This window comes from Actinomycetospora chiangmaiensis DSM 45062 (genome assembly GCF_000379625.1).
In the GTDB taxonomy this organism is placed as follows: domain Bacteria; phylum Actinomycetota; class Actinomycetes; order Mycobacteriales; family Pseudonocardiaceae; genus Actinomycetospora; species Actinomycetospora chiangmaiensis.
This window is the reverse complement of sequence record NZ_KB903240.1, coordinates 400,555-454,909: the sequence shown is the minus strand read 5'-3', so window position 1 is coordinate 454,909 and position 54,355 is coordinate 400,555. Positions and strand designations below refer to the sequence as shown.

The 54,355-nt window shown below is 73.8% G+C and carries 62 protein-coding genes (2 of these 62 running past the window's edge); 38 read left to right on the top strand and 24 right to left on the bottom strand.

The features are described from left to right. Positions 1-537, bottom strand: the 5' portion of a protein-coding gene (locus tag A3CO_RS0119250) for a catechol 2,3-dioxygenase (protein ID WP_018333879.1). It extends 378 nt beyond the left edge of the window; 537 of the gene's 915 nt are visible here — the first part of the coding sequence; it begins with the start codon at positions 535-537; the stop codon falls past the left edge of the window. 114 nt (positions 538-651) lie between these two features. Between A3CO_RS0119250 and A3CO_RS0119245 the strand changes: the two genes are divergently transcribed. From A3CO_RS0119245 to A3CO_RS0119200, 10 genes are all read left to right on the top strand, one after another. Continuing rightward, the gene (locus A3CO_RS0119245) at positions 652-1,359 is read left to right on the top strand and encodes a hypothetical protein (protein ID WP_018333878.1); all 708 of its coding nucleotides are present in this window, start codon (positions 652-654) and stop codon (positions 1,357-1,359) included. After that, complete coding sequence (locus A3CO_RS0119240; RefSeq protein WP_018333877.1) at positions 1,360-2,220, top strand: IclR family transcriptional regulator; 861 nt, start codon at positions 1,360-1,362, stop codon at positions 2,218-2,220. Next, on the top strand, positions 2,207-3,031 hold the full coding sequence (locus A3CO_RS0119235; protein ID WP_018333876.1) for a 2-keto-4-pentenoate hydratase: 825 nt from the start codon (positions 2,207-2,209) through the stop codon (positions 3,029-3,031). The genes A3CO_RS0119240 and A3CO_RS0119235 overlap by 14 nt, the downstream gene beginning before the upstream one ends. Beyond that, entirely contained in the window at positions 3,028-3,795 is a 768-nt protein-coding gene (locus tag A3CO_RS0119230) for a 2-keto-4-pentenoate hydratase (protein WP_018333875.1), read from the top strand. Before A3CO_RS0119235 ends, A3CO_RS0119230 begins: the two co-directional genes overlap by 4 nt. 9 nt (positions 3,796-3,804) lie before the next feature. Continuing rightward, positions 3,805-4,008 (top strand): 2-hydroxymuconate tautomerase, encoded by a 204-nt coding sequence (locus A3CO_RS0119225; RefSeq protein WP_018333874.1) that lies wholly within the window; start codon positions 3,805-3,807, stop codon positions 4,006-4,008. A 10-nt stretch (positions 4,009-4,018) separates the two neighbouring features. After that, positions 4,019-4,375 (top strand): Rieske (2Fe-2S) protein, encoded by a 357-nt coding sequence (locus A3CO_RS33185; protein ID WP_018333873.1) that lies wholly within the window; start codon positions 4,019-4,021, stop codon positions 4,373-4,375. 98 nt (positions 4,376-4,473) lie between these two features. Continuing rightward, positions 4,474-5,346, top strand: coding sequence for an STAS domain-containing protein (locus A3CO_RS0119215; protein WP_018333872.1), 873 nt, complete (start codon positions 4,474-4,476; stop codon positions 5,344-5,346). After that, complete coding sequence (locus A3CO_RS0119210) at positions 5,343-6,236, top strand: P-loop NTPase family protein (protein WP_018333871.1); 894 nt, start codon at positions 5,343-5,345, stop codon at positions 6,234-6,236. Before A3CO_RS0119215 ends, A3CO_RS0119210 begins: the two co-directional genes overlap by 4 nt. 65 nt (positions 6,237-6,301) lie before the next feature. Then, positions 6,302-7,489, top strand: coding sequence for a cytochrome P450 (locus A3CO_RS0119205; protein ID WP_018333870.1), 1,188 nt, complete (start codon positions 6,302-6,304; stop codon positions 7,487-7,489). Positions 7,490-7,531: 42 nt separating this feature from the next. After that, positions 7,532-8,302 carry an endonuclease/exonuclease/phosphatase family protein gene (locus A3CO_RS0119200; RefSeq protein WP_018333869.1) on the top strand — a complete coding sequence of 257 codons (771 nt, stop codon included), beginning with the start codon at positions 7,532-7,534 and terminating at the stop codon, positions 8,300-8,302. On the opposite strand, the gene A3CO_RS0119195 is transcribed toward A3CO_RS0119200, so the two are convergent. The 4 genes from A3CO_RS0119195 to A3CO_RS33180 all read right to left on the bottom strand — a co-directional run bounded on the left by A3CO_RS0119195 (position 8,286) and on the right by A3CO_RS33180 (position 11,431). Beyond that, positions 8,286-8,729: a universal stress protein gene (locus A3CO_RS0119195; RefSeq protein ID WP_018333868.1), complete on the bottom strand. Its 444-nt coding sequence runs from the start codon at positions 8,727-8,729 to the stop codon at positions 8,286-8,288. The two genes, A3CO_RS0119200 and A3CO_RS0119195, sit on opposite strands and share 17 nt — an antisense overlap. A 27-nt stretch (positions 8,730-8,756) precedes the next feature. Next, on the bottom strand, positions 8,757-8,969 hold the full coding sequence (locus A3CO_RS0119190; protein WP_018333867.1) for a hypothetical protein: 213 nt from the start codon (positions 8,967-8,969) through the stop codon (positions 8,757-8,759). Then, the gene (locus tag A3CO_RS0119185) at positions 8,966-10,303 is read right to left on the bottom strand and encodes a Rieske 2Fe-2S domain-containing protein (protein WP_018333866.1); all 1,338 of its coding nucleotides are present in this window, start codon (positions 10,301-10,303) and stop codon (positions 8,966-8,968) included. Before A3CO_RS0119185 ends, A3CO_RS0119190 begins: the two co-directional genes overlap by 4 nt. 189 nt (positions 10,304-10,492) lie before the next feature. Further along, complete coding sequence (locus A3CO_RS33180; protein WP_245561552.1) at positions 10,493-11,431, bottom strand: cytochrome c oxidase assembly protein; 939 nt, start codon at positions 11,429-11,431, stop codon at positions 10,493-10,495. A 53-nt stretch (positions 11,432-11,484) separates the two neighbouring features. On the opposite strand from A3CO_RS33180, the gene A3CO_RS0119175 reads away from it, so the two are divergent. After that, a complete protein-coding gene (locus tag A3CO_RS0119175) occupies positions 11,485-12,390 on the top strand; it encodes an NADP-dependent oxidoreductase (protein WP_018333864.1) in 906 nt (301 codons plus the stop codon). Between the two features lie 51 nt (positions 12,391-12,441). Here the strand turns inward: A3CO_RS0119175 and A3CO_RS0119170 are convergent, their stop codons facing one another. The 3 genes from A3CO_RS0119170 to A3CO_RS0119160 all read right to left on the bottom strand — a co-directional run bounded on the left by A3CO_RS0119170 (position 12,442) and on the right by A3CO_RS0119160 (position 16,741). After that, positions 12,442-13,644 carry a L,D-transpeptidase gene (locus A3CO_RS0119170; protein ID WP_018333863.1) on the bottom strand — a complete coding sequence of 401 codons (1,203 nt, stop codon included), beginning with the start codon at positions 13,642-13,644 and terminating at the stop codon, positions 12,442-12,444. Between the two features lie 197 nt (positions 13,645-13,841). Continuing rightward, the gene (locus A3CO_RS0119165; RefSeq protein ID WP_018333862.1) at positions 13,842-14,969 is read right to left on the bottom strand and encodes a PEP/pyruvate-binding domain-containing protein; all 1,128 of its coding nucleotides are present in this window, start codon (positions 14,967-14,969) and stop codon (positions 13,842-13,844) included. Next, the gene (locus A3CO_RS0119160) at positions 14,966-16,741 is read right to left on the bottom strand and encodes a PEP-utilizing enzyme (protein WP_018333861.1); all 1,776 of its coding nucleotides are present in this window, start codon (positions 16,739-16,741) and stop codon (positions 14,966-14,968) included. Before A3CO_RS0119160 ends, A3CO_RS0119165 begins: the two co-directional genes overlap by 4 nt. A 143-nt stretch (positions 16,742-16,884) precedes the next feature. Between A3CO_RS0119160 and A3CO_RS36085 the strand changes: the two genes are divergently transcribed. Further along, on the top strand, positions 16,885-17,517 hold the full coding sequence (locus A3CO_RS36085; protein ID WP_157647691.1) for an HAD family hydrolase: 633 nt from the start codon (positions 16,885-16,887) through the stop codon (positions 17,515-17,517). After that, the gene (locus A3CO_RS0119150) at positions 17,514-18,269 is read left to right on the top strand and encodes an SDR family NAD(P)-dependent oxidoreductase (RefSeq protein ID WP_018333859.1); all 756 of its coding nucleotides are present in this window, start codon (positions 17,514-17,516) and stop codon (positions 18,267-18,269) included. The genes A3CO_RS36085 and A3CO_RS0119150 overlap by 4 nt, the downstream gene beginning before the upstream one ends. Here the strand turns inward: A3CO_RS0119150 and A3CO_RS0119145 are convergent. Then, entirely contained in the window at positions 18,266-18,784 is a 519-nt protein-coding gene (locus A3CO_RS0119145; protein ID WP_018333858.1) for an SRPBCC family protein, read from the bottom strand. The two genes, A3CO_RS0119150 and A3CO_RS0119145, sit on opposite strands and share 4 nt — an antisense overlap. A 192-nt stretch (positions 18,785-18,976) precedes the next feature. Between A3CO_RS0119145 and A3CO_RS0119140 the strand changes: the two genes are divergently transcribed. The 3 genes from A3CO_RS0119140 to A3CO_RS0119130 all read left to right on the top strand — a co-directional run bounded on the left by A3CO_RS0119140 (position 18,977) and on the right by A3CO_RS0119130 (position 21,383). Then, positions 18,977-19,822, top strand: coding sequence for a DUF1003 domain-containing protein (locus tag A3CO_RS0119140; RefSeq protein WP_018333857.1), 846 nt, complete (start codon positions 18,977-18,979; stop codon positions 19,820-19,822). Between the two features lie 4 nt (positions 19,823-19,826). Beyond that, positions 19,827-20,588 (top strand): SDR family oxidoreductase, encoded by a 762-nt coding sequence (locus tag A3CO_RS0119135; protein ID WP_018333856.1) that lies wholly within the window; start codon positions 19,827-19,829, stop codon positions 20,586-20,588. 87 nt (positions 20,589-20,675) lie between these two features. Further along, on the top strand, positions 20,676-21,383 hold the full coding sequence (locus A3CO_RS0119130) for a M24 family metallopeptidase (protein ID WP_018333855.1): 708 nt from the start codon (positions 20,676-20,678) through the stop codon (positions 21,381-21,383). A gap of 60 nt (positions 21,384-21,443) precedes the next feature. On the opposite strand, the gene A3CO_RS0119125 is transcribed toward A3CO_RS0119130, so the two are convergent. From A3CO_RS0119125 to A3CO_RS0119115, 3 genes are read right to left on the bottom strand one after another with little or no spacing between them, the layout of a single operon-like run. Continuing rightward, on the bottom strand, positions 21,444-21,860 hold the full coding sequence (locus A3CO_RS0119125; protein WP_018333854.1) for a tautomerase family protein: 417 nt from the start codon (positions 21,858-21,860) through the stop codon (positions 21,444-21,446). Continuing rightward, on the bottom strand, positions 21,860-22,891 hold the full coding sequence (gene dmpG / locus A3CO_RS0119120) for a 4-hydroxy-2-oxovalerate aldolase (RefSeq protein ID WP_018333853.1): 1,032 nt from the start codon (positions 22,889-22,891) through the stop codon (positions 21,860-21,862). The genes A3CO_RS0119125 and dmpG overlap by 1 nt, the downstream gene beginning before the upstream one ends. Beyond that, positions 22,888-23,799 (bottom strand): acetaldehyde dehydrogenase (acetylating), encoded by a 912-nt coding sequence (locus tag A3CO_RS0119115; RefSeq protein ID WP_018333852.1) that lies wholly within the window; start codon positions 23,797-23,799, stop codon positions 22,888-22,890. The genes dmpG and A3CO_RS0119115 overlap by 4 nt, the downstream gene beginning before the upstream one ends. A 134-nt stretch (positions 23,800-23,933) precedes the next feature. On the opposite strand from A3CO_RS0119115, the gene A3CO_RS0119110 reads away from it, so the two are divergent. From A3CO_RS0119110 to A3CO_RS0119095, 4 genes are all read left to right on the top strand, one after another. Beyond that, positions 23,934-24,629: a DUF4383 domain-containing protein gene (locus A3CO_RS0119110; RefSeq protein WP_018333851.1), complete on the top strand. Its 696-nt coding sequence runs from the start codon at positions 23,934-23,936 to the stop codon at positions 24,627-24,629. A gap of 122 nt (positions 24,630-24,751) precedes the next feature. Then, on the top strand, positions 24,752-25,546 hold the full coding sequence (locus A3CO_RS0119105) for an enoyl-CoA hydratase (RefSeq protein ID WP_018333850.1): 795 nt from the start codon (positions 24,752-24,754) through the stop codon (positions 25,544-25,546). A 32-nt stretch (positions 25,547-25,578) separates the two neighbouring features. Beyond that, entirely contained in the window at positions 25,579-25,980 is a 402-nt protein-coding gene (locus tag A3CO_RS0119100; RefSeq protein WP_018333849.1) for a VOC family protein, read from the top strand. Positions 25,981-26,109: 129 nt separating this feature from the next. Continuing rightward, positions 26,110-26,775, top strand: coding sequence for a winged helix-turn-helix transcriptional regulator (locus A3CO_RS0119095; protein WP_018333848.1), 666 nt, complete (start codon positions 26,110-26,112; stop codon positions 26,773-26,775). Here A3CO_RS0119095 and A3CO_RS36080 read toward each other — a convergent pair. After that, positions 26,696-27,301 carry a hypothetical protein gene (locus tag A3CO_RS36080; protein ID WP_026204773.1) on the bottom strand — a complete coding sequence of 202 codons (606 nt, stop codon included), beginning with the start codon at positions 27,299-27,301 and terminating at the stop codon, positions 26,696-26,698. The genes A3CO_RS0119095 and A3CO_RS36080 overlap by 80 nt on opposite strands. After that, positions 27,298-27,831 (bottom strand): carboxypeptidase-like regulatory domain-containing protein, encoded by a 534-nt coding sequence (locus A3CO_RS36075; RefSeq protein WP_018333846.1) that lies wholly within the window; start codon positions 27,829-27,831, stop codon positions 27,298-27,300. Before A3CO_RS36075 ends, A3CO_RS36080 begins: the two co-directional genes overlap by 4 nt. A 33-nt stretch (positions 27,832-27,864) precedes the next feature. On the opposite strand from A3CO_RS36075, the gene A3CO_RS0119080 reads away from it, so the two are divergent. After that, complete coding sequence (locus A3CO_RS0119080) at positions 27,865-28,689, top strand: enoyl-CoA hydratase/isomerase family protein (RefSeq protein ID WP_018333845.1); 825 nt, start codon at positions 27,865-27,867, stop codon at positions 28,687-28,689. 5 nt (positions 28,690-28,694) lie between these two features. Here the strand turns inward: A3CO_RS0119080 and A3CO_RS33165 are convergent, their stop codons facing one another. Continuing rightward, positions 28,695-30,353, bottom strand: coding sequence for a class I adenylate-forming enzyme family protein (locus A3CO_RS33165; RefSeq protein WP_018333844.1), 1,659 nt, complete (start codon positions 30,351-30,353; stop codon positions 28,695-28,697). 165 nt (positions 30,354-30,518) lie between these two features. Between A3CO_RS33165 and A3CO_RS0119070 the strand changes: the two genes are divergently transcribed. The 5 genes from A3CO_RS0119070 (at position 30,519) to A3CO_RS33160 (ending at position 33,815) form a co-directional block, all read left to right on the top strand. Next, entirely contained in the window at positions 30,519-30,782 is a 264-nt protein-coding gene (locus tag A3CO_RS0119070) for a hypothetical protein (RefSeq protein WP_018333843.1), read from the top strand. 360 nt (positions 30,783-31,142) lie between these two features. Next, complete coding sequence (locus A3CO_RS0119065) at positions 31,143-31,604, top strand: L,D-transpeptidase (protein ID WP_018333842.1); 462 nt, start codon at positions 31,143-31,145, stop codon at positions 31,602-31,604. Between the two features lie 24 nt (positions 31,605-31,628). Further along, the gene (locus A3CO_RS0119060) at positions 31,629-32,672 is read left to right on the top strand and encodes a PIN domain-containing protein (RefSeq protein WP_018333841.1); all 1,044 of its coding nucleotides are present in this window, start codon (positions 31,629-31,631) and stop codon (positions 32,670-32,672) included. Positions 32,673-32,760: 88 nt separating this feature from the next. Continuing rightward, positions 32,761-32,970 (top strand): CbtB domain-containing protein, encoded by a 210-nt coding sequence (locus A3CO_RS0119055; RefSeq protein WP_018333840.1) that lies wholly within the window; start codon positions 32,761-32,763, stop codon positions 32,968-32,970. Beyond that, on the top strand, positions 32,970-33,815 hold the full coding sequence (locus A3CO_RS33160; RefSeq protein ID WP_018333839.1) for a CbtA family protein: 846 nt from the start codon (positions 32,970-32,972) through the stop codon (positions 33,813-33,815). The genes A3CO_RS0119055 and A3CO_RS33160 overlap by 1 nt, the downstream gene beginning before the upstream one ends. A gap of 106 nt (positions 33,816-33,921) precedes the next feature. On the opposite strand, the gene A3CO_RS33155 is transcribed toward A3CO_RS33160, so the two are convergent. Continuing rightward, positions 33,922-34,620: a class I SAM-dependent methyltransferase gene (locus A3CO_RS33155; RefSeq protein WP_018333838.1), complete on the bottom strand. Its 699-nt coding sequence runs from the start codon at positions 34,618-34,620 to the stop codon at positions 33,922-33,924. Positions 34,621-34,665: 45 nt separating this feature from the next. On the opposite strand from A3CO_RS33155, the gene A3CO_RS0119040 reads away from it, so the two are divergent. The 3 genes from A3CO_RS0119040 to A3CO_RS0119030 are packed head-to-tail and all read left to right on the top strand — an operon-like array spanning position 34,666 to position 37,089. Continuing rightward, entirely contained in the window at positions 34,666-34,998 is a 333-nt protein-coding gene (locus A3CO_RS0119040; protein ID WP_018333837.1) for a GNAT family N-acetyltransferase, read from the top strand. Between the two features lie 49 nt (positions 34,999-35,047). After that, positions 35,048-36,424 (top strand): MFS transporter, encoded by a 1,377-nt coding sequence (locus A3CO_RS0119035; protein ID WP_018333836.1) that lies wholly within the window; start codon positions 35,048-35,050, stop codon positions 36,422-36,424. A 5-nt stretch (positions 36,425-36,429) separates the two neighbouring features. After that, positions 36,430-37,089, top strand: a complete 660-nt coding sequence (locus A3CO_RS0119030; RefSeq protein ID WP_018333835.1) for a DUF1345 domain-containing protein — start codon at positions 36,430-36,432, stop codon at positions 37,087-37,089. Here A3CO_RS0119030 and A3CO_RS33150 read toward each other — a convergent pair whose 3' ends face one another. Both A3CO_RS33150 and A3CO_RS38270 read right to left on the bottom strand, forming a co-directional pair. Beyond that, positions 37,090-38,301, bottom strand: a complete 1,212-nt coding sequence (locus tag A3CO_RS33150; RefSeq protein WP_018333834.1) for an LCP family protein — start codon at positions 38,299-38,301, stop codon at positions 37,090-37,092. 494 nt (positions 38,302-38,795) lie between these two features. Continuing rightward, positions 38,796-39,383 carry a DUF6542 domain-containing protein gene (locus A3CO_RS38270; RefSeq protein ID WP_018333833.1) on the bottom strand — a complete coding sequence of 196 codons (588 nt, stop codon included), beginning with the start codon at positions 39,381-39,383 and terminating at the stop codon, positions 38,796-38,798. A 284-nt stretch (positions 39,384-39,667) separates the two neighbouring features. Between A3CO_RS38270 and A3CO_RS33145 the strand changes: the two genes are divergently transcribed. Continuing rightward, positions 39,668-40,660: a S1 family peptidase gene (locus A3CO_RS33145; RefSeq protein ID WP_018333832.1), complete on the top strand. Its 993-nt coding sequence runs from the start codon at positions 39,668-39,670 to the stop codon at positions 40,658-40,660. On the opposite strand, the gene A3CO_RS33140 is transcribed toward A3CO_RS33145, so the two are convergent. The 3 genes from A3CO_RS33140 to A3CO_RS0119000 are packed head-to-tail and all read right to left on the bottom strand — an operon-like array spanning position 40,647 to position 43,811. Beyond that, the gene (locus tag A3CO_RS33140) at positions 40,647-41,396 is read right to left on the bottom strand and encodes a nucleoside phosphorylase (RefSeq protein WP_018333831.1); all 750 of its coding nucleotides are present in this window, start codon (positions 41,394-41,396) and stop codon (positions 40,647-40,649) included. The two genes, A3CO_RS33145 and A3CO_RS33140, sit on opposite strands and share 14 nt — an antisense overlap. Beyond that, positions 41,393-42,799: a xylulokinase gene (gene xylB / locus A3CO_RS0119005; RefSeq protein WP_018333830.1), complete on the bottom strand. Its 1,407-nt coding sequence runs from the start codon at positions 42,797-42,799 to the stop codon at positions 41,393-41,395. The genes A3CO_RS33140 and xylB overlap by 4 nt, the downstream gene beginning before the upstream one ends. A 10-nt stretch (positions 42,800-42,809) precedes the next feature. Continuing rightward, complete coding sequence (locus tag A3CO_RS0119000; RefSeq protein WP_211214507.1) at positions 42,810-43,811, bottom strand: LacI family DNA-binding transcriptional regulator; 1,002 nt, start codon at positions 43,809-43,811, stop codon at positions 42,810-42,812. Positions 43,812-44,014: 203 nt separating this feature from the next. Here A3CO_RS0119000 and A3CO_RS0118995 point away from each other — a divergent pair, with 203 nt between their 5' ends. Genes A3CO_RS0118995 through A3CO_RS0118980 form a run of 4 tightly spaced genes read left to right on the top strand, consistent with a single transcriptional unit; the run spans position 44,015 to position 48,404 of the window. After that, positions 44,015-45,409: an ABC transporter substrate-binding protein gene (locus tag A3CO_RS0118995; RefSeq protein ID WP_018333828.1), complete on the top strand. Its 1,395-nt coding sequence runs from the start codon at positions 44,015-44,017 to the stop codon at positions 45,407-45,409. Positions 45,410-45,440: 31 nt separating this feature from the next. After that, a complete protein-coding gene (locus tag A3CO_RS0118990; RefSeq protein WP_026204769.1) occupies positions 45,441-46,397 on the top strand; it encodes a carbohydrate ABC transporter permease in 957 nt (318 codons plus the stop codon). Further along, complete coding sequence (locus A3CO_RS0118985) at positions 46,397-47,278, top strand: carbohydrate ABC transporter permease (RefSeq protein WP_018333826.1); 882 nt, start codon at positions 46,397-46,399, stop codon at positions 47,276-47,278. The genes A3CO_RS0118990 and A3CO_RS0118985 overlap by 1 nt, the downstream gene beginning before the upstream one ends. Positions 47,279-47,324: 46 nt before the next feature. After that, on the top strand, positions 47,325-48,404 hold the full coding sequence (locus A3CO_RS0118980; RefSeq protein ID WP_026204767.1) for an ABC transporter ATP-binding protein: 1,080 nt from the start codon (positions 47,325-47,327) through the stop codon (positions 48,402-48,404). Between the two features lie 49 nt (positions 48,405-48,453). Here A3CO_RS0118980 and A3CO_RS0118975 read toward each other — a convergent pair whose 3' ends face one another. Next, positions 48,454-48,684, bottom strand: a complete 231-nt coding sequence (locus A3CO_RS0118975) for a hypothetical protein (protein ID WP_018333824.1) — start codon at positions 48,682-48,684, stop codon at positions 48,454-48,456. Between the two features lie 264 nt (positions 48,685-48,948). On the opposite strand from A3CO_RS0118975, the gene qcrB reads away from it, so the two are divergent. After that, complete coding sequence (gene qcrB, locus A3CO_RS0118970) at positions 48,949-50,604, top strand: cytochrome bc1 complex cytochrome b subunit (RefSeq protein WP_051086009.1); 1,656 nt, start codon at positions 48,949-48,951, stop codon at positions 50,602-50,604. 16 nt (positions 50,605-50,620) lie between these two features. Here qcrB and A3CO_RS0118965 read toward each other — a convergent pair whose 3' ends face one another. Beyond that, positions 50,621-52,126 carry a mannitol dehydrogenase family protein gene (locus tag A3CO_RS0118965; protein ID WP_026204766.1) on the bottom strand — a complete coding sequence of 502 codons (1,506 nt, stop codon included), beginning with the start codon at positions 52,124-52,126 and terminating at the stop codon, positions 50,621-50,623. Positions 52,127-52,231: 105 nt separating this feature from the next. On the opposite strand from A3CO_RS0118965, the gene A3CO_RS38265 reads away from it, so the two are divergent. Beyond that, positions 52,232-52,369, top strand: coding sequence for a hypothetical protein (locus tag A3CO_RS38265; protein ID WP_018333821.1), 138 nt, complete (start codon positions 52,232-52,234; stop codon positions 52,367-52,369). Position 52,370: 1 nt separating this feature from the next. Here A3CO_RS38265 and A3CO_RS0118955 read toward each other — a convergent pair whose 3' ends face one another. After that, positions 52,371-53,111, bottom strand: a complete 741-nt coding sequence (locus A3CO_RS0118955; RefSeq protein ID WP_033414696.1) for an SDR family oxidoreductase — start codon at positions 53,109-53,111, stop codon at positions 52,371-52,373. A gap of 35 nt (positions 53,112-53,146) precedes the next feature. Between A3CO_RS0118955 and A3CO_RS0118950 the strand changes: the two genes are divergently transcribed. Both A3CO_RS0118950 and A3CO_RS37075 read left to right on the top strand, forming a co-directional pair. Continuing rightward, positions 53,147-53,626 (top strand): bile acid:sodium symporter, encoded by a 480-nt coding sequence (locus A3CO_RS0118950; RefSeq protein WP_084682055.1) that lies wholly within the window; start codon positions 53,147-53,149, stop codon positions 53,624-53,626. Further along, on the top strand, positions 53,623-54,355 hold the beginning of the coding sequence (locus A3CO_RS37075; protein ID WP_018333818.1) for an acyl-CoA dehydrogenase family protein. It continues 1,343 nt past the right edge of the window; the window shows 733 of its 2,076 coding nt (coding positions 1-733); its start codon is at positions 53,623-53,625; the stop codon falls past the right edge of the window. Before A3CO_RS0118950 ends, A3CO_RS37075 begins: the two co-directional genes overlap by 4 nt.

Genomic DNA, 54,355 nt, shown 5'->3' with positions numbered 1-54,355 from the left:
GTCGAGGACCTGCTCGGTCATCCGCAGCCCGAGCACGTCGATGAAGAAGCGCGCCGACTCGGCGACCTCCTCGGCGTTGACCAGCATGTGGTCCATGCGCGGCGGAGCGATGCCCGGCAGGTCGGGCGGCGGGGTGGGCGACGGGTTGTGCTTGCCGAGCAGGTTGCCGGTCTTCTCGATGTCCCAGACCAGCTCCATGATCTGGCCGGACGGCACCTCGAAGCGCAGCGACTCGCCCTGTCCGACGGCCTCGCCGCGGCTCACCCGCGACGTCGGGCAGCCATAGGCCTCGACCTTGTTCTCGAAGTCGGCGAGGTCGTCCTCGGCCTCCACCCGGAACGTGAACGAGTCCAGCCCGGTGCGCGGGTGGTAGCGCATCCGCAGCGAGTGGTGGTCCTCCTCGTCCCAGCACTTGAGGTACACGGCGTCCTCGGTGCGCTGCACCTGCTGCAGCCCCATGACCTCGGTGTAGTAGGCGGTCGACAGGTCCAGGTCGGGGGTCCGTACGTCGACGTGCGCGAGGCGAAGGATGCCCACCTGCGGGTCCTCTCGTCGAAACTCCGGTGTGCTTGACGTCACGACGCTAACCGCCCTAGCGTTCCGGGGAGAAGAGGCAGCGTTCCGGACGCCGGAACGCAGGAGGGAGCCGACGTGGCCGACCCGATGGCGATGCGCCGTGCCGTCGCGGGCTACGTCGAGGGCATCCACGCCGCCTACGCCCAGCAGGCGGAGACGTTCCCGCCGGCGGTGCGCGGGCGGATGCCGCTGCTCGCGGCCGGGCGCTTCACGGTGGTCGCCGCCGGGGCCCGCCACCTGCACGTCCTCGCCACCACCGAGCCGCTCGGACCGCTGCGCGGCGAGGAGGTCGAGCTCCCCGGGTCGCTCGACGGCCTGGACTGGACGGTCCGGTTCTACGACCCCGTGGTGCTGCCCGCGCTCGGCCTGATCGACGAGGGCGGGGGACCCCGTCCCGACGAGGTGCGGGGCACGCTGGGCATCTCCACCGTCCTCTACCACCTCGTGACGCAGCCCGGCTCCGGGCTCTCGCCCCACCACGCCGGGCACGTCGGCTCGGGGCTGGCCGCCGGCCACTCCGCGGCCGCCCGGGACTTCGACGCCCTGCGCTCCCGGGCCCGCGGCCGCGAGGCCCTCGTCGACGAGATGCAGGGTGCGGCGACGGCGGGTCTCGCCCGGGCGCAGGTCCTGCTCGCCCGGGCGATCGCGCCGCACAACGCCCCGGTGTCCGACGCCGTCGACGCCGCGCTGCGACCCGGTGCCGCGCCCGACCCCGACGCGGTCCGCCGGGTCCTCGTCACCGCGCTCGGGGGCACCCCGGCCGGTACCGCCGGGGCGGTCTGAGTGGACGCCACGCTCCAGTCGGTCACCAACGCCGCCCGCCTGCTCAAGGCCTTCCTGTCCCGCGAGGAGACGCTCGGGGTCTCCGAGCTCGCCCGCCGACTGGGCCTCGGCAAGTCGGCGGTGCACCGCCTGCTCACCACGTTGGCCGCCGAGGGGCTGGTGACCCGGGCCGAGAACGGCGGCTACCGGCTCGGCATGGTGGTGTTCGAGCTCGGCGAGGCCGTGCGCGCGCACATGGACCTGCACGGCGCCGCCGGTCCGGTGCTCGTCGAGCTGCGGGAGCAGACGGGCGAGTCCTCGCAGGTCGGCGTCCTCGACGGCGACGAGGTGGTCTACGTCGACCGGCTGGAGAGCTCGCACTCGCTGCGGCTGTTCCACGAGACCGGGCGCCGCGTCCCGCTGCACTGCACGAGCTCGGGGAAGGTGCTGCTCGCCGCGATGCCCGCCGAGCGCCGGGAGGCCGTGATCGCGCGTGGCTTCCCCGCCCTGACACCGCACACCATCGTCGCCCCGGACGCCGTCCGCGCCGAGCTCGCCGCGGTCCGCCGCCGCGGCTGGGCCGACGCGGTCGACGAGCGCGAGATCGGCGTCGCGTCCCTCGCCGCGCCGGTGTTCGGCCCCGGCGGCGACGTCGTGGCGGCCATCAGCGTGGGGGCGCCGGTCATGCGCTTCCTGGCCCTCCCGCGCGAGCACCTGGTGCGCTGCGTGGTCGAGGCGGGCGAGGCCGTATCGCGGCGGCTCGGATGGAATCCGGAGATGACAGACCATCCGGGGGAGCACGCCGACGGGGGAACCCGACCACCGAAGCCGCACGACCCGTCGTCAGGAAGGCTGGAGGAGTCCCGGCATGCCCGTGTCTGACCCGGAGGCCAAGGCCCGCGCGCTGTACGAGGCGCGGCGCACGCGAACTCCGATCCCGCCCTTCACCGACGACGACCCGTCGCTGGGGATGGCGGACGGCTACGCGATCCAACGTGAGCTCGTCCCGCTGCTCCTCGCCGACGGCGACCGGATCGTCGGCTACAAGGTGGGCCTGACCTCGAAGGCCATGCAGCGGATGGTCGGCGTCGACGCGCCCGACCACGGCCCGGTGCTCGCGTCCACCGTCTACCGCGACGGCGACACCCTCTCGCTCGCCGACTTCATCGCGCCCAAGGTCGAGGCCGAGATCGTGTTCGTCATGGGGGAGCGGCTGGCGGGGCCGGGCGTCGGCCCCACCGACGCGGCCCGGGCCGTGGCCGGCGCGGCGGCCGCGATGGAGATCGTCGACTCGCGCATCGCCGACTGGCGCATCAAGCTCGCCGACACCGTCGCCGACCTCGCCTCGAACGGCGCCGTGGCCGTGTCCTCGCGGCTCGTGCCCCTGGCGGGGCTGGACACGCGGCTGGTCGGCATGACCCTGACCCGCAACGGGGAGCTGCTCGACACCGGGGCGGGGGCCGCGGCGCTGGGCGACCCGCTGGCCGTCGTCGCGTGGCTCGCGAACGTGCTCGGCGAGCACGGGGTGGCGCTGGAGCCCGGGCACCTGGTGATGACCGGCGCGCTGCACGCGGCGGTCCCCATGGCTGCGGGTGAGGTGTACCGGGCGGAGTTCGACCGGCTCGGTCCGATCAGCATCAGGGTGACGGGAGACGCAGCGGAGCGGAGCTCGACCCAGGGAGGACCGGCGTGACCATCAACCACGAGGAACTGGCGGCTCGGCTCTCGAAGGCGGTCGTCGAGCGGACGGCGATCGAGCCGCTCACCGACGAGCACCCCGACCTCGACCTGGAAGCCGGTTACGCCGTCCAGCGCGTGCTGCGCGAGCAGGCAGGTCCGCTCGCCGGCTGGAAGCTCGGTGTCACGTCGCGGGCCAAGCAGGCCCAGGTCGGGGTGTCCGCGCCGGTGTGCGGGTTCCTCCCGGCCGCGGCGGCCCTCGACCTCGGCGAGCCGCTCCATGCCGGCGAGCTGATCCAGCCCCGCGCCGAACCGGAGATCGTCTTCGTGCTCGGGCGGGACCTGCACGGCGCCCACTGCACCGCCGTCGACGTCCTCTCGGCCACCTCGGGGCTCGCGGTCGGCATCGAGGTGCTCGACTCCCGGTTCCGGGACTACCGCTTCACGATGGCCGACGTCGTCGCCGACAACACCTCCGCGGCCCGCTACGTCGTCGGCACCCCGGTGCCGCCCGCGGGGATCGACGTCCGTCTCGTGGGCGTGCTGCTCGAGAAGAACGGCGAGCTCGTCGCGACGGCCAGCGGGGCCGCCTCGCTGGGCCACCCGGCCGCCGCGGTCGCCTGGCTGGTGCGCCGGCTCGCGCTGTCCGGGGAGGGCCTGCGCGCCGGGGAGGTCGTGCTCTCCGGGGGACTGACGGCGGCGACGCCGGTCGCGCCCGGCGACGTGGTGACGGTGTCGGTCGACCGGCTCGGCACCGTCGAGATGGCCGTCACCGACTAAGGAGTCACCGTGCCCCTCGTCCAGATCACCCTCGCCCGCGGGCGGACCCCCGAGCAGCTCGCGGCGCTGGGGGAGAAGGTCACCGCCGCGGTGGCCGAGGCGGTCGGTGCCCCGGCGGGCAACGTCCGCGTCGTCGTCAACGAGTGCGAGCCCGAGCACTGGTTCGTCGGCGGGGAGTCGCTGGCGCAGCTGCGGGCGTCCGGGAAGCGGTAGGGGGGCCGTCGTGCTCGTCGCGCTCGGGGACCCGGCGGGGCGCACCGCGTGGACGGTGACGAGCCCCGACGGCCGGGAGTTCGCCGTCTTCCTTCCCGACGCCGGGTCGGTGCGGGTGACCGACGCCGGCTGCCCGCACCGGGGCGGCCCGCTGGTCGAGGGGCGGGTGCGCGACGGGGAGGTGCGCTGCCCCTGGCACTGGTACCGCTTCGACCTCGGCACGGGGGAGTGCCGCACGACCGACCAGCACCGGCTGGGCGTGTACCCGGTGGTCGAGCGCGACGGCCGGTGGTTCGCCGAGGTGGGCGAGCCCCCCGCGGCCCGATCCTGGTCCGAGCGGCTCCGGGCGCACGCGCGCGGGGAGTGAGCGCCGGTCGTCGGGCCCGGGCCTCTCGGTCGGGGGCAAGGGGGGCTGCGTAAGGTCTCCCCCCGTCGACAAACGTCACTCTCGACGAGGGGACAGCCATGGCGAGCGGGCGGTCGTCGGGGTCGGCCGGACCCGGCGAGGGCGTGCACACCCTCGCGGTCGCGGCCACCGTCCACGAGCAGCGCACCGCCACCGCCGCGTGGCTGGACCGGCAGCTCGCGGCCGGGACGAAAGTCTTCCACACGGTCCGGCCCGACGACTGGCCCGGCGGCGGACGCGGGTGGCTGACCGCTCCCGGCGGGCCGACCCGGGCGGCGGCCGCGCTCGCGGCGGGCCAGTTGGAGGTCATGGACTTCACCGAGGTCCTCCGGGTCGCCGGGGGCACCCTCGAGGGGCTCCGGACGCTGCAGGACGCCGCGATCGAACGGTGGCTCGCGGAGGGCTGGACCCGGATCGCCCTGTCGCAGGAGAGTCCCGGCCGCGCGATGCGGACCGCCGCCGCGATCGCCGCGTACACCGCCCAGGAGGGCGCCTACGACGAGCTCGGGCGGCGTGCGCCGGTGATCACCCGCTGCCAGCTCACGGCGGCCCTCGAGAACCGGACGGCGAGCTGGGAGTCCGCGGCGCTGCACTGCGGCGGGATCGTCGACGGGCACTGGCGCGCCCGGTGGGTCCACGAGCGGTGGGAGCTGGCCGGCGAGATCGACGTCCACGTCGCGGCGGCCTTCGGCGCGGCCCTGCATGGCGCCCTGCGCCGACGGTTCGACGGCCCCGGCGGGCCGGACCTGCACGTCGACGTGTCCCGCGTCGTGTTCTTCGACCTCGCGAGCGCGCAGAGCCTGCTGCTCGCCACCCAGGCGGCGGCCCGGCACCAGACCGTCGTCGTGCACGGCGCGAGCCCCCACCTCCGCGAGCTCGTCGCCGCCGTCGGCGTCCCGCCCACGCTGCGCTTCGAGCCGGACGGGCCATGAGTACCGTCCCCGGGGGCCTCGAGCACCTCGGGCTGCTCCACGACACCCCGGAGGACCTCGTCGCGACGGTGCTGCCCCGGGTCCGCGCCACCCTGGCCGCCGGCGGCCGGGTGTCCGCGATCGTGCCGCGGCGGACCCGGCGGCTCCTCCTGGAGGCCCTCGGCCCCGACCCCGGGATCACCTTCACGACGGCGGGTGCGCTGCGGCCGCCGCCCCCGGCCGGCCTCGTCGCGCACGTCCGCGACCTCGCCGACCCGCCCGGCGGCCTGGTCCTCGCCGAGTACGCCGCGCTCGACCTCACGGACGACGGGCTGCGCGCGGCGGAGGAGTCGATCGACCGGCTCCCGGCCGACCTGCCCGTGACCGTCGTCTGCGCGTGCTCCGGCGACGCCTGCGGTGCCCGGACGGCGACCCTGCGGAACACCCACCGCCGCCTGCTCGACCGCGCCGGGAGCCGGTGCGGTCCCGACGCCCCCGAGGTCCGGGACGCGGACGACGCGGTGACCCTGCCCCGCCCCGGCGACGTCCCCGTGCTCGCGCTCGCCGTCCGGGGTACCGCGGACCTGCGTGGTCTCCGGGCCGAGATCGAGCGGGTGGCGCGCCGGACCGGCCGGGACGACGACGGCGTCCACCGTGCGGTGCTCGCCGTGCACGAGGCGGCCGTGGTGGTCGGGAGCGTGGTGTGGCCGGGCGGCGTGGCGTGCACGATCGACGTCTGGACCGACGGTCGGTCGCTCGCAGTCGCGGTCCGCGGCCCGCGACCGGCCGGGCTCGCCGGACCCGCCGTCGGGACGGGGGAGCGGCCGGTGGACCCGGTGCGGCTGTTCTGCCGGGCGGCGTCGATCGAGGACACCGTGGGTGGTCGGACGGTCCGTCTCGTGACGGAGTAAGCGGGAGCGCGCTCCCGTTTCCGGTGTTACCGTCGATGGTGCACCCGTCGTGAGGAGCCACCACCGTGTCCGTCGAGGCGAGCGACCTGCCGCTGCACGTCCAACGGGACCAGTTCGACCCGCCCGCCGCGATCAGCGCGCTGCGCGACCGGCCGGGTCTGGAGCGGGTGCACGACTCGCTGGGCCGGGAGGCCTGGCTCGTCACCCGCTACGACGACGCCCGGGCGGTGCTGGGCGACGCCACCCGGTTCTCCAACGAGCGGGTCCCCGTCATCCCCATGCCCGGGGTCGACCCGGTGCGGATGCGTGCGGGCCAGCTGCTCGCGCTCGACCCGCCGGACCACACCCGGCTGCGCCGCCTGCTGACCGGTGAGTTCACCGTGAAGCGCATCCGCCGCCTGCAGCCGCGGCTCCAGGAGATCGTCGACGAGCACCTGGACGCCATGGCCGCGGCCGGTCCGCCCGCCGACCTCGTCACCGACTTCGCGCTGCCGATCCCCAGCCTCGTCATCTGCGAGCTGCTCGGCGTCCCCTACGACGACCGCGACGACTTCCAGACGCGGGCGTCCCGGCAGATCGACCTCACGCTGCCGATGGCGGAGCGCGCCCGGGTCGCCCTCGAGTCGCGGGAGTACATGGGCGGCCTGGTCGACCGGGCGGTGGCCGCGCCGGGCGACGACCTGCTCGGCATGCTCGTCCGCGAGCACGGCGACGACGTCAGCCGCGACGAGCTCATCGGCATCGCGTCGCTGCTGCTCATCGCCGGGCACGAGACGACGGCGAACATGCTCGCCCTGGGCACGCTCGCGCTGCTGCGCCACCCCGATCAGGCCGCCACGCTGCGCCAGGACCCCGACGCGGTCGCTCCCGCCGTGGAGGAGCTGATGCGGTTCCTGTCGATCGTCCACGCGGCGGTCCCGCGGGTCGCCGTCACCGACACCGAGGTCGGCGGCGAGCAGGTCGCGGCGGGCGACATGGTGCTGGTGCAGCTCGCCGCCGCCGACCGGGACCGGGCGCTCGCCGACGACCCCGACCGGCTCGACATCGGCCGGGCCGCCGCCCCGCACGTCGCGTTCGGGCACGGCGTCCACCACTGCCTCGGCGCCCCGCTGGCACGCATGGAGATGGCGACGGCGTTCCCGGCGCTGCTGCGACGGTTCCCGACGCTCGCCACGGTGAGCGACGCCGAGCGGGCCGACTTCCGCGAGGGCACGTTCATCTACGGCATGCGGAGCCTGCCGCTGACGTGGTGACCCGCACGGCGTGATCCGCCGCGATCGGGGAGGGTTCGTACCGTGCGCCTGGCGACGTTCAACCTGCTGCACGGCCGCTCCCCGGCCGACGGGGTCGTCGACCCCGACCGGCTGGTCGCGGCGGTGAAGTCGCTCGACGCGGACGTCCTCGCCCTGCAGGAGGTCGACCGCGGCCAGGAGCGCAGCGGCGGGCTCGACCAGACCGCCCTCGTGGCGGACGCGCTCGGGGCCGCCGACGCCCGGTTCGTGCCGGCCCTCGTCGGGACCCCGGGCGAGCAGTGGCGCGAGGCGGGGGTGGCCGACGCCGACGCCTCGCCCACCTACGGGGTCGGCCTCGTGAGCCGGCTACCCGTGGCGCGGTGGCGGCGCATCCCGCTCGGGACCTCGCCCGCGCGGCTGCCGCTGCTGATCGACGCCCGGCGCCCCGCCCTGGTCCGCGACGAGCCGCGGGTCGCGGTGGCGGCGGAACTGGCGGGCGACGGGCTCGTGGGGACCGTCGTCTCCACCCACCTGTCCTTCGCGCCCGGCGTCAACGTCGCCCAACTGCTGCGTCTGGCGCGGGCCCTGCGCGACGCGCGGCGCCCCGTCGTCGTGCTGGGGGATCTCAACCTCCCCGGCCCGGTGCCCTCGTTCGTGCTCCCGGGATGGCGGTCGCTGGTGCGCGGGCCGACGTTCCCCGCCGAGGACCCCCGGGTGCAGCTCGACCACGTGCTGGTGCGCGAGCCCGCGCGCCTCGACGCCGAGGGGTCGACGGTCGAGCTGCCGGTGTCCGACCACCGGGGCCTCGTCGTCGAGCTCAGGGCACGACCGTGACCGGCCACTTCCCGGCCTTGATCAACCGGCCGGCGAGCGACCCGACGAAGCGGTGCCCGGCCTTCATCGAGGCGCCCACCACCACGGCGTCGGCCCGCAGGTCGTCGGCCGCCCGGACGATCTCGAGGTAGGGGTCGCCGTGCACGGTCATGAGCCGCGCCTCCATCTCCAGCAGCCGCAGGTACTCCTTGGCCTGCTCGTGGAGGTCGCTCGCCAGCTGGTGCGCGGACTCCGCGAGCACCGTGACCGCGTCGGCGGACAGGGACGAGAGGGCCGGCGTCGTCGTCACCGTGATGACGACGAGCTCGGAGTGCTGCCGCCGGGCGAGCCCGACCGCGTAGGCCCCCGCGCGCAGCGAGGTCGTGGAGCCGTCCACGGCGGCGAGGATCAACGAGGGTCCGTCGGTGCCGTACTCGAACGCGCTCACGACCCCATCCTGCTCCCTGCGGCGCGATCAGTGCTCGGGTTCGTGACCGAGCGCGGTGGCGCCGGTGGTGGTCACCTCCCCGGTCCACTCACAGCTCGCGCACCAGCAGTAGAACCGGCGTTCGTCGCCCTCCCAGAACTCGCTCGCGAGGTCCAGCGCCGTCGCGCACGCCGGGCAGTACCGCGGCTGGTCGCGGCGGTGCGCGTCGGCGTCCGCGGCGAACCGCCGGTCGCCGATCACTCGGAGTCCACCTGGGCGCTCGTGCCCGGCGTGAGCGTGGCCGTGCCGATCCCGCCCTCGGGGGTGAACGACGGGCGGCCCGCCGCCTTGTCCTTCACGACCCGGTCGGCCGCCGACAGGTGCACCTTGCGGATGGTGTCGAGCATCGGCGAGAACCGCGTCGAGCCCATGTCGCAGAAGTCGAGCGCGAACTGCGCCCCGCCCGCGTGGAACTTGTCCTTCTCGCACGGCAGGTCGATGCGCTCGTGCGGCTCGCGGACCGTCCCCAGCGGGTCCTCACCGTTCTCCACCGCCGCCATCTGCTGCTTGAACATCTTGCGCAGCATCGCGACCCCGATGTCGGAGCGGCCGAGGTGCTCGGTGGTGCGGTCCGTGATCGGACCCTGCGTGCACCAGGCCATGATGTCCTGGCCCTCGACGTAGTTGACGACGTGGCGCCCGCGCTCGTCGAACACCGGGATCTCGTAGTCCGGGACCGCCGGCTGCTCGAGCGGCTCGTAGCCCTCCGGAGCGTGCACCGTGTAGAGCATGAACCGGGTGGTGGTCCGGTTGATCGGGACCCGGATCTGCATCTGGTGGATGCCGCCGCCACCCACCCGCATGTTGTACGGGAAGACCAGCGGGTGGCCGACCTTCCAGTCGTCGTTCTCCTCGGAGGCGCCCGCGAGGATCCGCCGCTTGATGATCCCGTACTCGAAGGCGTCGAACCCGATCCGCTGGTGCTGCTTGCCGAACGACGCCGGGGCCGTGAAGCCCTCGTGCGCGCCGATGAACTCGAAGTACCGGCCGTGCAGGTACTCGACGTGGTGCGGGTCGACCGCGTTCTCCATGATCTGCACGTAGTTGCACGGCAGGTCGGCCCAGCCGATGTCGCGGAACCCGTCCATCACGTAGACGTCGAACCGCGGCAGCAGCGGGGCCGGGTCCGGGCCGACGTACGCCCACACCAGGCCGCCGAGCTCCTCGACCTTCCCGGCCGTGGCGCGAACCCGGTTCTGGAAGTTCGTGTTGTCCTTCTCGGCGGGTTGGTCGGTGCACACGCCGTCGGTGTCGAAGCGCCAGCCGTGGTACGGGCAGCGCAGCCCGTCCTCCTCGACGACCCCGTAGGCCATCGACGCCTTCCGGTGCGGGCACGGCTCGGGGATGATCCCGTAGCGCCCGGACGGGGAACGCCACAGGGCGAAGAACTCGCCCAGGAGCTCCACCCGCTTGACGGGGAACTCGGCGAGCTCCCGCGCGAAGGCGACGGGATACCAGTAGCGCCGGAGCACCTCGCCCATGCGGGTCCCGGCCTCGACGGCGGTGAGTTCGTCGTTCTGCTCGGCGGTCAGCACGGCTGCCCTCCCGGGAAGTGGTGGTCCCGGTCACGGTAGGGACGACGGCCCCGGGCGCGGAAGCGCGCTGTGCCGCGCTGCGGGACACGGCCGTGCTCCGGTCGCGAGGGTGACGCCAGGCAGGCGGGCGAGCCGGGCGTCCTGCCTGCCGTCACCCTCGCGACGGCGCGCGGCGGCGGGGAGCGGCCCTCAGTGCTCGCCGCGGTTCAGGCGCGTGAGCATCCGGTTGTACGCGGCGAGCGCCTCGTCGTCGTCGTCGAGGTCGGCGTCGGAGGACTCGCCACCGGACCCGGTCTGCTCCCGGAACGCGTCCCGGCGGGCCGACTCCAGCCACGGCCCGAAGTCGATCTTGGCCGTCGCGTCCGTGACCCAGAGCCGGCCGAGCAGCACCATGATCACCATCATCAGGCCGTCCCCGACGACCCACATCAGGGCGCCGCCGAGGTGCACGCCCTCGAGGTCGTACGCCGGGAACATCGTCGCGGGGGCCTGCATGAGCACCACGCCCACGAGCGTGTCGACCCCCATCGCGAGCGCCATCAGCACGTAGCGCACGAAGTAGGCCGGCCGGTTCGGCATCAGGTCGACGCCGATCGCGACGTGGAAGAACAGCACGCCCGCCACCAGGTACAGCACCTGCTCGGCGTGGTGCAGGGCCATCGACGCCGCCATCGCCTCCATGAACGACGTCAGGTGCGTCAGCACGATCACCAGCGCGTAGAACACGAGCACGGTGCCGGGGAAGAACAGGGCCCGCGACGCCCGCGAGTCGAGAGCCGCGTCGAACCGCGCGCCCGCCCGGGCCGGGAGGACCGAGCGCAGCAGCTCCAGCGGGTGCGCCGCCACCCAGAACGCCGGCACGACCATGATCAGCCCCAGGTGCATCACCATGTGCACCGCGAAGGCCTGGTGCCCGAACACCGCGATCCCGGAGTTCCAGGTCACCGCGCCGGACACCAGGGCGAGGAGGAACGACGCCGTGCGCCGCCGCGGCCACCCGCCGTGCCGTCGCGCGGCGGCGAGGTAGAGCGCGGCGAGCACCAGCAGCACCACGTTCACACCCCAGGCGGGCGACCACGTGGTGAGGACGTCGGCCCACGCCGGGCCCGGCGTGGGCCCCATCGGCATCTGCACACCGTCCATGGTGCGCCTGCCCGACGACGGGAGCAGGATGCGGCCCCGTGCGTGGGTACGGGTTCGTCGCGGTCGGTGGTCCGGAGCAGCAGGCGTGGGTGGAGGTGGACGAGCCGAAGCCCGGGCCGGGGGAGCTCCTCGTCGCGGTGCGGGCGGCCGGGGTGAACCCGGGCGACTGGAAGGTCCGTGACGGGTCCTACGGCGTCAGCGGGCCCGCCGTCCTCGGCCGGGAGGTGGCGGGCGTCGTGCTCGAGGTCGGCGCGGACGTCTCCGGCTTCGGCGTGGGCGACGAGGTGTTCGGCGGCTGCCCGGACATGCAGGGCGGCTGGGCGCCACGGGCCCGGGTGACGGCGGGGTTCGCCGCCCACCGGCCGACGGCCGTCAGCCCGGAGGACGCGGCCGCCCTGCCGGTGGCCGCCGGGACGGCCTGGGACGCGCTCGAGCAGCTGGACCTGCCCGCCGGGGCGACGCTGCTGGTCAACGGCGGCGGCGGGGGCGTCGGCATCCCGATGATCCAGCTCGCGGCCGCCCGCGGCCTACGGGTGGTGACGACGGCGAGCCCGGGCAAGCACGACCTGCTCCGCGGGTTCGGCGCCACGCCCGTCGCGTACGGCGACGGCGTGGTCGACCGGCTGCGCGAGGTCGCGCCCGACGGCGTCGACGGCGTGTTCGACCTGGTCGGCGGGGACGCGCTCCGCACGGTCGCGCCCCTGCTGACCGACCCGACGAAGCTGATCTCGGTCGCCGACTACGGCCTCTCGACCGAGCTCGGCGGCCAGCAGATCGTCCGCGACCGCAGCACCGCCGTGCTGGAGCGCCTCGTCGGGCTCGTCGCCGACGGCACGCTCGACCCGCACGTCACCGACGTCCGCCCGATCGAGGAGGTCGAGGCCGCCCTCGCGCTCGTCGAGGGCGGCCACGCGACCGGCAAGGTGATCGTCACCGTCGGCTGACGGTGCCGGACCACCGGCAGCGGGTGCGCGGCCCGCACCCGCTGCGGGCGGCTAGGTCGGCAACGCCGACAGCGACTGCCACTCCTGCCAGGACAGCGACCAGTCGTAGATGTCGGTCCGCGGCATGGGCACCGGGCTGCCGGTGACCTCCACCGGGTCGCCGAAGAGCGCGGTGTTGAAGTAGTTCTCCGCGTCCTGATTCGAGAGGTTCACGCACCCGTGGGTGACGTTCTCGTTGCCCTGCGCCCCTTCGGAGAGCGGGTTCGCGTGGATGAACTCGCCGTTGTTCGAGATCCGGACCGCCCAGTGCTCCGGCACGTTGTTGTAGCCGTACGCCGGGTTCGACATGAGCACCGTCTGCTGCTTGCTCATGACCACGTGGATCCCGTTGGTGGTGTTGCGGTTCGGGTCCGAGCCCAGTCCGTAGCTCGCGGGCACGGTCATCACCGTCTGCCCGTCGCGCACCACGACCATCTGGAACGAGTTCACGTCCGCCTTGACGATCTGCGAGCGGCCGATCGTGAAGTGCGAGCTGACGTTCGCGCTGCCCCACGTCCCGTCGCCCACGTCGACCCCGACGAGGTTCGCGGCGATCTGGACCTGGGTGCCCGGCGTCCAGTACGCCTTCGGCCGCCAGTGCGCCCGCGAGCCCTGCTCCGTGTCGGGCAGCCAGGCCCAGGAGCCCTCGGTGGGCACCGAGGTGCGCACCGTCAGCGCCCGCTGCGCCGCCGCCTTATCGGTGACCTCACCGTCGAACTGCACGATGATCGGCGCCCCGACGCCCACCGTGTCGTTGTCCGCGATGTTGATGTTCGCCGCGATCTTCCGCTGCGGCGTGACCGTGGTGAACGACCCGGTGACCGGGGTGGGGGTGCCCGCGGCGTCGACCGCGACCCCCTTCCACGTGTACGTGGTGCCGTAGGCCAGCGTCCCCGTCGAGGTCCACCCGTCGGCCGTCGGCTGCCCGGCCACGCCCTTGCCGTCGGGCCCCATGAGTGCGACGTCGGTCAGCCGCCCCTGCGCCACCTTCACGACGGCGGGGGCGGCCGGTGCCACGCCCGTCGCCCCGTCCGCCGGTTTCACCGTCACCTGGGCCTGCGGTGCGGGCGGCGCCTCCGACGCCTCCGGCCCCGCCGGGGCGGAGGCGGTGGGCGTCGAGCCGGACGCCCGTTCCACCGTGCCCCACACCGTGATCGCGGCCAGTGCGACCGCGAACGCCACCATCAGCCCGAGCACCGCGCGCCCGAGTGCCATGCGCCAACCCCCAGCTGTTCCCTGCGCGCCCCCGCCGGCACGCCGTAGACACGGACGCCCACGGGGGCGACCGGTTCCACCATCGTGCACCGGGGGTCCGACAGTCACCGGGTGCCACCCCGCCCGCGACCCGAACCCGGGCGGCGGGGAACGCGTGGACGGGCCGTCCGTCACGGTCGCGACGGACGGCCCGCCGACTACCGGCCGGGGATCGGCCTGCCGGAGAACAGGTACTTCTGGGCGAGCGCGACCGGGTCGTACGCGGGCGCGGCCGTGGGTTCCGGCTCGACGGTGGTGACCGGCCGGGTCTGCACGATGCACACCGGGTCCCCGGCCCGCCGGTGCCGGCTGATGACCCACTCCACGTCGACCGGGTGGCCGTAGTGCTCCTCGATGGCGGTGACCGCCGCGGCGATCGCGCCGATCTGCTCGTCGTCGAGGACGCGGCGGTCGGCGAGCTTGGCCGGCATCTCGATCTCGGTGACGGCCCCGCAGGCGAAGTCGAACGCCGACACCACCTTCTTGTGGGCCACGTCGTAGCGCAGCACCCGCCCGTCGGCCTTGCCGACCTCGACGTGGTCCGGGTCGACGAGGCCCTGCACGATCGCCTCGCCCCAGCCCCAGCTGGTCTCGACGACGATGCGGTCCCGCTTGCCGGTGACGGGGTGCACCGAGAACGCCACCCCGGACGCGCGGGCGTGGATGAGCTCGATGACGCCGACCGCGATCGGCATCTCGTGGTGGCTGATGCCGCGGCGCAACCGGTAGGCGAGGGCCCGTGCGGTGAACAGGGAGCCCCAGCACCGCCGCACCGCGTCGACGACCCGCTCGATGCCCGAGACGCCGAGGTAGGTGTCGAAGATGCCGGCGAACGAGGCGTCGGCGGCGTCCTCCCCGGTGGCGGAGGAGCGGACGGCCACCGGCACGTTGACGTCGACGCACCGCAGGCACAGCTCCTCGTAGGCCTCGGTGAGCCGGCCGGTGAGCGCCGCCGACACCGGCGTGTCCACGAACAGCTCGCGGATCGCCGCCGACGCGGCCTCCACCCCCCCGTCGTCGGGATCGGGTCCGAGCCCGGCGAGCACGGCGTCGATCCGGGCGTCGAGCCCGGACTCGGCACAGTGCCGCCGGTAGGCCTCGACGGTCACCGCGAACCCCTGGGGGACCTGGACCCCAGAGGCCAGCAGCTCGGCGAGCCGCCCCATCTTCGCCCCGCCGCACGCGACCGCCTGCGCCGGATCGACCTCGTCGAGCCAGGCGATCGACTCGCAGCTGTGCCGCTCGGTGTCCACGGGGGCCTCCGTCGTGTCCGACACCACCGTCATGCGGTGACCTCCTCCGCGGCGGCCGCCGGGACGGCCGCGGCGCGGGTCAGGACGGTGACGGTGCCGGCGGTGCCGTCCACCTCGATCTCGTCACCGTCGTTGATCGAGAGCGTCGCCACGCCGGTCGCGGTGACCGTGGGGACGCCGTACTCCCGGCCCACGATGGCGGCGTGGGAGAGCATCCCGCCGCCGTCGCAGACCGCCCCGGCGATCTTGCCGAACGCCGGGGTCCAGTTCGGGGACGTCGACTCGCACACGAGGATCGAGCCGGGCTCGAGGCGGTGGAGCTCGTCGGAGGACTGCAGCACGCGGGCCGTGCCGCGCGCGACGCCCTTGGCCGCGGCCACCCCGGAGATCGTCGTCTGCTGCGCGGCGTCGGGGTTCTGCACCGCCCGGATCGACTGCGGGTTGAGCCCGAAGATCTCGATGAGGATCGGGTCCTCGACCGCCTCGGGGATCGTGCCGAGCACCTTCGGCATCTCGCCGCGCCGGTCGTGCCACTGGTCGAAGTACTGGCGGCGGGCCTCGACGAGCGAGCGGAGCCCGGCGTCGTAGGGCTGCTCGCCGGTGGCGACGTCCATGAGCTCGGGCCAGAAGAGGTAGAGCATGTCGTCGTGGCGGTCGGCCTTCACCCGCTGCGCGAGCTCCTGGCAGCCCCACCGCAGCGGCAGCATGACCTTGAGGTCGATGTAGTAGTTGTGGTCGTCCTGCCACCAGGGGAAGTTGGCCTCCTGGTTGGAGGCGAGCCCGGCGTCGAAGACGGCCTGCTCCTCGCGCGTGAGGCCGGCCCGGGCGTTCTCGATCGCCTCCTCGCGCTCGGCCATGGCGTTGCGGGCGGCCGCCTCGAAGTCGTGGGCGTCGCGGCGCTGGAGGAACGTCTTCACGAGGTCCAACGGGATCGTGTTGTCCTCGATCCAGCTCGGCACGCCGACGTCGCAGGTCGCCTCGGCGCGCCAGCCGTAGGTCTGCAGGAACGCGTCGAACTCGGTGAGCCAGACCGACGCCGCGCCGCCGTGGCGCCCGAGCGCCGCGCGCAGCTGCGACCCGGAGTGCGCCTCGAACACCGGCTCGAGGCCCGCCGCCCGGGCCTTCATCGCCAGCCCGTAGAGCAGGCGGTCGGTCTCCATGATCTTGGTGTCCTCGCCCTGGAGGAACTTGCCGATCTCGTTGGGGTCGATGCCCATGTCCGCGCACGCCCCGTAGAACCCCAGGAAGTTCGCGAGCATCGGGTACATGACGCCGAAGTGGATCTCCATCGACCGCTTGTGGTACCGGCGGCCCTTGACCAGCAGCTCGGGGAGTTCGTCCCCGCGCGCCTTCGCGAAGTCCACGCCGCGGAAGTACGACCAGGTGTTCTCGAGCTCGTCGCGCCCGCTCTCCCAGATGTGGCGGTAGTTCTGCAGGAAGTGGGGGAGGTTGGTGGCGATGCGCCCGGCGCGCGCCTCGATCTCGCGGGGGTCGGTCTCGGGGAGGGCGCTGCCGTAGAGGTGGGTGCCGGCGAACCGGGCGCTGACGCCGCGACCGGGTGGCAGGGGGAGGGACTCGGCGGCGTGCTGGGTGCCCCAGCAGTAGCCGTCGCCGCTCCAGAGCGTGGCCCCGAGGGGGGTGAGGCCGCGCGACCAGTGGAAGTCGAGGAACCAGAACTGGTTCTCGTCGCCGGGCTTGAAGGGACCGGCCGGGTCGACGATCCAGGGCATGTCGAAGAACTCGGGCTTGTACCCCGGGTACCACTCGCCCGTGCTGTAGGCGTCCACCGGGACGACGTTGGCCATGGAACCCTCCTCGGCGATGAGATCGAGCCGACCGTGATCCAACCGTAGGAGTGACGCAAGCAACACGTTCGCCGCACCGGAACGTTGCGAGGGGGCGAACACGAGGGGCCACGGTGGGCGGCGGAGCCCCTACCGTGCGTCCGATGAGGGCACTGCTGCTCGACATCGGGGGCGTCCTGCTCACCTCGGGCCACGAGCGGATGACGATGCTGGCGGCGCCGCCGGAGTTCACCGAGGTGCGCGGCGTGCTCGGCCCGCGGCCCGACCCGGCGTGGGACGACGTGCTCACCGGCCGCGGGCGGGAACGCGCCTACTGGGCCGACCGCGCCGCCGGGTACGGGGCGCTGACCGGCGGCGGTGGCACCGTCCCCGAGCTCATGGCGGCGCTCTACGACGACGACGGGCCCTTCCGGCCCGCGGTGATCGCCCTGATGGACGACGCCCACCGGGCCGGGCTCGCGGTCGCGGCGCTGACCAACGACCTCGCCGCCTTCCACGGCGACGCCGACCTCACCCGCCACCCGGTGCTCGGCCGCTTCGACGTCGTCGTCGACGGCTCGGTCACCGGCGTGCTCAAGCCGGACCCGCGCGCCTACGCGCACGCCCTGGAGGTGCTCGGGGCACCGGCCGGCGAGGTCGTGTTCCTCGACGACATCCCCGGCAACTGCGCCGGCGCCCGCGCGGCCGGGATCGTCACGGTCGAGGTCGACCTCCGGGACCCGGACGCGGCCGTCGAGCGGGCCCGGGACCTCCTCGCGCTGCGGGCCGCGGCGTGAGCCGTCCCGACGACGAGGGCGGGACCGCCGTCGTCGTCGGTGCTTCCGGTGCGCTCGGCTCCGCGATCGCCGAGCGGCTCGGGCGGGCCGGGCTCGCCGTGGTGGCCGTCGCGCGGAAGCCGCCGGACCCGACGTCGGGAACGCTTCCGTGCGCGGCGGACATCGGCGACGACGCGGCGGTGGCGGCGATCCGGGACGCGGTCGACGCGCTGGACCGGCCGGTGCGGATGGTGGTGCAGGCCGCCGGGCTGCCGGCGGCCGGACCGTTGCCCACGATCGACCCGGCGGCGCTGGGCACGGCCGTCGCGCTCAAGGTCGGCGGGATGCTCCGGCTGGTGCGGGCCGTGGAGCACCGGCTGCGGCCCGGCTCGCGGCTGGTCGCGCTCGGCGGGCACTACGGCAGCGAGCCCTCCCCGCACACGTGCGCGGCGGGGGTGACGAACGCGGCGCTCGCGAACCTCGTGCGCCAGCTCGCGGACCACCACGGACCCGACGGCGTGACCGCCCACCTGGTGGCACCCGGACCCGCCGACACCGACCGGTTGCGGCGCCTCTCGCAGGCGCGGGCGGACGAGCGCGGGGTCGACGTCGCGGTGATCCTCGACGAGCGCCGCGCGGAGTCCCCGCTCGCGGCGCTGGTCACGCCCGCGCAGGTCGCCTGGGCGGTCGCGACCCTGCTCGACCCCGAGGCCGACGCCCTCACCGGGTCGACCCTCGCGCTCGACGTCGGGGCGCGGCGCGGACTGTTCTAGGCCTCCGGGACGGGCGCTCCGGCGGGGACACCCGCGGCCACGTGGTCGTCGTAGTACCGGCGCCACGCCGGGGTCGGACCGCCGGGACGCGGCGTGGTCCGCCCGGCCAGGGCGTCGTCCAGCGCCTCGAGGCAGACCTCCCAGCCCGCGGCGGTACGGGCGGCGGTGTCGCGGTCGCCGAGGAGCGCCGTGAACGTGAGGCGGCTCCCGGCCTTCAGCGGCGTGATGTCGAGGTGGAGCTCGTCGCCGCCCCACGTGAGGACCAGGCGGGACGGCGGGTCGCAGGCCGGCACGGTGCCGGTCCCGCCGTCGCCGTCCTCGGCGAACGTGTAGGTGACGGGCGCGCCCGGCGTGGGCGACCCGGCGTCGGGGAAGGAGACCCGCGCGGGGAACCACGCGACGAGTTCCGTCGGGTCGCTGACCGCATCCCAGAGCCGCTCGACGGTGTCCGGGTACTCGCGGACGAACCGGAGCGCGGGACGGCCGTCGATCTCGAGGTACGAACCGGTGGTCATCGGTCCTCCACGTGGTCGTCGACGTGTGCAGGTCCGGGGATGGACGGGGGCGACCCCCTCGAACGGCGCAACCTCGGAACCTGCGACCGTGGGACAGCGTCCCACGGGACGTCTCTGGATCGAGACAGCGACCTCCGGGTGGGCCGGGCCCGGGGGTGGCGGACCGGCGGACCGGCACGGCGGGGGCCTCGGATGGTGGTGACGGACCCGGAGCGCAGCACGGCGGGCGACCGGGCGGCGGCGTGGATGACCCGACGGCTGAGCTCGATGGTCACCGTCTACGCGACGGTGGCGCTGTCGGCGGTCTGGATGGTGCTCGGGGCCCGCGGGGTCCTCGGCTTCGACCCGTACCCGTACCCGGTGCTGCTCTTCGCGGGCAACGTCGTGCAGCTGCTGCTGATCTTCGTGATCCTCGTGGGACAGCGGACGCTCTCGGCGGCCGGGGAGCGGCGCTCGCAGCAGACCTACGACGACGCCCAGGCGATCCTGCGCGAGTGCCACCGGCTGCAGGCGCACATCGACGAGCAGGCCCGGCTCCTCAACCGGGCGGCCGCCCCGCGGGACCGGCTCGACCCCTGCGACACCGCGCCGATCCTGATCGCCCCGCCCGCGACGGTCGAGCCCGCCTCGACCGGTCCGAACCGGCGGATCGCCGCGTGGCTCATGCAGTACCTGGGCTCGACCGCGGCGGTGGTGTGGACGACGGTCATCGTGGGCGGCTGGATGGCCCTCGCGCTGGTGGGCGTGATCCCGGACCCTTACCCGTTCCCGTTCCTGCTCTTCTGCTCGTCGCTCGCGCAGCTCGTGTTCATGTTCCTGATCATGGTCGGGCAGGACGTGCTGGGGGAGGCGTCGGACCGGCGGGTGATCCAGACCGCCAACCACACGGCGGTGGTCCTCCGGCAGTGCCGCCACCTGCGGCAGCATCTCGTCGCGCAGGACGAGCTGATCCTGTCGCTGGTGGACTCCCTTCCCGACGACCGGTGCGCGGCGCCGGCGCCGCGGACGGCGGAGGACACCGCGTCATCTCGGAGGTGACCTGGTGGATCTCGGACTGACCGGCCGGACCGCGCTGGTGTGCGCGTCGACGTCGGGACTGGGCGAGGCGACCGCCCGCGCGCTCGGCGCGGAGGGTGCGCGAGTGGTGGTGTGCGGGCGCCGGGCCGACCGTGCGGCGGCGATCGCGGCGGAGCTGCCCGACGCGGTGGGCGTCGGGGTGGACCTCACGGCGAACGGCGCCCCGGAGGAGCTGGTGGCGGCCGCCGGCGAGGTCGACGTGCTCGTGCTCAACAGCGGCGGGCCGCCCCCGAGCACGGCGGCCGACATCGGGACCGCGGAGATCACCGCGGCGCTCGTCCCGCTGCTCCTGGCCCAGCAACGCCTCGTGTCGCTCGTCCTGCCGGGCATGCGCGAGCGCGGGTGGGGCCGGATCCTCGGCGTCGGGTCCACCGGGGTGGTCGCCCCGATCCCCGGGCTCGCACTGTCCAACATCGGGCGGGCCGCCCTCGGCGGCTACCTCAGGACGCTGGCGGGGGAGGTCGCGGCGGACGGGGTGACCGTCAACCTGCTGCTCCCGGGCCGGATCGCGACCGCCCGCACCGAGTCGGTCGACGCCGCGGCCGCCGAGCGCGAGGGCGTCGGGGTCGACGAGGTCGAGGCCCGGAACGCGACGGCGATCCCCGCCGGGCGCTACGGCCGGGCGCCCGAGTTCGGCGCGGTCGCGGCGTTCCTGTGCAGCGACGCCGCCTCCTACGTCACGGGCACCGCGACACGCTGTGACGGCGGGCTGGTGCCGTCGCTGTAGTGGGTGGGCTGCGCCCCCGTGAGCACTTTCCGTGGCGATGGGGACGGAAAGTGCTCACGGGCGCGCAGCGCACCTATCGTTGCGGACGTGACGTCGCTCGACGAGGACACCAGGGCCGAGGAGCTGCTGCGGGCCGAGGACCGGGCCGCGGAGCTGTTCGCCGAGATCGCACGGCGCGGGCTGGTGGCGCCGGGCGCGTGGGAGTCGGAGGTCAGCCGCGCCGTGCGGGACCTCGGCGCGGAGATGTTCGGGACGTCCCGGTACTGGCACAAGCGGGTCGTCCGCTCCGGCGAGAACACGTTGCAGCCGTACGCGGAGAACCCGCCGGACCGGCGCATCGGCGAGGACGACATCGTGTTCGTCGACCTCGGGCCGGTGTTCGCCGAGTGGGAGGCGGACGTCGGGCGCACCTTCGTGCTGGGCGACGACCCGCACAAGCACCGGCTCGCGGCCGACCTCGACGCGGTGTGGGAGGCGGGCCGGGCGTTCTACGAGTCCGCGCCCGACGTGACGGCCGCCCAGCTCTACGAGCACGTGTACGGGCTCGCCGCGGAGCGCGGGTGGACCTTCGGCGGCGCGCACTGCGGGCACCTGGTCGGCGAGTTCCCGCACGACCACATCGACCCCGACCGGCGGCACAGCTACCTCACGACCGGCAACGACGTCGCCCTGCACCGGGCGACCGACGGGGCCGGACGACGCTGCCACTGGATCCTCGAGGTGCACCTCGTCGACCCGGAGCGCCGCATCGGCGGGTTCACCGAACAGCTGCTGTCCCTGCGCCGGCCGACCTGACGCGAGGGCCGTCGGACCTGCCTGGCGTGCACCTCGCGAGAGCGGGGGCGGGCGCGGCGGTCAGAGCCGCGACGAACGCGCCACGATCTCGTCCCGACGACGGGTCGCGGCCGGGACGCCGCCGATGGCCCAGTCGTCCGGTGGCACCTGGACGACGCGCCCGCGGACCCGGGAGCGGGTGACACCGAGGACGTCGCAGAGGACGTCGGTGAGCTCGGCGAGGAGCCGGTGCCGCTGCTCGACCGGCCGCCCCTCGAGGACGGCCGCGGCGAAGTAGGGGGCGGGGTCGCCGTCGACGGCGGCCGTGACGCCGCCGGTCATCCAGTGCTGCGGTGCGTGCATCGTCACGAAGGCCCGGACGCGGTCGATCGGCGACTCCAGCACGGCCGCGTACCGCTCGCTGACGCGGCGGAGCAGGTCCTCGATCCGCCGATCGTCGTGGGCGCCCGCCACGAGGTGGATCTCGACGACGGGCATCAGCCCTCCTCGCGGCGCCGCGCCAGCTCGAGGGCCACGTCGATGATCATGTCCTCCTGGCCGCCGACGAGGCCGAGCTCGCCGCAGCGCCGCAGGATCTCGTGGGTCGGCACCTTGTAGCGCTCGGCCGCGTGCTCGGCGTGGAGCAGGAAGCTCGAGTACACCCCGGCCCAGCCCTGGACGATCGCGTTGCGGTCCATCTTCGGCCAGCGGTGCAGGTAGGGGCGGACGACGTCCTCGGCGGCGTCGAGCAGGGCCATGACGTCGAGCCCCGTCGAGACGCCCAGCCGGTCGAACACCGCGGCGAGCACCTCGGTGGGGGAGTTGCCCGACCCGGCGCCGAGCGCGCACAGCGACCCGTCGATCTCCTTGACGCCCACCTCGGCGGCGATCACGGAGTTCGCGACGCCGAACGAGAGGTTCTGGTGGCCGTGGTACCCGACCCACGCCTCGTCGCCGACCTCCGCCACCAGGGCCTCGAAGCGGGCCCGGGCCTCGTGCATGAGCAGCGCGCCCGCCGAGTCGGTGACGTAGGGGCACTGGCAGCCGGCGTCGACCATGATCCGGGCCTGCTTCGCGAGGTCCTCCGGCGAGGTCCGGTGGGCCATCATGAGGAACCCGACCGTCTCCATGCCCAGGTCCCGCGCCACCCCGAAGTGCTGCGGGCTGACGTCGGCCTCGGTGCAGTGGGTCGCCACGCGGACCACCTCGGCGCCGGCGTCGTGGGCGCGGCGCAGGTCGTCGACGGTGCCGATGCCGGGCACGAGCAACACGGCGATCCGGGCCGACCGCGCCTCCTCCCGGGCCGCGGCGATGAGACGGAGCTCGTCGGTGTGGGAGAAGCCGTAGTTGAAGCTCGACCCGCCGATCCCGTCCCCGTGGGAGACCTCGATGACCTCGACGCCCGCGCGGTCGAGCGCGCGGACCGTGTCGCGGACCTGCTGCTCGGTGAACTGGTGCGCCTGGGCGTGCGACCCGTCGCGCAGCGTGGTGTCGGTGATGCGCACGTCGTGGGCGATGGTCGGTCTCATGCCGCCACCCCCAGCTCGGCCGCGATCAGCTCGCCGACGCGGGTGGCGGCGGCCGTCATGATGTCGAGGTTCCCGGCGTACTCGGGCAGGAAGTCGCCCGCGCCGCGGACCTCGAGGAAGCTCGCGACCCGGCCGTTCCCGCCCCACTCCGGCCGTGGTGGGTCGAACTGCGGGTCGGCGCGCAGCGTGTAGCCCGGCACGTACTCCTGGACCCGCGCCACCATCGCGTGCACCGCGGCGGCGATCGCGCCGGTGGTCTCCTCGTCGTAGACGTCGCCGGGGATCGCGCAGTACACCGTGTCCCGCATGATCATCGGTGGCTCGACCGGGTTGAGGATGATGATCGCCTTGCCGCGGGCGGCGCCGCCGACCTCCTCGACGGCCCGCGCGGTGGTCTGCGTGAACTCGTCGATGTTCGCCCGGGTGCCCGGCCCGGCCGACCGGGAGGCGGCCGACGCGACGATCTCGGCGTAGGGCACGTCGACGACCCCGGAGACCGCCGCGACGACCGGGATGGTCGCCTGGCCGCCGCAGGTGATCAGGTTGACGTTGGGCGCGTCGAGGTGGTCCGGCATGTTGACCGCCGGGCAGACCATCGGGCCGAGGTGCGCCGGCGTCAGGTCGACCGCGCGGATGCCGGCCTCCTCGTAGCGGGGCGCGTGGGCGGCGTGCGCCCGGGCGGAGGTCGCCTCGAAGACGATGCGAGGGAGCGGGTCCTGCGCGAGCAGCCAGTCGACGCCGTCGGCCGAGGCCGGGATGCCTGCCGCGCGCGCCCGGTCGAGGCCCGGGGACTCGACCACGCCCACCATCGCGGTGACCTCGATCGTCGACGTGCGGGCCAGCTTGGCCAGCAGGTCGGTGCCGATGTTGCCCGGGCCGACGATGGCCGCGGGGACCTTGTCGCTCATGTGCCGACGGTGGCACGCACCCCCGACGGCGCGGAACGGCCGCGTTCGCGAGACGGCAAAGCGGCGTGGTTGACATCACGGGGAGCGGACACCCCTCCTGCAACGGCCGCCGAGCGAGGTCCCAGGAGCACCGCATGAACACCCCCACCCTGACCGCCGACCACAAGGTCGTCGTCGTCCACCGGCTCGGCGCCGTCGTCGTCGCCCTCGTCATCGCCACGTTCGGCGTCCTCGGCTTCGTGGGAGGGCTCGGCTTCTTCGACACGCACGGCAGCCCCGTGCTGGGCCTGTCCTCGAACGGCCTGCTGTCGACGATCTCGATCGTCACCGCGGTCGTGCTGATCGCCTCGGCCGCCCGGGGCGGACGGCTGTCGTCGACGGTGATGATCGTCGTGGGGACGCTCTTCCTCGTCTCCGCCTTCGCGAACCTCGCCGTGATGACGACGCCCTACAACCTGCTGGCCTTCCGGCTGCCGAACGTCTTCTTCTCCATCGGCGCCGGGCTGGTGCTGCTGATCCTCGGCAGCTACGGGCGGGTCAGCGCGAAGCTGCCCGACGACAACCCCTACCGCACCCGCACCGACGACGAGTCGTCCGAGGACCCGTCCGCCACGCTGCCCTCGCGCCCGCGCACGCGCGCCGAGATGCGGGCCGACAAGGAGATGGCCGAGGCGGCACGGGCCGCGGTCAGCGGGGCGGCGACGCCGGAGCAGCGTCGACGGCTCGCCGCGATCGACCACCTGCGCACCCACGAGAACCGGCGGGCGGAGTGGATGGCGTCCGCCGAGCAGCGCGAGCAGCCGCACGACCGCGGCTCCGCCATGGCCTGACGGTCCGCGCACGGCCGGGACCCCTGCGGACGGAGGGGTGTCGCCTCTCGGGTCGGCCCGGGTCCGGCCTCGGGTCCGCGCCGACCTGTCGTCGGGAACGCATGGCTGCTAGACCATGGGACATGGCCGCCCCCGTGACGCAGGCGCAGGACACCGTGCGGGTGGAGGTGAACGGCCCCATCGCGCGGGTCGTCCTCACCGCCGCCCGCCGCCGCAACCCCCTGTCGGTCGCGACGATGCGCGCCGTGACCGCGGGGCTGCGCGAGGTCTCGAGCACCGACGGGGTGCGGGTGATCGTCCTCGCCGCCGAGGGGCCGGCGTTCTCCGCGGGCCACGACCTCTCCGAGATGGTCGACCGCACGCTCGAGGAGGAGCGGGAGGTCTTCACGGTGTGCACCGAGATGATGCGCGCGGTGCACGACGTCCCGCAGCCGGTGATCGCCGCCGTGCAGGGGATGGCCGTCGCGGCCGGGTGCCAGCTGGTGGCCACGGTCGACCTCGCCGTCGCCGCTGACCACGCCGTCTTCGGGACGCCGGGGGTGAAGATCGGGCTGTTCTGCTCGACGCCGATGGTGGCGGTGAGCCGGGCGATCGGGCGCAAGCGCGCGATGCAACTGCTCCTCACCGGCCGCACGATCGACGCCGCGACGGCGGTGGACTGGGGCCTGGTCAACGAGGCCGTGCCCGCCGACGCCCTCGAGGCGCGCGTCGCGGAGCTCGCGCAGCAGGTCGCCGACGCGAGCAGCGTGACGCTGCGCATCGGCAAGGAGGCGTTCTACCGGCAGGTCGACCTGTCCGAGGACGAGGCCTACGCCGAGATGAGCGAGGTCATGGCGACCAACGCCATGACCTGTGACGCCCAGGAGGGCATGTCGGCCTTCCTCGAGAAGCGCCGGCCCGTCTGGCAGCACCGGTAGTCACCAGTAGTCGAGGCGAAGGAGCCCGTCGCATGACGTTCCCCGGCCTGCAGCACGTCGCCATCACGGTGTCGGACCTGCAGCGATCCACCGACTGGTACGCGAAGCTGTTCGGCACCGACCCGGTGCTCGACGAGGACGAGGAGGGCGGCGAGTTCCACCACACCGTCTTCGCCCTCGACGGCGGGATGCTCTTCGGGCTGCACACCCACCAGGGCCGCGAGTCGAAGGACGCGTTCGACGAGCGGCGCACCGGGCTCGACCACGTCGGGTTCGCGCTGCCCGACTCGGCCTCGCTCGAGGAGTGGGGCCGCAAGCTCGACGAGCTCGGCGTGCAGCACGGCGGGATCAAGAAGGCCCACTACGGGTCGGGCATCTCGTTCCGCGACCCCGACGGCATCGCGCTCGAGTTCTTCATCGCGCCGGGGACCTAGTCCGCACACGACCGGCACTCCCTCGCACGACGACGCTGCGGGAGTGCCGTTCCCGGGCCCGCCGTCCTGATGTGGCAACTCACGGTCCTACAAAGTGACCCGTAGGTGGAACCGGGGTATCTTCGCCCCATGGCTCCACGGCGCGACTACTTCGACGGCTGCGCGGCCGCCCACGGCCTCGACCTCGTGGGGGAGCGGTGGGCGCTGCTCGTCGTCCGGGAACTCATGCTCGGCCCGAAGCGGTTCACCGACCTGCGCACCGGCCTCCCGCACGCGAGCCCGAACGTGCTGTCGCAGCGCCTGCGGGAGCTCGAGGACGCCGGGGTGCTCCACCGGCGCCGGCTGCCCCCGCCCGCGGCGTCGGCGGTCTACGAGCTCACCGACTGGGGCTACGAGCTCGAGCCCGTGCTCCAGACGCTCGGGCGCTGGGCCGCCCGGTCGCTGCCGGAGGCCGACGCCATCGGCGTGGACTCGCTCGTGATGTCGATGCGCACGATGTTCGCGCCGGAGCGGGCGGCGGGCCTCGAGGCGACCGTGCAGTTCGTGTTCGCCGACCAGCCCTTCGTCGCGACCCTGCACGACGGCGCCTTCACGATCGTCCGGGGCGAGGCGACCAACCCCGACGCCACCGTGTCGGGCGCGCCGGAGGCGTGGGCCGCCGTGCTCTACATGGACCACCCCATCGGCTCGGCGGTCGCCGACGGGATGCTGACCGTCAGCGGCGACGCGACGGCGGTGGAACGGCTGCTGGACCTGTTCCCGATGCCGGAGCGCCTCGCGCCGGCCGCCGGCTGAGGACCGCCACCGCGCCGCCCGCCACCGACAGCACCCCGGAGGCCAGGAGGACCACCGTCCCCCAGCCCTCCAGTGCGCCGTCGGTCAGGACGGCGTGCCCGACGCCGAGCACCGTCGCGAGCAGGGCGAAACCGCCGTGCAGCAGGCGGAACGTCGGCCCGGACCACCCGAGGCGGCGTCGCGCCACCCCCAGCAGCACCACGACGACGAGCAGCACCAGCGAGATCAGCGCCATCCGCGCGCGGGTCGGCCCGTCCGGGGACATGGCGAACAGCGCGTCGTCGGGGGAGAGCACGAACAACGCCACGACGTGCACCGCGACGAGGGTGAGCACCGCGAGGCCCACCGCGGTGTGCGCCCGGTGGCGCGCCAGCCAGGGCTGCGCGGCCAGTCCGGCGACCCCGAGCGTCGCGGTCACCGTCGAGACCACGAGGACGACCGGCGCGCCGGCCAGGTGCGGCGAGGTGAGCGCCACGACGACGCCCGCCAGGCCGAGCACCCCCGCCGTCAGGAGTGCGGTCCTCATGGCGAGAGCACCAGGTCGACCTGCGCGCCGCGGTCGCCGTCCCGCGTGACGTTGCGCAGGAACACCCGGCGCCACCGGCCGGGGTCGTCGTAGCCGACGTGCACGTTCGGCTCGCCGAACTGGGCGACCAGCGGGTCGGAGTCGACCCGGTAGTGCCCCTGCGCGTCGGTGAGCACCGAGGTGCGGTTGCGCTGCTCGCTCGCCGTGGCGGTCTGCGCCCAGACCTGGATGCGGACGCCCGGCACCGGAGCGCAGGACTCGTCCCGCACCGTGCCGGTCACGGTGAAGCCGGCGCCGAGGGGGTTCGCGAACGGCGCCTTCGGCACGTAGTTGTTGGTGCCGCCGGGGTTGGTGATCGTCGGCGCGCACCGCCCCGCGGCCAGCTCGGCCACCGACGGGCCCTCGGGCCCGGTGCCCCGGACGCCGACGTCGCGGGCCCCGGTGCCGTGCAGCGAGCTGGTCGCGAGGAGGACGCCGACGACCCACACGACGGCGACGAACACCGTGATCGCGACGGGATGGGGCCTCACACCCCCACTGAATCACGTGTCACGATCTCGACCATGACCAGCGCCGGTGAGCCGCCCGTCCTCGTGGAGACCGACGACCAGGAGGCGGTGACCACCGTCCGGTTCAACCGGCCGGAGAACCGGAACGCGCTGACGCTCGAGCTCAAGGTCGCGCTGCGCGACGCGCTGGAGGCGGTGGCGGACGACCCGTCGGTGCGGGCGGTCGTGCTCGCGTCCACCGGCACGGCGTTCTGCGTGGGCCAGGACCTGCGCGAGCACGCCCGGGCGCTCCGCTCCGGCGAGGACGGCGCGATCGGCGCGGACGCCCTCTCCACCGTCCCCGAGCACTACAACCGCATCGCCGCGGCCCTCGGCACCATGCGCAAGCCGGTGGTCGCCGCGGTCAACGGTACCGCGGTCGGGGCGGGCCTCGGCTTCCTGCTCGCCTGCGACCTGCGGGTGGCGACGGCGGGGGCGAGGTTCGCGACGGCGTTCGCGGGCATCGGCTTCGGCGGGGACTCCGGGCTCTCCGGGACCCTCGCACACTGCGTCGGCGCCTCGCGGGCGACCGAGCTGCTCATGCTCGGCGAGACGTTCACCGCCGAGCAGGCGCGCGACTGGGGCATCGTCCGCGAAATCGCGGAGACCCCGGAGGCCACCGACGCGGCCGCCCTCGCCCTGGCCCGGCGGCTCGCCGCGGGCCCCACGCTCGCGTACGCCGAGATCAAGGCGGCCGTCGCGATGGGCACGGTGTCCTCGCTGCGCGAGGTCCTCGAGCACGAGGCCGCCGCGCAGGCCCGCCTCGGGGCCACCGAGGACCACCGCAACGCGGTCGACGCCTTCGTCGCGAAGGAGAAGCCGGTCTTCCGGGGCGCCTGACGCGCTCACGCCCCGGTGATCGTCGCCCGCAGGTCGCGCTTGAGGACCTTCCCGACGGCGTTGCGGGGCAGCGGCTCCGTCGTCGTCCGGATGGTCGTCGGGGCGGCGAAGGCCGCGATGCGCGTGGCGACCCGCTCCCGCAGCGCCGCCTCGTCGGGCACCCGGTCCGGCGCGTGCACGACGACGGCGGCGACCTCCTCGCCGTAGTTCCGGTGCGGGATGCCGATCACCGCGGCGTCCAGCACGCCGTCGACCTCGAGCAGCTCGGCCTCCACCGCGGCGCAGTAGACGTTCTCGCCGCCGCGGATGACGACGTCCTTCAGCCGGTCGACCACGCGGATCACCCCGCCGTCGACGCGGCCGAGGTCGCCCGTGCGGAACCACCCGTCGACGAACGCCTCCGCCGTCGCGTCGGGCGCGTTCCAGTAGCCGCGGACGACGTTCGGCCCGCGGAACCACAGCTCGCCCACGCGGCCCTCGCCGAGATCGCTTCCCGACGACGGGTCCACCACCCGGACGTCCGCGCTCGGCACGGGCCGCCCCACGGCATCGGGCGCGGCGAGGTACTCCTCCCCGGAGTTGAACGCGATCCCGGCCGTGGTCTCGGTGAGGCCGTAGCCGTTGCCGGGCGCGGCGACCGGAGCGGCACGGCGCACCAGCTCCGGCGGGATGGGGGCGCCGCCCATGCCGATGGTCGTCAGGGTGGCGAGGTCGGCCCGGCGGCCGGTGCTCTCGGCGACACGCAGCAGGTCGCTCGCGATCGTGGGCACGCCGGCGACCCCCGTGAGGCCCTCGGCGGCGATGATGCGCAGCGCCTCGCGCGCGTCCCAGCGGTACTGCGTGGCGAGGACCGACCCGCTGAGGGTGGCGTTCACCATGGCGCACAACCCGGCGACGTGGAAGATCGGGAAGGCCAGCAGCGCACCGGGCCGCTGAGGCGGGAGGACCCCGGTGACCCGCGCCCCGGCGACGGCGAGCAGGCCACGGTTCGCGACGTCGGTGAGCAGGTTCCGGTGGGTGCCGACCGCGCCCTTCGGGCGACCGGTCGTCCCCGAGGTGTAGAGGATGAAGGCGTCGTCGTCCGGTCCCGGCCGGTGGTCGGGGAGCGGCCCGGCGACGGGCTCGCCGAGGAACGCCTCGAAGGTGGTCGCCCCCGGCCCGCGGACGGTGACCACCTCGACGTCGTCCGGGGTCACCTCCCGCAGCACCGCGGAGCGCTCGCCGTCGGCGACCACCAGACGGGGTCCGGCGTCGGCGACCGCATGCGCCAGTTCGGCGGCCTGCCACCAGGCGTTGAGCGGGACCACCACGAGGCCGGACACCCACGCGGCCCAGCACAGCGCGGGCCACTCCGGGTAGTTCCGCAGGCACACCGCGACCCGGTCGCCCGGACGGAGCCCCGCCGCGGCGAACCGCGCGGCGAGCGTGGCCACCCGCGCCCGGTGCTCCCCGAACGTGACCCGCTCGCCGTCGTAGACGGTGAAGAGCCTGTCGTCGGGGACGGCGAGCGCCTCGTGCGCCTCGCGCAGCGTCTGCGGGCCCGTCACGTGCACCCGCAGCGGCACACCCCGGACGACCGCCGCGGCGAGTTCGAACGGCCCGCCGGGGGCGGTCAGCTCGGCGATCACGTGCGCGCGCGACGGTGCGGCCTCGTCGATGGACACGCCGGGCAGTCTGCTCCGGATCGGCGGACACCGCGGGCCGGTGGGTGGTCTGCCCCGCCCTGCCCGGACGTCGGATCGGCGCGGGCAGGAGGCGTGATGCGGCGCACGAACGGGTATGCCGCTCGTCTACGCCCGGCGGTCCCGTCGGTCGGTGAGGAGGCGGCCATGACCCTCGAGGCGATCACCGCGCTCGACCCCACCCGCGCTCCGCGCCGGCCGGGGCTCCCCGTCGACGGCCGTGGGACGCTGCCCGACGCTGCCACGCTGAGCTGTCGGCTGCACGCCGCCCTCGAGCGCGCGGCCGCCGCGGGGCTCGATCTCGAGCTGCACGTGGACGCCGAACCGCTGCCCGCACCGCAGGCGCGGGTCGTCGCGTGCGCCCGCGAGAGCGCGGCCAGCGTCGGCGTGGAGCTGCGCGTCGTCAGCTGAGCACTGCGTCACACCCACATGGAGGCCGAGGGTCGGGCAGGGCGCCCGGATTCAGCGGCACCTCTCAGGAATGGTCGGCGTGTCGTTCCGTCGATGACCCTCCGTCCCGTTCGACCAGGTGGCACGACTCGTCCCATTCGTTCCTGATCCGGCCAGTCTGACCAGCTCAGCGGGCCGGTCCCCGGCCGCATGGTGTGGATCTCGGCGTGCAGACTCCTCGGCGCTCGACCGCATCGGACTCGCTCCGTGAGCGTTGAGGGTCCGAGCACTCCGCATCACCGACCGCGAAGGAACCACACCATGGGTCGTCACCACCGGGCCGCGTCCTCACCCTCGGGTGTCACCGGAGCGCGACTGCGGGTGGGCGCCGGAACCCTGGGTGCGGTGGGCGTGAGCCTGCTGGCCCTGGGCGCCCCCGCGTTCGCGGCGCCCGCCGCGGCGCCGGCGCCCGCCACGGCGCCCGGCAGCCAGACGCCGTGCGCGCCGACCGCCAAGGCGTGCGTCGACATCTCGGCGAAGAAGGCCTGGCTGACCGACGGCCACGGCAAGATCGTCTACGGCGCCGTGCCGATCACGACGGGTGGCAAGGGCTACGAGACGCCGACCGGGACCTTCTCGGTCATGTGGAAGGACAAGAACCACAAGTCCGACGAGTACAACGGCGCACCGATGAACAACTCGGTGTTCTTCGCGCCGGGCGACGCCTTCCACGAGGGCAGCCTGCAGCGCGACTCGGCGGGATGCGTCCACCTCTCGCACGACGCGTCGGAGAAGTTCTTCGACTACCTCAACGTCTACGACCAGGTGCAGATCGTCCCGTAGGACCCGGGCTGGGAGGCTGCCACCATGGCCGCCACCCCGGACGAGCGCGACGAGCGCATCGCCCTGCTCCTGGACTACGAGAACCTCGCGATCGGGGCCCGGGAGGGACTGGGCGTCTCCCCGTTCGACCTCGGCCCGGTCGCCGACGCCCTCGCGGTACGCGGCCGGGTGGTGGCGCGGCGGGCGTACGCGGACTGGTCCTCCTTCGACGACGACCGGCGGCTCCTCGCCCGGGCCCAGGTCGAACTCATCGACATCCCGCAACGGCTCGGCGGCTCCCGCAAGAACGCGGCCGACATCAAGATGGCCGTCGACGCCGTCGAGATCGCCTACGAGCGGTCCTGGGTGACGACCTTCGCGATCGGCACCGGCGACTCCGACTTCACCCCGCTCGTGCACAAGCTGCGCGAGCTCGACAAGCGGGTGATCGGCATCGGGGTGGCGTCCTCGACCTCCCGGCTCCTCCCGCCCGCGTGCGACGAGTTCCTCTACTACGACCGCCTCGTCGACACCGCGCCGCCCGCCCCCGTCGACCTGGAGCCCGCACCTGCCGTCGGGACGCCGCCGGAGGAGCCGGCCGAGGACGAGGAGGCGGTGGAGCGCCTCGTCACGCGGACCCTCTCCGGGCTCGCGCGCCGCGGCGACGGGCCGGTGCTCGCCTCGCGGCTCAAGCGGGCGATGCTGCGTCAGGACCCCACGTTCGACGAGGCCGAGCACGGCTTCCGCGGGTTCGGCGAGCTGCTGCGGCACCTGCAGGAGCGCCGGATCGTCGCGTTGGGGGAGGGCTCGGCGCACGGCGACCCCGAGGTGAGCTTCCCGGTGGACGAGCCGGCGGAGGACGACGCCTTCCGCGTGCTCGCCCAGGTCGTCGGCGAACTCGCGGGCCGCGACGGCTCGGTGCCGCTCTCGGGCCTGAAGGACCAGGTCCGCAAGCGGCGGCCGGACTTCAGCGAGAAGACCTACGGCTTCGCCTCGTTCCTGTCGTTCGCCAAGGCGGCGCGGGCGCGCGGCGTGGTGCGCATGGACTGGGACGAGCGGGCGGGGGACTGGCGACTCCGCCCGGTGTGAACGCTACATCTCATTAGCTGCTGAGTTATTGACCGTGTGAGACGCGCAGTCCTAGCGTCGGGGCCCCACGAGACCGAGGAGACCCCCCGTGACCACTGCCGGCGTCACCCGCGCACGCGCGACCGCGACCACCGCGGTCGGCAACCTGCCCTACCTGATCGGCTCGCTCGTCGTCGGACTGCTGCTCTTCTACCTGATCGGCTTCGACGAGGGCGCGACCTCGCTGTTCGGCCACACGATGGTCGTGCACGAGTTCGTCCACGACGCCCGCCACTTCCTCGGCTTCCCGTGCCACTGATGCACGCGAGGACGGTGATCCCGCGGGCGGCGCTCGCGGGCGCGCTGGGCGGCGTGGTCGCCTGGCTGTTCGCGCTGTGGTTCGCCGAGCCGCTCATCCAGGCCGCGATCGACTACGAGGCCGGGCGCGGCGAGGCAGAGGCGGCGCTCGCCACGGCGGCCGGGACCGCACCACCCGAGGAGGGCCCGGAGATCTTCAGCCGGAGCGTCCAGGGCGTGTGGGGGATCGGCGCCGGGATGGTCCTCGTCGGCGTGGCACTGGGCCTGCTGTTCGCGGTGGTCTACACGCTGCTGCAGGGGAAGGTGTCGGTGCGCCCGCGGGTGCTCGCACTGCTCGTGGCGGGCGCGGGCTTCCTCACGCTCTACGCCACCCCGTTCGTGAAGTACCCGGCCAACCCGCCGGCCGTGGGCCACGAGGAGACGATCGGTGACCGGTCGGGGCTCTACCTCGTCATGATCGTCGGGTCCGTGGTGCTGCTCGTGGTGGCCGTGCTGCTGGCGCGGGCGCTGCGGGAGCGGCTCGGGACGTGGAACGCGGTGGTCGTCGGCGGGCTGGCCTACGTCGTGCTGGTGGGCGTGCTCATGGCGCTCCTGCCCTCGCTCGGGGAGCTCTCCGCCAACGTCGCCACGTACGGCCCGGCGGTGAGCGAGACGCCGCAACCGCTGCGCGACCCGGTCGGCCGGATCGTGTTCCCCGGCTTCGACGCGGACCTCCTCTACTCGTTCCGCGTGTACGCCGTCACCGCCCAGGTGCTGCTCTGGGGCGTCCTCGGACTGGTCTTCGGTGCTCTGGCGGAGCGGTCGGTCCGGTCGGAGCGCCGCGAGCGGGTGCTCGAGAACGCCTGAGGCGCCGGCCGACGCTGGCCCGCGGCGCCGCGAGGGTGGCACGAGGCAGGGTCCTGGGCGGCCCGGGATGCCTGGTGTCGCTCTCGCGGCTCGCGCCCGGCGCAGCTCACCCCGGCGTCCGACGATGGACCAGGCCGACGCAGACGTACGGATAGGACACCGTCGACCGGCCCGCGAGGGACGCGCGGATCGACTCCAGCACCCGGTCCCGGTCGGCGGGCTCCCGGGTGCTCACGCGGGAGAACGTCGAGAACAGCAGGACCAGGTCGTCCACGGTCAGCGGCTGCTGCCAGGGCACGTGTCGGACCTCGCCGGGGGAGAAGCCGGCCAGCTCGAGCGGCGCGAACTCCGGCACGGCCTCCGGGAGCCCCGCGAGGCGGTTGAGCTCGCGCACCCAGTCCACCGACACGTCGGGCACGTTCCACAGGAGCAGCAGCACGCCGTGGTCGGCGAGGACCCGCCGCGCCTCGGCGGCCGCGGCAGTGGGCTCGACCCAGTGCCAGGACTGGCCGTAGACCACGGCGGACGCCTCGCCGGTCCCGACCGGCAGCCGCTCGCCCGTCCCGTCGACCACCTCGACGTCGCGCCGTCCCCGCCCGTCCAGCACGGCCCGCATGGCGGGATCGGGCTCGACCGCGACGACCCGCCGTCCGGGAGCCAGCAGGGCCGTCAGCTTCCCGGTCCCGGCGCCCACCTCCACCACGAGGTTCCCGACGACGGGTCGCAACGCCTCGGGCGGGTAGCCGGGCCGGACGCGGTCGTAGTCCTCGGCGAGTCGGCCGAAGGACAGCGCTCGGTCGCTCATCGGACATAGGGTCGCACCCCGCCAGCATGACCGAGGAGGCCGACCATGCCCGACCAGTTCGACGTCACCGACGTCCCCGACCGGCACCGCTACGAGATCCGCGTCGGCGACCAGGTCGCGGGGTTCGCCGAGTACGCGCTGCGCACCGACCCCCACGGGGACGGCGAGACGATCGCGTTCATCCACACCGAGGTCGACGACGCGTTCGCCGGACAGGGCCTGGCGGGGCGGCTCGCCCGTGCCGCGCTGGACGACGCGCGGGAGCGGAAGCTCGCGGTCCTGCCGTTCTGCCCGTTCATCCGCGGCTGGATCGCCAAGCACCCGGAGTACGTGGACCTGGTCCCGACCGGACGTCGCGAGCAATTCGACCTCGCCTGATCGAGCGGGTATTTTCTTGCGCTCAGCACCGAGCGCGAGGAGGCGCACGATGGCCATGGCCGGACCGGTCTCGACGGCGGGCGCCAGCGCTGCGCTGGAGAACCTCCCGCTCTCGCGCTGGCACCGCACGATCGTGGTGCTGGTCGGCATCGGATCGTTCTTCGACCTCTACGAGGTGTTCCTCGGCGGGGTGCTCGCGCCCATCCTGGCCCGCGAGTTCCAGCTCGGGTCGGTGGGCAAGGCGGCCGTCGTCGCGAGCGGCTTCCTCGGCATGTTCGTCGGCGCGAACGTGCTCTCGGTGGTGGCCGACCGGATCGGCCGCCAGCGTGTCTTCCTGCTCAACCTGCTGATCTACAGCCTCTTCAGCCTCGCCGCAGCGTTCTCCCCGAACATCGAGGTGTTCCTGCTGCTGCGCTTCCTCGGCGGCATCGGGCTGGGCTGCGAGCTGGTACTCGTCGACACCTACCTCGCCGAGTTCCTCCCGGGGAAGGTCCGGGGCCGCTACATCGCCTGGGCCTACACCGTCGGCTTCCTCGGGGTGCCGGTCGCGGCCCTGCTCGGTGGCAAGCTCGTCGCGGCCCAGCAGATCGCGGGGATCGCGGGCTGGCGGTGGCTGCTCGTGGCGGGCGCGCTGGGCGCCGTGTTCGTCATCGTCATGCGCCGCGTGCTGCCGGAGTCGCCGCGGTGGCTCGAGTCCCGCGGCCGCTTCGACGAGGCGGAGCACGTGGTGCGTGACATCGCGGCGAGGGCCGGCCGCCCGGGGGCCGTGGACGAGCTCCCGGCCCGCGCGCCCACCCCGGAGCGGGGACGGGAGCGGTCCACCCTCGAGGTGCTGCGGATCGCGTTCACCGCCTACCGGAGGCGCACGGTGATGCTGTTCGTCTTCCAGGTCCTGCAGACCGTCGCCTACTACGGGTTCGGCACGCTCGCGCCGCTCGTACTGGTCGCCAAGGGGTTCGAGGTCACCGACTCGTTGGCGTACGCCGCACTGAGCTTCGCCGGCTACCCGATCGGCTCGCTGATCTCCGTGCCGTTGGTGGAACGGTTCGAACGCAAGTACCTGATCATCGCGTCGGCCCTCGCGATCGGGGTGTTCGGCCTCGTCTTCGCCGCCGCCGGTGCGCCCTGGCTCATCGTCGTCGCCGGGTTCCTGCTCACCACCGCGAGCAACGTCTTCTCGAACTCGTTCCACATCTACCAGGCCGAGATCTTCCCGACCGCCATCCGCTCGACGGCGTCCGGCGTCGCCTACTCGCTCTCGCGTGGCACCTCGGTCCTGCTGCCCTTCGTCGCCGTCCCGCTCCTCGCGACGGCCGGGCCGGTGTGGGTGTTCGGCGGCTCGGCGGTCCTGATCGTGGTGCTCTGTCTGGATGTCGGGCTGCTCGGACCCCTGACGACGGGGAGGGCCCTGGAGGAGGTTCACTGACGCAGGTGTCCTCCACCCTCCCCGCCTGGCGGCGGGCCACCACCGGCGAGCAGCGCTGGCCGGTGGCGCTCGCCATCCTCGTCGTCGCCGGGCTGCAGCTGACCCTTCCCGACGAGGTGGTGATCGGCTCCGCGTGGCTGCTGCCGGTCCTCGAGATCGCGGTGCTCGTGGTCCTGATCGTCGCCAACCGCTTCGAGGCCGAGCCGCGCTGGCGCCGTCGGGTGAGCCTCGTGCTGACGGCGATGATCAGTGTGGCGAACGGCTTCTCCGCGGTCCGGCTCGTCTACCACCTCGTCGGGGGGCAGGGCGGGGACGACCCCGGCACCCTGCTCGCCACCGGCGCCGCGATCTGGGCGACCAACGTGATCGGCTTCGCCCTCTGGTACTGGCAGTTCGACCGCGGGGGCCCCACCGCCCGGGCGAGCGGCGACCGTGAGGTCCCCGACTTCCTGTTCCCGCAGATGCAGTCGCCCGACATCGACCCGGAGTGGGAGCCGCAGTTCGTCGACTACCTCTACGTCTCGTTCACCAACGCCACGGCCTTCAGCCCCACCGACACGATGCCGCTGTCGCGCTGGGCGAAGCTGACGATGCTCGTGCAGTCCGCGGTCTCCCTCGCCACGGTTGCGCTGGTCGTCGCGCGGGCGGTCAACGTCCTGAAGTGATCAGTTGACGCAGGGGACCGTCGGCGCGGCGGTCCCGGCGTCCTCCGACGGCACCGCCGGCGCGGCGCTCGACTTCGGGGCGGCGCTGCCGGAGGAGGAACCGGTGTTCGAGCCGCCGGAGGAGCCCGACGACGAGCCACCCGCCGCCGGCGCGGGCGTCGCCTGCCCCGCTCCGGAGACCGTGTCGGAGATGTACTTCTGGACCGCGGCCGGGTCGACCTCCACGGCCTCGCCGTCCTCCTTGGTGTCGTAGGAGGCGTTGACGATCGGGATCGTGTGGAACCCGATCGACCCGGAACTCACGCCCTGCAGCTGCGTGGCGAGGTCGAGCACGTCGAGCTGGCGGTCGACGGTGACCGCCTTGTCCACCGCGTCGATCAGCGCGTTGCGCTTCGTCGAGTCGGTGAGGGTGTCCGACCCCAGCACGGTGTGAGCCATGCTCGACAGGAACACCTGCTGCCGACGGGCGCGGTCGAGGTCACCGCCGGGGAGGCCGTGGCGCTGGCGGACGAACGCCAGGGCCTGCGCTCCTGCGACGGTCTGCTGACCGGCGGCGAACTTGGCGCCCGAGAACGAGTCGTCGACCGCCTCGTTCAGGCACACGGGGACCCCGCCGACCGCCGAGCTGATCGAGGCGAACCCGGCCAGGTTCACGGCCGCGAAATGCGTGATGGTGAGCCCGGTGAGTCCCTCGACGGCACCGATCGAGACCTTCGCGCCCGCGGCCCCGGACTGCACGGCGAGCTGGTTCCCGCTCACACCGTCCTTCGTCAGCTGCGTCCGCGCCGCGTTCTGGCCGTAGGCGTACGCGGAGTTGATCTTGTGCTTGCCGAAGTCGTCGGGCAGATCGACGTAGGAGTCCCGCGGGATCGAGAACCCGGTGGCCGGTCCGCCGCCGCCGGGGATGTGCAGCACGATCATGGTGTCGGTCTGGTCGCCACCGTCGTTGCTCCCGCCCGCGTGCAGGGCGGCGAGCTGGTCGGCGGGCAGCGGGTTGCCGAACGAGTCGGTCCGCGTGTCGAGCCCGACCAGCAGGATGTTCTGGTCGGTGCCGAAGATCGACCCGAACGACGTCGAGATGACGTCCACGCGCGAGAACCCGGAGTCGACGGTGCGGGCAGCGAGCACCGTCGCGCCCGAGATGAGCAGGATCAGCACGGACGCGGCGGCCAGCACGAGCAGCAGCACCCGGGTGGTCGCCCAGGTCCGCACCCGCTCGAGCAGCGCGGCACCTCCGGCACCCCGTCCCGACGACGGGCCGTCCCCGGCCCCGTCGGGGCCGCCCGGGACGGGCGAGGGTGCGACCCGGGTCGGGGTCGGCGCGGGCCGGCGGGCTCCCGCAGGCGGACCGGCCGGCGGAGCGGGCGGTGGTCCGGCCGGCGGCCCGGGCGGTCGACCCGGGCCCCGGCCCGGACGGGGCGCGCCCGCGGGCGGCGCGGCCGGCGGCCGCGCGGACGGACCGGCACCCGGCGGCGGACCGGCGGGCCGGGCGGGCGGCGGGCCCGCCGGACGCGCGGGCGAGGGCCCGCCCGGGGACGGACCGCCCGGGGACGGACCGGCGGGGGAGGGCCCGGCGGGGGAGGGCCCGGCGGGGGAGGGCCCGGCGGGGGACGGACCGCCCGGTGAGGGAGCGCCGCCCTCCGGACGGGTGTCCCCACGGCGGGGCATCCGGAACTGGCCGGGACGGTCCGGATCGCGCGGCGCCATCACGCGTTCCTCACACTGCGCGCGGCACCCAGGATCGAGAACCCAGGATTCGCCTCACGAAATCGCAGGAATCCGAGGACCGCGGTGACCACGAGTGCGACGAGCATCCACCAGAACAATTGCGCGAGGGGGGCGAAGACCCCGAGGACGAAGAGCGTGCTGCTGGCCGTGTCCCCCCGGACGATCGCCGCCACCACCAGGCCGAGGAAGGCCACCACGGGCGCCTGGAGGGCGGGCACGAGCACCCCGTCGGGGCGGACCGCGCACACCGCGAGGACGCAGACGACCAGGTACCCGACGGGGAAGAGGAACCCCAGGATCCCGGCACGCTGCCCGACGAGCCAGGCGAGCAGGGCGGTCACCACCAGGGCACCCACCACGACGAGGGGCCACGGGAAGCCCGGGCCGACGGCGAAGCGGCCGGCCTGACGGGGCCGGGCGTCGCGGGGCGGACCGGCGGGCGGTCGGCTCCCGGGCCGTGGGCCGCGCGGGCCGCCGCGCGAGAACGAACCGGTCGACCAGCGCGACGGAGCGGACGGACGCGGAGCCCCGCCGCCGCCCGGTCGCGGATCCCAGCGGTCGGCCACGGCGCCACGATAGCCGAGGGGCTCGCGGCCACCCCGCCCGCCGTCGGGGAAGTAATTCCCCCTTCCCGGCGCGGCACCCGATGCTTATTGCGCAGCAATTCCGTCGTGGTCGCGGGAGGTACCCGTCCGGGCGACGCCGCGCGCGCGGGACGGGCGGCCGACGTAGGGTCACCCATGTCGGTGATTAGGCCGTTCGGAGTAACGACCACGGGCCGCAGGGTCGATACCCCCAGCACACCACCGCTCACCGTCCGTGCTGTCCGGCCCGACCCGGAGGACCCCGCGTGCCCCTCACCGCCCCCGCCGCCCGTCGCGTCGGCGCCGCCGTCGCGCTCGTCCTGACCGCCGTCCTCGCGCTGGCGGTCCCCGCGCTCGCGCAGACGCCGACGCCACCACCCCTGCCGTCGGGACCGGGGTCGACGACCCGGCCCACGCCCGTCGAACCCGGCGCGGGACAGGCCGCGAAGCAGCGGTTGGACGAGCGGCGCGGCCGGGCGCCGGCCAACGTGGCCGCGTGGTTCGTCGACCCCACCACGAACCAGACGGTCGTGGCGGTCGTCGGGCCCGCGACGAAGGCCGCGACCGACTTCGCCGCCGACGAGAACCCGGCGGCCGTCCGGGTGCAGCCGATGTCCGCGCCGATCCGGGCGCTCGTCGCCGCGCCGCTGGTCGGCGGGACCGCCATCACCACCGTGACCAGCACGTCGACCTCCGGTGGCGTCACCACGACGACCGGGATCCGCTGCTCGGACGGCTTCTCGGTCCGCCGGAACACCACGACCTACCTGCTCACCGCCGGCCACTGCACCCAGAACACCTCGAGCTGGTCCGGCCCGAACGGGCAGCGGATCGGCAACGTCGCTCTCACCGCGTGGCCGACCAACGACTACGGGATCATCCAGGTCGCGAACACCGCGGCCTGGCGCGGCAGCGGCCAGGTCCGGGGCGGCCCGACCGTCACCGGCGCCACCGAGGCCCCGGTCGGGACCCAGGTCTGCCGGTCCGGGTCGACCTCGGGCTACCACTGCGGCGTGATCGAGGCCAAGAACGTCACGGTCAACTACGGCAACGGGGTCACCGTGCAGGGACTGACCCAGACCAGCGCGTGCGCCGAGTCCGGCGACTCCGGCGGCTCGTTCCTCGCGCCGGGCACCGCCCAGGCGCAGGGCCTGCTCTCCGGCGGCTCGGGCGACTGCACGACCGGCGGCACGACCTACTTCCAGCCGCTGCGCCCGATCCTCAACCAGTACGGCCTGACGCTCGTCACCGGGAACTGACCAGCACGTCGACGAGGGCCGCCCGGGCCTCCCGGGCGGTCGTCCACCGACGGCTGTCCCACTGCTCGCCCGCCAGGGAGTCCCCGGCGAACAGCACCTGGGAGAACGCCACCCCCCGGAAGCGCGCCACCGCGATGAGGGCCGAGGCCTCCATCTCGACGGCGAGGCAGCCCTCCTCGCGACGGCGGTCCGTGCGCGAGCGGGTCTCCCGGTACACGGCGTCGGTGGTCCACGTGCGGCCGACGGTGTGGGCGACGTCCGCGGCGTGCAGGGCCGCCACCAGCGCCTCGACGCCCTCCGGGTCGGCCTCGACGACCCGCGCCGCGGGCAGGTAGTGGAACGACGTGCCCTCGTCGCGCAGCGCCGAGGAGACCACCACCGCGTGGCCCAGGACGAGGTCGGGCACCAGCACGCCCGCCCCGCCGACCGCGGTGAACCGCCGGCCGCCGAGGACGATGAGCTCCTCCAGACTGGCGGCCGCCATGGGCGACCCCACCCCGGGATGCGCCACCGCGACGGTCCGGCCGTCGGGCCGCGGGACGCCGTACACGGGGGAGCGGCCGTTCTCCGAGTGCAGGGCCGCGATCTCCGGGTGCTGCTCGCCGAGGGCCGTCATCACCTCGGGGAAGAAGCACAGGACGACGTCGGGCGGCACACTGCCGTGGGTGCGCATCGCGCCCGGCGCGATGAGGCCGGGCTGGTCGAGGTCGTCCTCGGCGAGGGGGAGATCGCTCACCCGACGATCGTCGCGTAGGCCGCCCGGACGTGTCGGGCGGCGTCGCGGTCGGCCCCGGTGGCCTCCACCACGGTGTCCCGGTCGATCCGCCAGTCCGGCTCGTCGCCCGTCAGCGCCCACGCCGCCTGCCGGGCGGCCCCGAGCGCCACGTACTCGGCCGGCGCGAGCACCTCGACGTCGAGCCCGAACACGGCGGGCGCGATCGCCGCCACGGCCCGGGAGCGGCTGCCGCCGCCGATGAGCAGCACCCGGGAGCCGTCGATCCCGACGTCCGCGAGGGCCTCCACCCCCGCGGCGAGCCCGCAGAGCATGCCCTCGACGACGGCCCGGGCGAGGTTCTCCCGGGTCCCGTTCGCGAGGGTCAGGTTGGCGACCGTGCCCGTGGCGTCGGGGCGGTCCGGGGTGCGCTCGCCCTCGAGGTGGGGGACCAGGACGAGGCCGCCCGCCCCCGCGTCGGCGGCCAGCGCGAGGTCGTCGAAGCCGTCGGGGTCGACGCCGAGCAGGGTCGCCCCGACCCCGAGCACGCGCGCCGCGTTGAGCGTGCACACCAGCGGCAGGTAGCGGCCGCGGGCGTCGGCGAAGCCCGCGACGAAGCCGGACGGGTCGGCCGTCGGCCGGTCGGTCGCGGCGAACACCGTCCCGGAGGTCCCGAGGGAGACGATGAGTTCGCCGGGCGCCGTCCCGATCGCGAGCGCAGCGCCCATGTTGTCCCCGGTCCCGGGGGCGACGACCGCTCCGGGCACCGGCCCGTGGTCGTGCCCGCGGCCCACGGTCTCGCCCGGCGCGGCCACCCGCGGCACCTCGAGCGGCCGGCCGAAGGCGAGCTCCAGCAGGTCGGGCCGGTAGTCCTCGGTGTGCGCCGACCAGTACCCGGTGCCCGAGGCGTCGCCGCGGTCGGTGACCGCCTCGGCGCCGGCCCGGGCCCCGCCGCGCAGCCGCCAGGTCAGCCAGTCGTGCGGGAGCATCACCGCGCGGGCCCGCTCGGCGGTCTGCGGCTCGGCGCGGGCGGTCCACCGCAGCTTCGTGGCGGTGATGCTCGCGACGGGGACCGTGCCCACGGCGTCCGCCCACGCGCCCGGGCCGCCGAGCTCCTCGGTGAGCGCCCGGGCGGCGTCGGCCGAGCGCGTGTCGTTCCACAGCAGCGCCTCGCGCACCGGCTCGCCCCGCCCGTCGCAGAGCACCATCCCGTGCTGCTGCCCGGCCACGGCGATCGCGCCGACGTCGTCGGTGCCCACCTCGCCGAGCGCCTCGCAGAGCGCCGTCCACCAGTGCCGCGGGTCGACCTCCGTGCCCTCGGGGTGCGCCCGGCGCGCCTCCCGGACGACGGACCCGTCGTCGGGATCGACGACGACGACCTTGGTGGCCTGGGTGGAGGAGTCGACCCCGACGACGTAGGCAGGCATGCGCCCATGCTCACACGCGGCAGCCGCAGCTCTCCCGGATCCGGAACGACGGCGGGAGGCGCAGCACCTCCAGCGGGGCCTCGGGGTGGGCCCGGCGGCGCAGCAGCAGCCGGACCGCCTCGGCGGCGATCCGGTCGAACGGCTGCGCCATGACGGTGAGGCGCGGGGAGAACAGGTCCGCCCACGCGAAGTCGTCGAAGGCCACCACGGCGACGTCGTCGGGCACCCGCGCCCCGGCGTCGCGCAGGGCCGCGATCACCCCGATCGTCATGCTGTTGTTCCCGACGACGACGGCGGTGGGCGGCTCGGGCAGGCCCAGCAGCCCGGCCATCGCGGCGCGGGCGGGTTCGCTCGCGGACTCGCCGGAGACCTCCAGCGTGGGGTCGCGCGGCACCCCGGCGTCGTCGAGCGCGCGGCCGAACCCGGCGCAGCGCTCCTCCGTCGTCGTGAGTCCCTCGAGGCCCGCGACCAGGGCGATGCGGGTGTGCCCGTGCTCGACGAGGTGGCGGGTGAGCGTCGCGGTCGCGTCGTGGTTCTCGCTGCCGACCTGGTCCAGCGCGGCGGCCCGGCCCTCGGCGGAGAGCCGGTCGAGCAGCACGGTCGGGACCTCGTGGCGGGCCAGGTACTCCAGCGCGGCGCCGGGGCGTGCCGACGGCGCGAGCACCACCCCGTCGACGCGGTGGTGGTGCAGGCGGGCGACGACGGTGCGTTCGTACTCCGGGTCCTCGTGGGGGTCGACGAGCAGCAGCGTGTAGCCGGCGGCGGCCGCGGCGGACTCGGCCGAGGAGAGCAGCTCCCCGAAGTAGGGGTTCGAGATGGCCGAGAGGACGAGACCCAACGTGGTGGTCCGGTTGGTCGCGAGCGAGCGCGCCACGGTGTTCGGCGTGTAGGCGGTCTCCTCGACCGCGGCGAGGACGGCGGCGCGGGTATCGGCGCTGACCGCCCGCGTGTTGTTCAGGACGTGCGAGACGGTGGCCGTCGAGACGCCGGCACGCCGCGCGACGTCCGCCATCGTGGTCACTCGTGGACCCTCTCCTCCGCCGCCGTTGCCCTGCCGCATGATGCCCGGTGCCGGGCGCCGGGGGGAGCAGTGAATTCCGAGGTCGGTCCCGGATGTACCGGTCAAGCGCTTGCGTCCGCACGCTTCGGGGTCCTACCGTCGCCCGACGTGACGTCGGCGTGAACCACGTCACTCGACCGGGACGGGGGCAGGCCGTGCGGAGACCGACGACGGGACGACGGGCCGGACCCCACCGGGGACGTCGCCGACCGGCGCTCGCGCTGGTCGCGACGGCGCTGCTCGCCCTGGTGGCGGGCTGCTCGGGCGCGGGGGCCCTCGGCGCCGCCGACGGCGCGCAGACCGTGACCGTCGCGATCGTGTCCAACCCGCAGATGAAGGACGCGATCACGCTCTCGCCCGAGTTCGAGCGGGAGAACCCCGGCATCCGCCTGCGGTTCGTCACGCTCTCGGAGAACGAGGCCCGGGCCAAGATCACGGCGTCGGTGGCCACCGGCGGCGGCGAGTTCGACGTCGTCATGATCTCGAACTACGAGACCCCGCAGTGGGCGCAGAACGGGTGGCTCACCGACCTCGAGCCCCTCATGGCGCAGACCCCGGGCTACGACCGGAACGACTTCCTGCCCACGGTGCGCGACGCGCTCTCCTACCAGGGCCGGATGTACTCGGTGCCGTTCTACGCCGAGTCCTCGTTCCTCATGTACCGCACCGACCTGTTCGCCCGGGCCGGCCTGACGATGCCGGCGCAGCCCACCTGGCCGCAGGTCGCCGACGCCGCCGCCCGCCTCGACGACCGGCAGCGCGGCGGCAGCACCGCGGGGATCTGTCTGCGGGGCAAGCCCGGCTGGGGCGAGATGATGGCGCCGTTCAACACGGTGGTGAACACGTTCGGCGGCCGCTGGTACGACCCGCAGTGGAACGCCCAGCTGACCAGCCCCCAGTTCGAGCAGGCGACGCAGTTCTACGTCGACCTGGCGCGCAACCACGGCATCGCCGGCGGGTCCCAGGCGGGGTTCTCCGAGTGCGGCACCGCGTTCGGCCAGGGCAACGTCGCGATGTGGTACGACTCGACGTCGGCCGCGGGCACGGTGATCAACCCCGAGGAGTCCAAGGTCGTCGGCAAGGTCGGGTTCGTGCCGGCCCCCGTCCTCGCGACGCCGAGCTCGGGCTGGCTGTACTCCTGGTCGCTCGCCATCCCGAAGACCTCGCCGCGGGTGGACGCCGCGTGGAAGTTCATGAGCTGGATGACCTCGAAGCAGTACGTCCAGCTGGTCGGCAACCGGCTCGGCTGGGAGTCCGCACCCCCCGGGTCCCGGACCTCGACCTACGACAGCCCGCAGTACCAGCAGGCCGCCGGGGCCTTCGCCAACACCGTGCGCGACGCGATCGTCCGGGCGAACCCGCAGCAGCCGACGGTGGAGCCGGTGCCCTACCAGGGCGTGCAGTTCCTCCGGATCCCCGAGTTCCAGGACCTCGGCACCCGCGTGAGCCAGCAGCTGAGTGCCGCGATCGCCGGGCAGATCACGCCCGCCGAGGCGCTGGACCAGTCCCAGAAGTACGCGACGACGGTGGGGGAGAGCTACCAGCGATGACAGAGGAGACGCAGCGGAGCGGAGCCCGACCGTGACGGCCGTGCAGGAACGACCGAGAACCCCCTCCGGGCCGCCACCGGCACCGGGACAGACCCCGACGCGCTCGGCACGGGCCGAGGGCTGGGTGCGCCGCGCCCCGCTCCTGCCGGCCCTGGTCTTCACGATCATCGTCACGCAGATCCCGTTCCTGCTGACGATCTTCTACTCGCTGCAGTCGTGGAACCTGGTGCGCCCGGGCTCCCAGCAGTGGGTGTGGTTCGACAACTACGTCAGCGTCTTCCAGGACTCGCAGTTCCGCGGGGTCGCCCTGAACACGGTGATCATGACCCTCGGGTCGGTGCTGATCGCGGTGGTGCTCGGGCTGGTGCTCGCGCTCCTGCTCAACCGGCACTTCGTCGGGCGTGGCGTGGTGCGCACCCTGCTGGTGACGCCGTTCCTCATCACGCCCGTCGCCGCCGCCCTGCTGTGGAAGACGACGCTGCTGGACCCGACCTACGGCCTGGTCAACTTCGTCCTGTCGCCGTTCGGCGTGGGCGAGGAGGCCTGGATCTCGGACTTCCCGCTGGCGTCGGTGATGGTCGCGCTGATCTGGCAGTGGACGCCGTTCATGATGCTGCTGCTGCTCGCCGGCCTGCAGTCGATGCCCACCGACCAGATCGAGGCCGCGCGGATGGACGGGGCAGGCGCCTGGGCGATCTTCCGGGAGCTGACGCTGCCGCACCTGCGCCGCTTCATCGAGCTGGGCACCGTGCTCGGCGCGATCTACCTGGTGAACACGTTCGACGCGGTCTACATGATCACCCAGGGCGGGCCGGGCACCGCGTCGGCGAACCTGCCCTTCTACATCTACCAGCGGGCGTTCCTCGGCTTCGACATCGGCCAGTCGGCCGCGATGGGCGTCGTCGTCGTGGTCATGACGATCATCGTCGCGACCTTCGCGCTGCGGCTGGTCTTCCGCAGCTTCGGCGCCGCCGAGGGGAGCCACTGATGACGATCACGACCGAGCGCGGGGCGCGGGCCGCCTCGTCGGGACCCGCGGACGACGAGCCGCGGCGCTCCCGACGGACGGGGCCCGTCCTGCTGACCACGCTGACGTGGATCCTCGGGATCGGGTTCTTCTTCCCGGTGCTCTGGATGGTGCTCACCGCGTTCAAGACCGAGGGCGACGCCCAGTCCAGCCCGCCGACGTTCGTGTTCAGCCCGACGCTCGAGCAGTTCCGGACGGTGTTCGACGCGGGGATCGGGCCCTATCTCGCGAACTCGCTCGGCGCGACGGTGATCTCCACGGTGCTCGTGCTGCTGCTGGCCACGCCGGCGGCGTTCGCGCTGTCGCTGCGTCCGGTGGAGAAGACGCAGGACGTCCTCTTCTTCTTCATCTCGACGAAGATGCTGCCGGTGGTCGCGGCCATCGTCCCGATCTACGTCGTGGTCAACAACCTGCGGTTGCTGGACAACATCTGGACGCTGATCGTCCTCTACACCGCGATGAACCTGCCCATCGCGGTGTGGATGATGCGCTCGTTCTTCCTCGAGGTCCCGGTCGAACTGCTCGAGGCGGCCTCGATGGACGGGGCGTCGCTGATGCGCACGCTGCGCGAGGTGGTGCTGCCCATCATCTCGCCGGGCATCTTCGCCACCGCGCTGATCTGCGTGATCTTCTCGTGGAACGAGTTCTTCTTCGCGGTCAACCTCACGTCGGCGAACGCGGGCACGATGCCGACGTTCCTCGTGCAGTTCGTGACGTCGCAGGGGCTCTATTTCGCGCAGCTGTCGGCAGCCGCGACCCTGGCCGCACTCCCGGTGATCCTCGCCGGGTGGGTGGCGCAGAACAAGCTGGTGCAGGGTCTGTCGTTCGGCGCGGTCAAGTGAACGGACACGTAGCGCAGCGGAGCTGGACCAGTGAAGGAGCCAGGACATGGCCGAAGTGGTGTTCGACCGGGCCTCGCGTATCTACACGCCGGGCGCCACGCCCGCCGTCGACGGGCTGAGCCTGACGGTGGACGACGGCGAGCTCGTGGTGCTCGTCGGACCGTCGGGTTCGGGGAAGTCCACGGCGCTGCGGATGCTCGCGGGGCTCGAGCCGATCGACGCGGGGCACCTGCGCATCGACGGGCGCGACGTGGTGGACGTGCCCTCGAAGGACCGGGACATCGCCATGGTGTTCCAGAGCTACGCGCTCTACCCGTCGAAGACGGTGTGGGACAACATGGCGTTCCCGCTGAAGATGCGCGGGATGGACAAGGCGGAGCAGGCGCGGCGGGTGAACGAGGCCGCGGAGATCCTGGGTCTCACCGAGTACCTCGACCGCAAGCCCAAGGCGCTCTCCGGCGGTCAGCGGCAGCGGGTCGCGATGGGCCGGGCGATCGTGCGGGAACCGCAGGTGTTCCTCATGGACGAGCCGCTGTCCAACCTCGACGCCAAGATGCGCGTGCAGACGCGCGCGCAGATCGCCGGGCTGCAGAACCGGCTCGACGTCACGACCGTCTACGTCACCCACGACCAGGTCGAGGCGATGACGATGGGCGACCGGGTCGCCGTGCTGCGCGACGGGCGGCTGCAGCAGTACGCCACGCCGTCGGAGCTCTACGACCACCCGGTCAACGCCTTCGTGGCCGGCTTCATCGGCTCGCCGGCGATGAACCTGCTCGACCTCGGCCGTGCCGGCGACGGGGTGCGGCTCGGCGACGTGGACGTCCCGCTGCGGCGGGAGGTGCGCGACTCCGCGGGCGACGCGTCGACGGTGACGATCGGCGTCCGCCCCGAGGACCTGTCCCTCAGCGACGGGGACGGGGTCAAGGCGGTGGTCGACGTGGTCGAGGAGCTCGGCAGCGAGTCCTACCTCTACGCCCACCTGGCCGACGACGAGGCGACGACGCTGGTGGTGCGCGGCCCGGGCCGCACCCGGGTCCGCTACGGCGAGACGATCGCGGTGCGGGTCGACCCCGAGGCGGTGCACGCCTTCGACAGCGCCTCGGGGGAGCGGCTGGCGTCCTAGCCGTTCCCGACGGCGGGTGCGGGCACCCGGCGTCGGGAACGGCAGAGGGTCAGCCGTGCAGGTCGGTCCACTGCACGGCCACGCCGCGGCGGTGGTGCTCGAGGCGGCGCAGGCGGCGGCGGGCCTCGTGGGTCAGCCCGTCGATGCGGTCGAGCAGCTGGTTGAGCTCGGCGGTCTCGGAGTCGATGAGGGCCTCGCGGGCCTGCTCGGTCTCGGGCCACCGGGGGGTCGGGCTGGAGACGAACGGGGTGTGCTCGGTGGCGGCGTCGGGGACGGCCACGTCTTCTCCTTCACGGGTTGCGATGCACGGTCGTGGCCGGCGGGGCGGTGCCTGCCGCCGGCCACTGAATCGTTCAACACGCTAGCACGCAGACCATTCCCACCGGTTGCGATCGGTCCCGGCGCGGCGCACGATCGAACCTTCCCGACCGGGGGTTGACCGTCCGCACAGCCCGTGGTGCAGGCAGAGTCCGCGCCCGGAGCCGTCGATCTCGCCCCGGGCGCGGCCACGGGTCCTCCCGTGTCGCGGCGGAAGGCCGGGCGCATGCCACCTCTCAGGCGTACGACGTCCCCGGGACAGCGGTTGCTCGCTGTCGCGGCCGACGAGATCGACAGCCGGTACCACCCGGCCGGCCCGCTGCGCCGGCAGATCAACAAGGTGTTCCCGACCCACTGGTCGTTCCTGCTCGGCGAGGTGTGCATCTACACCTTCATCGCGCTGCTGCTCTCGGGCACGTGGCTGGCGATCTTCTATGACCCCTCGATGGCGGAGTCGACCTACGAGGGCGTCTACGCGGGGGCGCGCGGGATCGATGCCAGCCAGGCCTGGATCTCGACGGTGAACATCTCGATGGAGGTCCGCGGCGGGCTGTTCGTGCGGCAGGTCCACCACTGGTCGGCCCTGCTGTTCGTCGCGGCGATGATCGCGCACATGGCCCGGACGTTCTTCACCGGCGCCTACCGCCGCCCGCGGGAGGCGAACTGGATCCTCGGCGTCGTGCTGCTGCTGGCCGGCATGATCGAGGGCTTCGTGGGCTACTCGCTGCCCGACGACCTGCTCTCCGGCACCGGCCTGCGGACCGGTCTCTCCGCGATCATCCTCTCGATCCCCGTGATCGGCACGTGGCTGCATTGGGCGATCCTCGGCGGCGAGTACCCCGGCACGATCATCATCCCGCGCCTCTACATCGTCCACGTCTTCCTGCTGCCCGGGATCATCCTCGCCGTCATCGGCGTCCACGTGGCCCTCGTCTGGTTCCAGAAGCACACGCAGTTCCCGGGTCCCGCGCGCACCGAGCGCAACGTCGTCGGCGTCCGCATCCTGCCCACCTTCGCGACCAAGGGCGGCGCGTTCATGATCGTGAACATCGGCGTCATCGCGATCATGAGCGGCGCCTTCCAGATCAACCCGATCTGGAAGCTGGGCCCGTACGACCCGACGAAGGTCTCCGCCGGGTCCCAACCCGACTGGTACATGGGCATCTTCGACGGCGCCGTGCGGCTGTGGCCGTCGTGGGAGCTGTACCTGGGCCGCTACACGGTCCCCGCGATCTTCTTCCCCGTCGTCGGGATCGGGCTGATGATCGGCCTGCTCGCGCTGTGGCCGCAGATCGAACGCCTGGCCACCCGGGACGGCGCGCACCACAACCTGCTGCAGCGTCCGCGGGACGCCCCGGTGCGCACGGCGACCGGGATGATGGCCTTCTTCGTCTACTTCTGGCTGCTCGTGGCCTGCGGCAACGACATCATCGCCTACGTCTTCGACATCTCGTTGAACGCGATGACCTGGGCCGGCCGCATCGGCCTGGTCGTCGGACCGCCCGTCGTCTACGTCGTGACCTACCGGCTCTGTCTCGGGCTCCAACGGCTCGACCGGGAGGTGCTCGAGCACGGCATCGAGACCGGCGTGGTCAAACGCCTCCCGCACGGCGAGTTCGTCGAGGTCCATCAGCCGTTGGCCGTGGACGGGGCGGGCCGGCCGCGGGAGCTGGCCTACCAGGGCGCCCCGGTGCCGCGGCGCATGAACGACCTCGGCGCGGCCGGGGCGCCGCTGTCCGGCGGGTGGTTCCGCCCCGACCCGGCCGAGCAGCAGCACCCGGAGGTCGGCGGCGACCCCCTCGAGGTCGAGCCCCGCGACGACCGCACCGGGCAGGCGCCGGCGACCGCGGGTGCCGGGCGCCCGCGGCCGGACGACGCGTGAGCGCACCCGTGACCCACTAGGCCCCGTCGAGGACCGCCCGCAGGGCCGCCCGGGCCCCGTCGGTGTGGAGCCGGTCGAGGTGGCGCCGGTAGGCGGCGGTGAAGCGGTCGTCGTCGGCGAGGTCGCCGAACAGCGAGGGGTCCTCGAGGAACGCCAGCGGCTCGTCCGGGTAGCGCCGGGCGGCCGCGGTGCGCTCGTCGGCGCGGCCGGTGTCGACCACCTCGATCGGCTCGCCGGCCTCGTCGACCCCCTCGGCGTACCGGGCCCACGCGGCGACGATCAGGGCGGAGCGCTCGATCTCGCCGTCCTGCTCCAGGTTCCGGCGGATCACCGGCACCAGCCACGGCGGGATGCGGTCCGACGACTCCGCGGCGAGCCGGGCGAGCGTGTCGCGGATCTCGGGGTTCGCGAACCGCTCGATCAGCGTGGTCTTGTAGTCGTCGAGGTCGACCCCCGGGACCGGTAGCAGCGTCGGGGTGGCCTCGCGGTCCATGTAGCCGCGCACGAAGCGGACGAACTCGTCGTCGGCGCAGACCTCGTGGGCGTAGCGGAACCCGGCGAGATAGCCGAGGTAGGCGATGGCCTGGTGTGAGGCGTTCAGCAGCCGGAGCTTCATCAGCTCGTAGGGCTCGACGTCGTCGACGACCTGGACCCCGGCCTCCTCGAACGCAGGGCGGCCCGCCGCGAACCGGTCCTCGAGCACCCACTGCGTGAACGACTCGCACACCACCGGCCAGCCGTCGTCGACCCCGAAGCGCTCGGCGAGCTCGCGGCGGTCCTCGTCGGTGGTCCGCGGGGTGATCCGGTCGACCATCGAGTTGGGGAACGGGACCTCGCGCTCGATCCAGTCGGCGAGGTCGTCGCCGGTCCGTTCGTCCCGCTCCCGCGCAAATGCCGTGATCATGCGGTGCGCGACGTCGCCGTTCCCGGCGATGTTGTCGCAGCTCATCACCGTGAAGGGCCCGGTGTCCGCCGCGCGACGCCGGCGGAGGGCCTCGACGAGGAAGCCGAACGCGGACCGCGGCACGGTGTCGACCTCGCGGGCGATGTCGTGGGCGACCGACTCCTCGGAGCCGTCGAACTTCCCGGTCGCGGTGTTGACGTGGTAGCCGCCCTCGGTGACGGTCAGGCTCACGATGCGGGTCGCCGGGTCGGTCAGGCGTTCCAGCACCGCGTCCGGGTCGTCCGGGGCCACCAGGTAGTCGACCATCGAGCCGATCACGCGCGGCTCCCGCGACCCGTCGGCGTGCTTGAGGACGAGCGTGTAGAGGTCGTCCTGGCGCTCCAGGACCGCGCCCATCGCGCGGTCGGCGTCGAGCACCCCGACCCCGCAGAGCGCCCAGTCGTGGTCACGGCCGGCGGCGAACAGCCGGTCCAGGTACATGGCCTGGTGCGCGCGGTGGAACCCGCCCACGCCGATGTGGACGATCCCGACCGCGAGGGCGTCGCGGTCGTAGTCCGGCACCGGGACCGAGAGCTCCGGCAGCGAGGCGCGGTTCAGGGCCACAGCGTCGGCGCACATGGCTGCACCCTAGGAGCGCAAGCGCTTGCCGTCACGGATCCTCGTTAGTCGATCACGGGCCGCGGGGCAGCCGCCCCCGTCGATGACGACCACGAGGAGAACCCGATGAGCGAGCAGCCCCGGCCGCAGTCCGACTCCGACGACGAGCACGCCCGCAAGGAGGTCAACCCGGACCTGCACGGGCAGGCCAAGGACGTCGAGGAGAAGCGCGCGAACGACGACCCGGAGACCACCGGCGCGTGAGTCAGCGGCCGCCGGTGACGTCGAGGACGCTGCCGGTGGCGTAGGACGCGTCGTCGGAGGCCAGCCACACGATCGCGGCGGCGATCTCGTCCGCCGTGCCCGCCCGACCGAGCGGCACGGCCGGCCCGAGACGCCCGGCGCGGTCGGGCTGGCCCCCGCTCGCGTGGATGTCGGTGTCGATGATCCCGGGCCGCACGACGTTGACCCGGATGCCCTCGCCGGCGACCTCCTTGGCGAGCCCGAGCCCCAGGGTGTCCACCGCCGCCTTCGACGCCGCGTAGTCGACGTACTCGCCCGGCGACCCGAGCCGCGCCGCGGCCGACGAGACCAGGACGATCGACCCGCCGTCGTGCCCGTGCGCGGTCGACATGCGCCGGACCGCCTCGCGGCAGGTGACGATCGTGCCGGTGACGTTGGTGGTGAGCATGCGTTCGACGCGGTCGACCGTGAGCTCGTCCACCCGGGTCTTCTCGCCCACGATCCCGGCGTTCGCGACGACGGCCCCGAGCGGGCCGAGCGTCGTGGTCGCCTCGACCGCGGCGATCACGTCCGCCTCCACGGCGACGTCCGCCCGCACCGCCGCCGCGCGTCCGCCCTCGTGCTCGATGGACGCGACGACCGCGGCGGCGGCGTTCTGGTCCGACCGGTAGGTCAGGCACACCGCCCAGCCCGCGGCGGCCGCCCGCCGTGCGGTCGCCGCGCCGATCCCTCGGCTGCCTCCGGTGACGAGCATGCTGCGCATGCGGTGGATCATCTCGCGCGCGCTTCCCGGCCGCGCTGGTCGGGCTCCCGGACGAGCGGACCCCTGGCGGGCTCCAGGGCCTCGCCCGTCACCGCCGCGTCCTCGGACTCGTCGACCGTGGCTCGATCCTGCTGGTCGTGTACTCCGCCTTCGGGGAGGGCGTGGTCGACGGCGTCTGGCAGCGGACCTCGGTCGCCTCGCTACTCGCCCTGGTCGGCCTCGAGGTCGTGCTCCTGGCAGTGGTCCTGGTCGCGACGTGGCACGCCGGGCGGCTCTTCTCCCTGTCCCGGGAGGACCGCGTGACGATCATGTTCTGCGGCTCGAAGAAGTCGCTCGCCTCCGGGTTGCCGATGGCCGGCGTGCTCTTCGCCGGACCCGTCGTCGGGCTGATCGTGCTGCCGCTGATGCTCTACCACCAGCTGCAGCTCATGGTCTGCGCGGCGCTCGCGCAGCGACTGGGCCGCGAGGTCGGCGATGCTCTCCCGGTGACGACCCGGCAGGAGGCCCACCGATGACGTCGTTCGTCCCCGAGATCCGGCTGCCCGAGGGGGCGGAGAAGCTCCGCGCCGAGGTGCGTGCCTTCCTCGACGCCGAGCGGGCCCGCGGCACCGTGCTCGACCGGCCCGACTCCTGGTTCGCCGGGTGGGACCGGGAGTTCAGCCGTCGGCTGGCCGCGCAGGGCTGGGTCGGGATGACGCTCCCGCCCCAGTACGGCGGCGGGGGACGGTCGCCCCTGGATCGCTACGTCGTCATCGAGGAACTGCTCGCGGCGGGCGCCCCGGTCGGCGCACACTGGGTCTCCGACCGCCAGGCCGGCCCCTCGATCCTCGCGAACGGCACCGACGCGCAGCGGGAGCACTACCTGCCGGCGATCACCCGGGGCGAGTGCTTCTTCTCGATCGGGATGAGCGAGGAGGGCGCGGGTTCCGACCTCGCCGCCGTCGCGACCCGTGCCGAGACCGGCGACGACGGCGTCACCCGGCTCACCGGCGTCAAGATGTGGACCGGCGGCTCGCACGTCAACGACGCGGCCATCGTGCTCGCCCGCTCCGACGCCGACGCCGGGTCGAAGCATGCCGGGCTCTCGCAGTACCTGATCGACCTGCACGCCCCCGAGGTCCGCGCCGAGCCGATCCGCCTGCTCACCGGCGAGCACCGCTTCAACGCCACGCACCTCGACGGCGTGCCGGGCGACCCGCTCGGACCCGAGGGCTCGGGGTGGGCGCAGGTCACCGGCGAGCTCG

Bases quoted from the DNA above. Each gene is read 5' to 3' on its own strand.
- A3CO_RS36080 (WP_026204773.1), bottom strand. From the start codon at position 27,301: ATGAGGACCGCACTCCTGACGGCGGGGGTGCTCGGCCTGGCGGGCGTC.
- A3CO_RS0118955 (WP_033414696.1), bottom strand. From the start codon at position 53,111: ATGCGCAGCATGCTCGTCACCGGAGGCAGCCGAGGGATCGGCGCGGCG.
- A3CO_RS0119035 (WP_018333836.1), top strand. From the start codon at position 35,048: ATGGCCATGGCCGGACCGGTCTCGACGGCGGGCGCCAGCGCTGCGCTG.
- A3CO_RS0119000 (WP_211214507.1), bottom strand. From the start codon at position 43,811: ATGGCGGACGTCGCGCGGCGTGCCGGCGTCTCGACGGCCACCGTCTCG.
- A3CO_RS0118985 (WP_018333826.1), top strand. From the start codon at position 46,397: ATGACGATCACGACCGAGCGCGGGGCGCGGGCCGCCTCGTCGGGACCC.
- A3CO_RS0119070 (WP_018333843.1), top strand. From the start codon at position 30,519: ATGACCCTCGAGGCGATCACCGCGCTCGACCCCACCCGCGCTCCGCGC.
- A3CO_RS33160 (WP_018333839.1), top strand. From the start codon at position 32,970: ATGCACGCGAGGACGGTGATCCCGCGGGCGGCGCTCGCGGGCGCGCTG.
- A3CO_RS0119140 (WP_018333857.1), top strand. From the start codon at position 18,977: ATGGTGGTGACGGACCCGGAGCGCAGCACGGCGGGCGACCGGGCGGCG.
- A3CO_RS0119165 (WP_018333862.1), bottom strand. From the start codon at position 14,969: ATGACGGTGGTGTCGGACACGACGGAGGCCCCCGTGGACACCGAGCGG.
- A3CO_RS0118965 (WP_026204766.1), bottom strand. From the start codon at position 52,126: ATGTGCGCCGACGCTGTGGCCCTGAACCGCGCCTCGCTGCCGGAGCTC.
- A3CO_RS0119105 (WP_018333850.1), top strand. From the start codon at position 24,752: ATGGCCGCCCCCGTGACGCAGGCGCAGGACACCGTGCGGGTGGAGGTG.
- A3CO_RS0119040 (WP_018333837.1), top strand. From the start codon at position 34,666: ATGCCCGACCAGTTCGACGTCACCGACGTCCCCGACCGGCACCGCTAC.
- A3CO_RS0118980 (WP_026204767.1), top strand. From the start codon at position 47,325: ATGGCCGAAGTGGTGTTCGACCGGGCCTCGCGTATCTACACGCCGGGC.
- xylB (WP_018333830.1), bottom strand. From the start codon at position 42,799: ATGCCTGCCTACGTCGTCGGGGTCGACTCCTCCACCCAGGCCACCAAG.
- A3CO_RS0119115 (WP_018333852.1), bottom strand. From the start codon at position 23,799: ATGAGCGACAAGGTCCCCGCGGCCATCGTCGGCCCGGGCAACATCGGC.
- dmpG (WP_018333853.1), bottom strand. From the start codon at position 22,891: ATGAGACCGACCATCGCCCACGACGTGCGCATCACCGACACCACGCTG.
- A3CO_RS0119145 (WP_018333858.1), bottom strand. From the start codon at position 18,784: ATGACCACCGGTTCGTACCTCGAGATCGACGGCCGTCCCGCGCTCCGG.
- A3CO_RS0119100 (WP_018333849.1), top strand. From the start codon at position 25,579: ATGACGTTCCCCGGCCTGCAGCACGTCGCCATCACGGTGTCGGACCTG.
- A3CO_RS36085 (WP_157647691.1), top strand. From the start codon at position 16,885: ATGAGGGCACTGCTGCTCGACATCGGGGGCGTCCTGCTCACCTCGGGC.
- A3CO_RS0119060 (WP_018333841.1), top strand. From the start codon at position 31,629: ATGGCCGCCACCCCGGACGAGCGCGACGAGCGCATCGCCCTGCTCCTG.
- A3CO_RS0119170 (WP_018333863.1), bottom strand. From the start codon at position 13,644: ATGGCACTCGGGCGCGCGGTGCTCGGGCTGATGGTGGCGTTCGCGGTC.
- A3CO_RS33155 (WP_018333838.1), bottom strand. From the start codon at position 34,620: ATGAGCGACCGAGCGCTGTCCTTCGGCCGACTCGCCGAGGACTACGAC.
- A3CO_RS0119110 (WP_018333851.1), top strand. From the start codon at position 23,934: ATGAACACCCCCACCCTGACCGCCGACCACAAGGTCGTCGTCGTCCAC.
- A3CO_RS0119160 (WP_018333861.1), bottom strand. From the start codon at position 16,741: ATGGCCAACGTCGTCCCGGTGGACGCCTACAGCACGGGCGAGTGGTAC.
- A3CO_RS0119080 (WP_018333845.1), top strand. From the start codon at position 27,865: ATGACCAGCGCCGGTGAGCCGCCCGTCCTCGTGGAGACCGACGACCAG.
- A3CO_RS0119095 (WP_018333848.1), top strand. From the start codon at position 26,110: ATGGCTCCACGGCGCGACTACTTCGACGGCTGCGCGGCCGCCCACGGC.
- A3CO_RS38265 (WP_018333821.1), top strand. From the start codon at position 52,232: ATGAGCGAGCAGCCCCGGCCGCAGTCCGACTCCGACGACGAGCACGCC.
- A3CO_RS0119210 (WP_018333871.1), top strand. From the start codon at position 5,343: ATGAGTACCGTCCCCGGGGGCCTCGAGCACCTCGGGCTGCTCCACGAC.
- A3CO_RS33180 (WP_245561552.1), bottom strand. From the start codon at position 11,431: ATGCCGATGGGGCCCACGCCGGGCCCGGCGTGGGCCGACGTCCTCACC.
- A3CO_RS0119215 (WP_018333872.1), top strand. From the start codon at position 4,474: ATGGCGAGCGGGCGGTCGTCGGGGTCGGCCGGACCCGGCGAGGGCGTG.
- A3CO_RS0119235 (WP_018333876.1), top strand. From the start codon at position 2,207: ATGCCCGTGTCTGACCCGGAGGCCAAGGCCCGCGCGCTGTACGAGGCG.
- qcrB (WP_051086009.1), top strand. From the start codon at position 48,949: ATGCCACCTCTCAGGCGTACGACGTCCCCGGGACAGCGGTTGCTCGCT.
- A3CO_RS0119125 (WP_018333854.1), bottom strand. From the start codon at position 21,860: ATGCCCGTCGTCGAGATCCACCTCGTGGCGGGCGCCCACGACGATCGG.